Below are 42925 nucleotides of genomic sequence, written 5' to 3' on the forward strand. Positions count from 1 at the left end.
TGGCGCCGTGCTTCTGTGCGGCGGCGACCAGGTGCTTGACGATGGTCGGCCGCGAGAGGGCCGACACCAGCGGGTACTGGCCCTGGTAGAGGGCGTTGGCCTTGATGGCCGGGAGGCAGTACTCGTCGGCGAACTCGTCGCGGGCGTCCGCGACCTCGGCCTCGACGGCACCGCAGTCCAGCGCCCGCTGGCGGATGACGTCGAGGTCCTCGCCGCCCTGGCCGACGTCGACGGCGACGGCGATGACCTCGGCGCCCGTCTCCTCGGCGATCCAGCCGATGCAGACGGACGTGTCCAGACCGCCCGAGTAGGCGAGTACGACGCGCTCGGTCACGGCTTTCTCCTTCACAACTGTGCGAACAGGCTTACGGCGATAGGCATAAGTATGCACTACACCGTATGGATTTCAAAACCCCGGCCGCGAAATCGACGACCGGGGGGCGGGAGCGGGGCAGGAGCGGGGTGGGGGTGGGGGCAGGAGGGGCGCAGTGGGGGCAGTGGGGCGCGGTGGGGGGCGGGGCCCGGGGGTCTCCGGGCCCGGCCGGATCGCTACTGGGCCTTGGCCTGGGCGAGCTGCATCAGGTGGTCGGCGAGGGCCTGGCCGCCGAACGGGTCCCGGCTGATCAGCAGGACGGTGTCGTCGCCGGCGATGGTGCCGATGATCTCGAAGACCTCGGCCTGGTCGATCGCCGAGGCCAGGAACTGGGCGGCACCGGGCGGCGTCCGCAGCACGACGAGGTTGCCGGAGGCGGTGGCGGAGACCATGAGTTCGCCGGCCAGCCGGGCCATCCGGCCCTCGCTGGCCGACTCCCCCATCGGTGCGCGCGGCGTGCGGTCGCCGCCCTCGGCCGGGACGGCGTAGATGAGCGCGCCGTCCCGGTTGCGGATCTTCACCGCTCCCAGCTCGTCCAGGTCCCGGGAGAGGGTGGCCTGGGTGACCACCAGTCCGTCGTCGGCGAGCAGCTTGGCGAGCTGGCTCTGCGAGCGCACGGGCTGGCGGGTGAGCAGGTCCACGATTCGCCGGTGGCGCGCGGTGCGGGTCTGCGGGACCTGCGGCGTCGGACCGGCGGCGGGCTGGTCGGAGTGGGGAACGGTCATGTGATTATTCTCCCGGACTACGCTCGGCTCGCATCGGCCGGGGCGTTCTCCCGCACCGTCCGGAGGATCTCCGGCAGGGCGGCCAGGAAGGCGTCCGCGTCCTGTTCGGTGAGCACCAGGGGCGGCGCGAGCCGGACGGCGTCCGGGACGGCGGCGTTGACCAGGAAGCCCGCCTCCTGGGCGGCGGCCTGGATCCGGGCGGCCACCGGCTCGGTCAGCACGATGCCGAGCAGCAGGCCGGCCCCGCGCACGTGCGAGACCAGCGGGTCGCCGATCGCCTCGACGCCGTGCCGCAGCCGCTCGCCGATCTTGCGGACGTGCTCCAGCAGGCCCTCGGACTCGATGGTGTCGAGGACGGCGAGGGCGGCCGCCGCGACCACCGGGTTGCCGCCGAAGGTGGTGCCGTGCTGGCCCGGGGTGAGCAGCTCGGCGGCCTCCCCGAAGGCGAGCACGGCGCCGATCGGCAGCCCGCCGCCGAGCGCCTTGGCGAGGGTGACCACGTCCGGCTCGACCCCCTCGGCGGCCTGGTGGGCGTACCAGTACCCGGTGCGGCCGATGCCGGTCTGGATCTCGTCCAGGATCAGCAGGGTGCCGGTGGCACGGGTGATCTCGCGGGCGGCCTTCAGATAGCCGTCGGGCAGCGGGATCGCGCCGTTCTCGCCCTGGATCGGCTCCAGGAAGACGGCGGCGGTCCGCGTGGTGACGGCCGCGCGCAGCGCCTCGACGTCACCGAAGGGGACGTGGGTGACCTCGCCGGGCAGCGGCAGGAACGGCTCCTGCTTGGCGGGCTGGCCGGTCAGCGCGAGGGCGCCCATCGTCCGGCCGTGGAAGGCGCCCCGGAGGGCGACGACGTGGGTGCGGCCGGTGCGCCGGCTGATCTTGAAGGCGGCCTCGTTGGCCTCGGCGCCGGAGTTGCAGAAGAACACCCGGCCGTCGCGGCCGGAGAGCGTCAGCAGCCGCTCGGCCAGGGCGATGGTCGGCTCGGCCATGAAGAGGTTGGAGACGTGGCCCAGCGTCGAGATCTGCCGGGTGACGGCCTCGACGACCGCCGGGTGGGCGGTGCCGAGGGCGTTGACGGCGATCCCGCCGAGCAGGTCGGTGTACTCCTTGCCGTCGGCGTCCCACAGCTTGGCGCCCTCGCCGCGGACCAGCGGGATCCGCGGGGTGCCGTAGTTGTCGGTGAAGGCGTGCTGCCAGCGGTCGGTGAGCTGCTCGTTGCCGGTCGGCTGCGCGCTGGTGCTGCTCGGCTGTGCGTCGGTCGTCATGCCAGTCCCCCGGTCACGGTCGCTTCGTCGTCCGGCACGACCATCGTGCCGATGCCCTCGTCGGTGAAGATCTCCAGCAGCAGGCTGTGCTGCACCCGGCCGTCCAGCACGCGGGCGGTGCCCACGCCGGAGCGGACGGCGCGCAGACAGCCCTCCATCTTGGGGAGCATGCCGCTGGCCAGCTCGGGCAGCAGCTCCTCCAGCTCGGTCGCGGTGAGCTGGCTGATCACGTCGTCGGAGTGCGGCCAGTCGGCGTACAGACCCTCGACGTCGGTGAGGACGACGAGCATCTCGGCGCCGAGCGCCACCGCGAGGGCGGAGGCGGCGGTGTCGGCGTTGATGTTGTAGACGTGTCCGTCGGTGCCGCGGGCGATCGAGGAGATCACCGGGATCCGGCCGTCGGCGATGAGCGCCTTCACGGCGCCGGCCTCGATGTTGACGATGTCGCCGACCAGGCCGATGTCGACCTGCTCGCCGTCGACCACGGCGTAGCGCTTGACGGCGGTCATGGTGTGGGCGTCCTCGCCGGTCATGCCGACCGCGAACGGGCCGTGTCCGTTGAGCAGCCCGACCAGCTCGCGCTGGACCTGGCCGGCCAGCACCATCCGGACCACGTCCATGGTCTCGGGGGTGGTGACCCGCAGGCCGTTGGTGAAGGAGGACTCCAGGCCGAGCTTGTCGAGCTGGGCGCTGATCTGCGGGCCGCCGCCGTGGACGACGACGGGGTGCAGGCCGGCGTACCGCAGGAAGACGACGTCCTGGGCGAACGCCGCCTTGAGGCTCTCGTCCACCATGGCGTTGCCGCCGAACTTGACGACGACGGTCTTGCCGTGGAAGCGCTCCAGCCACGGCAGCGCCTCGATCAGCGTCACGGCCTTGGGCAACGCGGTGTTGTTGCGGGCCTGTTCGCCCTTGGGTGCGATGTGCACGTGTCTGGTCCCCGGCTCGGTGGGCAGGTGTCGGCTGTCAGGTGGAGTAGGCGCTGTTCTCGTGCACGTAGTCGGCGGTGAGGTCGTTGGTCCACACCGTCGCGGCGGCCTCGCCGGCGTTCAGGCGGGCGGTGATGACGATCTCCCGACCGGTCATGTCGACGAGGTCGCGGTCCTCCCCCACGCTGCCGCCCTGGCAGACCCAGACGCCGTTGATGGCGACGTCGAGGTGGTCCGGGTCGAAGGTGGCGGCGGTGGTGCCGATCGCCGCCAGGACCCGGCCCCAGTTCGGGTCCTCGCCGTGGAGGGCGCACTTGAGCAGGTTGTTGCGGCTGATGACGCGGGCGACGTCGACGGCCTCCGCCTCGGTGGCGGCGGCGGTGACGTCGATCCGGATGTCCTTGCTCGCGCCCTCGGCGTCGCCGATCAGCTGCCGGGCGAGGTCGGCGCAGACGCTGCGGACGGCCTCGTCGAACTCGGCCCGGTCCGGGGTGACGCCGGAGGCGCCGGAGGCGAGCAGCAGCACGGTGTCGTTGGTCGACATGCAGCCGTCGGAGTCGATCCGGTCGAAGGTGGTGCGGGTGGAGGCGCGCAGCGAGGCGTCCAGGGCGGTGGCGTCGAGGGCGGCGTCGGTGGTCAGGACGACCAGCATGGTGGCGAGGCCGGGGGCGAGCATGCCGGCGCCCTTGGCCATCCCGCCGACGGTCCAGCCGTTGTTCGTCACCTGGGCGGTCTTGTGGACGGTGTCGGTCGTCTTGATGGCGATCGCGGCGGCCTCGCCGCCGGCGGCGTCGAGCTCCTGGGCGGCGAGGGCGACCCCGGGCAGCAGGATGTCCATCGGGAGGCGGACGCCGATCAGGCCGGTGGAGGCGACGGCGACCTCGCCGGCGTTGAGCTCGAGCTCCTCGGCGACCTTCTCGGCGGTGGCGTGGGTGTCCTGGAAGCCGAGCGGTCCGGTGCAGGCGTTGGCGCCACCGGAGTTGAGGATCACGGCGCTGACCTGGCCGCCCTTGAGGACCTGCTCGGACCAGAGCACGGGCGCGGCCTTGACCCGGTTGCCGGTGAACACGCCGGCGGCGGCCAGCGAGGGGCCGTCGTTGACGACGAGGGCGAGGTCGGGGGTGCCGGAGGCCTTGATCCCGGCGGTGACGCCGGCGGCGCGGAAGCCCTTGGCGGCGGTCACGCCGACGTTCCGGCTGGTGCTCGCGGTGCGGTCGGTCACGGTGCGACTCCGTTCAGGGGAAGGCCCAGCTCCTCGGGCAGGCCGAGGGCGATGTTCATGCTCTGCACCGCGCCACCGGCGGTGCCCTTGACCAGGTTGTCGATCGCGCTGATCGCGATGATCCGCCCGGCGCCCTCGTCCAGGGCGACCTGGACCAGGGCGGCGTTGGAGCCGTAGACGCTGCTGGTCTGCGGCCACTGGCCCTCGGGCAGCAGGTGCACGAAGGGCTCGTCGGCGAACGCCTCGGTGTAGGCGGCGCGCAGGCTCTCGCCGCTCACCCCGGGCTTCGCCTTGGCGGAGCAGGTGGCGAGGATGCCGCGCGGCATCGGCACCAGGGTGGGGGTGAAGGAGACGGTGACCGGCTCGCCGGCGACCGGGGTGAGGTTCTGCGACATCTCGGGGGTGTGCCGGTGCAGGCCGCCGACGCCGTAGGCGCTGACGCTGCCCATGACCTCGCTGCCGAGCAGGTGGGTCTTGGCGGCCTTGCCCGCGCCCGAGGTGCCGGAGGCGGCGACGATCACGGCCTCGGGCTCGGCGAGCCCGGCCGCGTACGCCGGGAAGAGCGCCAGCGAGACGGCGGTCGGGTAGCAGCCGGGGACGGCGATGCGGTTGCTGCCCTTGAGCGTGGCGCGGTGGCCGGGCAGCTCCGGCAGGCCGTAGGGCCAGGTGCCGGCGTGCGCGGAGCCGTAGAACTGCTCCCAGTCGGCGGCGGCCTTGAGCCGGAAGTCGGCGCCGCAGTCGACGATCAGCACGTTCTGGCCGAGGGCCTCGGCGACGGCGGCGGACTGGCCGTGCGGCAGCGCCAGGAACACCACGTCGTGGTCGGCCAGCACCTCGGGGGTGGTGGGCTCCAGGATCCGGTCGGCGAGCGGGATCAGGTGCGGCTGCAGGGCGCCGAGCCTGGCACCCGCGTTCGAGCCGCCCGTCAGCGCCCCGATCTCCACCTCCGGGTGGCCGAGCAGCAGGCGCAGCACCTCACCGCCCGCGTATCCGCTCGCACCGGCGACGGCGACTCGCAATGCCATGGCAGTTCCCTCCTTGGTCGGAGCATGAATATACGCATCACGGAACATCCATGCAAGGGAGTGCGAGCCGGGGCCACCCTGCGACCGGCCCGCACCCGGGTGCCGGGGTGCGCCGTCCGCCGTGGGCGGTTTCCCGACCCGACGGCGACATGAGCTTAGGCTACCCTTAGTTGATCACGTGCCGCCCCGGCTCCGGGCACCGCCGGGGCGGTGCCCGGCCGGTTCACCGGCGGACGGCCCGCAGCACCACGAACTTCGGGTTGCCGGCGACGAGTTCGCAGTTGCCGAAGAGGCGGCGGAGCTTGACGTGGTAGCCGAGGTGACGGTTGCCGACCACCCAGAGCTCACCGCCGGGGCGCAGGGCGCGGCGGGCGCCGGTGAACATCCGCCAGGCGGTGGCGTCGGTGGTGGCCTGGTGGGAGTGGAACGGCGGGTTGTTGAGCACCAGGTCGACCGAGCCGGCCGGGACGGCGTCCGTACCGAGCGCGTCGGCGGTGAGGAACTCGGCGGGCGCGTCCGGGCCGAGGTTCGCGCGGAAGGTGGCCTCGGCCGAGGCGACGGCCTGGTGCGACTCGTCGACGAAGACCAGCTCGGCGCCGGGGCTCGCGAGGGCCGCCGCGGTGCCGACCACGCCGTTGCCGCAACCGAGGTCGACGACCCGGGCGCCGGGGGCGGCGGCGGGCAGGTGGCCGAGGAGGAAGCGGGTGCCGATGTCCAGACGCTCGGCGCAGAAGGTGCCGGCGTGGTTGACCACCGTGCGCCCGGAGGCCGGGCCGATGTCACCGGGCAGGGCGTAGCTGTGCGGCCAGGGGTTGGGGCCCGGGTCGAGCGCCGGGTCGGGGATGCAGAAGATCAGCCGGGCCTTGCGGACCGCGAGCGAGGTGCGGGTCGGGCCGAGGATCCGCTCGAAGAGCTGGAGGGTGGAGGTGTGGATCTCGGTGACCATGCCGGTGCCGATCACCACCGTGCCGGGGTGCAGGGCCGGCGCGAGGCGGTGCAGCTGGTCCTCCAGCAGCGCGAGGCTCTTGGGGACGCGGACCAGCAGGACGTCGATGCGCTCGGGCGGGGTGTCGCGGGTGGTGAGCAGCCGGGCCGCGTCGGGGGCGGCGCCGGCCCGGGCGAGGTTGGCCAGGGTGGCCTGCCGGCCGAGGTGGGAGTCGCTGATCTGGACCGGAGCGGCGGCCGGCGCGGGCGTCGGCGCGGCGGCCGGGGCCGGGGCCGGGGTGAGCGCCGGGGCCAGCGCGGTGGTCAGCGCGGTGGTCAGCGCACCCCAGCGGTCACCGAGGACGACGACGGTGCGGCCGGCGAGCTCGGTGGCCCCGCCCTGCGCGCTGTCGGCCTCGCCGGCGAGGTGGCGCAGCAGGTACTCGTCGGCGGCGTCCCAGGCGCGCAGCCGCTCACGCGGGTCCTCCGGGAAGCGGGTGAGGTCGAAGGTGCCCCACGGGGTGGTGAAGGGGGTCGCGGCGGTGGGCGTGCTGAGGCGGTTCATCGTGATCTCAGGCTAGCCGACCGCCGGGCGCCGGCCGCTCGGACGGCCGATACTGGAGGGGCCCGACCGGAAGGTCCTGACCGGAAGGGGATTGGGCCATGGACTGGAAGCTCGAAGTGGTGGTGGTCCCGGTGTCCGACGTGGGCCGGGCCAAGCTCTTCTACGAGGAACAGGCCGGTTTCACCGTCGACCACGACACCCGGATCCGTGACGGCGTCCGGGTGGTGCAGCTGACCCCGCCGGGATCGGGCTGCTCGATCGTGGTGGGCACCGGCGTGACGGACGCGCCGCCGGGCTCGCTGAAGGGCCTGCAACTGGTGGTGCCGGACATCACCAAGGCGCACGGCGAGCTGGTGGCGCGGGGTGTGGAGGTGAGCCCGGTCCAGCACTTCGAGGACGGCGCCCGGGTGGACGGCCGCGGCGGGGCGTGGAACTCCTTCGTCTTCTTCAACGACCCGGACGGCAACGGCTGGGCGGTCCAGGAGTCGCCGCCCGCGTAGCGGGGCCCTCGCCGTCCCCCGGCGCGGGGCCGGGCCGGCCGTGGGTAGGCTCGGAGGATGGTCGAAGACGAGGGAAGCGTCCGGGTGGACAGCTGGATCTGGTCGGTGCGGCTCACCAAGACGCGGGCGCTGGCGGCGGCCGCCTGCCGGGCCGGGCACGTGCGGGTGAACGGGGAGCGGGTCAAGCCGGCGCAGGCGCTGAAGCCCGGGGACGAGGTGCGCGTGCGCCAGGACGGCTTCGAGCGGGTCGTCGTGGTGAAGCGGCTGGTCCGCAAGCGGGTCGGGGCCGGTGTCGCGGCCGAGTGCCTGGTGGAGACCGGCCCGCCGAGGCCGCCGCGCGAGCTGCTGGCGACGGCCGGCGAGCGCGACCGGGGTGCCGGCCGGCCCACCAAGCGGGACCGGCGCGAGCTGGACCAGCTGCGCCACGGCTAGCGCCGGGCCCGGGCCGGCACGCGCGTCGGCCCGGAGACCCGTCGACCCAGCGAGCCGTCGACCCAGGGAGCCGTCGGCCCGGAGGCCCGGAGGCGTCAGGCCGAGGTGTCGGTGCGGACCTTGGTCAGGAAGGCGTCCAGGTTCGCCACCGTGCGGGCGATCAGCTCCTCCTGCGACAGCGACTCCTCGGCCCGGCTGACCAGCGCGGACTTCTTCAGCCCGCGCAGGTAGAGCGAGCAGGCCAGATCGGCGCAGATGTAGGTGCCGACGGTGTTGCCCTCGCGGCCGGCGACGCCGGCCCGGCGGGCGGCCAGCAGCGCGACGCCCGAGCCGGCGTGGGCGGAGAGGCACAGCGAGCACACGTTGGTCTTGGTCAGGCTGCGGCGCACGGACGGCACCCGCAGCGTGACGCCGACCAGCTCGCCGCCGTGCTCGGCGACCAGGTAGGCGCGGTCGGGCGCGCCCTGGTCCCGCCAGCCGAGGAAGTCCAGGTGCTCCCAGGGGAGTTCGGCCAGACCCCGGGGCAGGTTGAGCCGACGGGCCTCGCCCTTGGAACAGTTGACGAAGGAGCCGCGGATCTCGTTCTCGCTCAGGGGGTTCATGATCCGAAAAGTAACACCGCGCGCGCCGGGTCGTCGCGGCATTTTCCGCCGAAGCGTCCCCCTGTGCGGTGAATTCCGGTCCGGGCCGCGGGCGGACGCGGACCGGCCCCGGTGCCCGTAGCGGGCGCCGGGGCCGGTGGGCCACGCGGTGGTTCAGGCCCGGGAACGGGCCGGAACCGGGTCGGGTTCGCAACGGGCCGGGCCCGGAACAGGCCCGGCCGAAGACGGTCCCGGCCCGGAACGGGTCAGGCCTTGAAGGCCACCCCGGCGTAGGCCGAGACGTCCTGCCAGCCCCCGGGCAGTTCGCCGGTCGGGACGTGGCCGGCCTCGGGGCGCCAGAGCGGCAGCTGGACGAGGCCGGGCCCGGCGAACCCGAAGTCGCCGAAGAACGGCTCCACGGCGGCGCGCGGGCGCAGCACCAGCGGAGCGCTGGCGCTCTTGTAGATCCGGGCGCCCTCGGCCGCGCTCTCCCGCGACGCGAAGTCGGGGCTGCCGTGCGAGAGGATCAGCGCGCTGCCGGGAGCGAGCGCCTCGCGCAGGGTGCGGACGATCTCCTGGGCGCCGTCCTCGTCCCGGATGAAGTGCAGCACCGCGACCAGCATCAGGGCCACCGGCCGGTCGAGGTCGACGGCGGCGCGCAGGCCGGGGTGGTCGAGGATGGTGGCCGGGTCGCGGAGGTCCGCCTCGATGACGGAGGTGTGGCCGGCCTTGTGGCTCGCCAGCAGGGCGCGGGCGTGGGTGGCCACGATCGGGTCGTTGTCGACGTACACCACGCGGGCGTCCGGGGCGACCCGCCGGGCGACCTCGCTGGTGGAGCCGACGGCGGGGATGCCGGTGCCGATGTCGACGAACTGGCGGATGCCCCGGCCGGCCACGAACTCGACGGCGCGGCCGAGGAATTCGCGGTTGGTGCGGGCCAGCAGCGGCAGCGCGGGGTAGGCGGCGATGGCGGCCTCGGCGGCCTTGCGGTCGACCTCGAAGTTGTCCTTGCCGCCGAGGTAGTAGTCGTACATCCGGGCGGTGTGCGGGATGCCGGTGTCCAGCTCGGTCGGCGGCTGCCAGTCCTCGGCCTTCACCCAGTCCCAGTCCGTACCGACGTCCGTCGTCGCGGTGTCCTCGTGCATCCTGCTTCCGCCCCCTCAAGCTCACTGCCGGAATGCCTGCCCGTCACGGCGCCGGAGCGCCTCGGCGGGGCACCGGTCGGCACGGGCGCACCTGTCGGGGCCCACCACGCGGTGCGCGGTGATCGTATCCGACAACACGCCGTGGAGACAGCGGGAGTTCAGGATTCCGCCGCTCTTCGGGGATGGTGTGGGTGCACGTCGTTCCGCGGGGCGGCGGCGCCGTCCTCGAATCGCCTCGGCGTTTCACCGTCTCTATGCTGGCTGCCGATGACTGCCGACCGGATGACCGCCGACCGCCGCACCGTCCTGCGCGCCACCGCCCGGCTGGCCGCCCTCACCGCCGTCGGCGGGCTGCTCGGAGCCTGTGCCGGGGCCACCCCCCGCCGGGCCGACCCGGGCTCGCTCGCCGTCCACCCCGGCACCGTGGACCCGGCCGGCGGCGACCCGGCGGCGGTCGACCCGGCCTGGGCGCCCGGCGAGGGCCCGGCCTCCCCCGCCCCGAGCGCCACCGCCGCGCCGGCCGACCCGCAGGCGGCGGCCTCCCCCGCCGCGGCCGCGACGACCGCCGCGCCACCGGCCCCGCCGGTCCTCACGCCGCTCGCCCCGGGCACCCCGGCCGAGGTGGTGTACGGACCGCGGACCGGCCGGAACGTCGCCCTGACCTTCCACGGCAGCGGCGACCCGAGGCTGGCCACCGCCCTGCTGGAGATCGCCGAGCAGCGCGGTGCCAGGCTCACCGTGATGGCCGTCGGCAGCTGGCTGGACCAGCAGCCGCAGATGGCCCGCCGCATCCTGGACGGCGGCCACGAGTTGGGCAACCACACCCAGAACCACCAGAACATCTCCGCGATGAGCCCCGACCAGGCGCGCGCCGAGATCGCCCAGTGCGCGGAGCGGCTGCAACGGCTCACCGGCTCGATCGGCCGCTGGTTCCGGCCGTCCGCCGCCCAGTACGCCACGCCGATGGTGCGCGAGCAGGCCCGGGCGGTCGGCTACGAGCACGTGCTCTCCTTCGACGTCGACCCGCGCGACTACAGCGATCCGAGCGCGGCCGAGCTCCAGCGCCGGGTGCTCGGCTCGGTCAGGGGCGGCTCGGTGGTCGCCCTGCACATGGGCCACCAGTGCACGGTGGACGCGCTGCCGGCCATCCTGGACGGGCTCACCAAGGCGGGGCTCACACCGGTCACCGCCAGCCGGCTCTGCGCCTGAGGCCCGCCGCCACCGTCCCGGCCTCCCGCTGATCGCCCCCGCGCGCCCGTGCCATGCTGTCGGCCATGCGCTACATCATCATCGGGGCGGGTGCGGTGGGCGGCACGATCGGTGCCCGGCTGCACGAGGGCGGTCACGACGTCCTGCTGGTCGCGCGCGGCGCGCACCTGGCGGCGCTGCGGGAGCGGGGCCTGCGGTTCGGCACCCCGGAGGGCACCCGGACGCTGCGGATCCCCGTCGTCGGCGGGCCCGGGGGTGTCGACCTGCGGCCGGACGACGTCCTGCTGCTCGCCGTCAAGACCCAGGACACCGCCGCCGCCCTGGCCGACTGGGCGCCGCGACCGGTCGCCGGCGGCGGCACGGCCGGCGAGCGGCTGCCGCTGGTCTGCGCCCAGAACGGGGTGGAGAACGAGCGCCTCGCGCTGCGCGCCTTCCGCGAGGTGCTGGCGATGTGCGTCTGGCTGCCGTCCAACCACCTGGAGCCGGGCCGGATCACCGCCGGCGGGACGCCGGTCAGCGGCGTGCTGCGGCTGGGCGGCTACCCCGCCGGCGACGGCGGCGGGCGCGCCGCGTCGATCGCCGCCGACCTGGCCGGGTCCGCGTTCCGCGCGCCGGTGGACGCCGAGGTGATGCGCTGGAAGTACGCCAAGCTCCTCGGCAACCTCGGCAACGCGCTGGACGCGGTGGCCGGCCGGATCGAGGGCGAGCCGCTCGGCGGCCTCCAGCGGCGGGTGACGGCGGAGGGCGCGGCGGTGCTGGCCGCCGCCGGCATCCCCCACCACGACCCGCTCGACCAGGTCCGGCTGGCCGGGGAGGTGCTGCGGCAGGCACCGGTCGCGGGGGCGCCGCGCAGCGGCAGCTCGTCCTGGCAGAGCCTGGCACGCGGCACCGGCTCGATCGAGGCGGACCACCTGAACGGCGAGATCGTGCAGCTCGGCCGGCTGCACGGGGTGCCGACGCCGCTCAACGAGGCCCTGCAGCGGCTCGCCAACGCGTTCGCCCGGACCGGGCGCGCCCCCGGCTCGCTCACCGCCGAGGAACTGGCCGCGCTCCTGGCCCTGTGAGGGGGGGCGCTGCCGGGCCGCCGTGCCGTAGCGGCCCCGCGGGCGGTCAGCCCATCGGGTCGTCGGGCCCGTAGGGGCGCAGCCGCAGCGTGCGGGCGTCCGTCGCGCGGATCTCCTCCGCCCGGCGGACCAGTTCCTCCAGGTTGTCCCGCCCGGCGTGGATGAACCGGCCGTGCAGCGCGTCGAAGCGGCCGCGGGCGGCGTCCACCGTCACCGCGACCATGTACGGGACGGAGCCCCAGGTCTTCATGGACCGGAACATCGGCATGCCGGCCGTCATGTCGGTGGCGACCGCGCCCGGGCTGATGTCGAGGATCACCACGCCGTGCTCGGCGAGCGAGTCGGCCAGGTTGTCGGAGAGCCGCAGCAGCGCGCTCTTGGAGGTGGCGTACGCGGTGTAGTGGCCGTCGGGGCGCAGGGCGAAGCCGGTGTTGAGGTTGACCACGCGGCCGCGGCGGCGCTCGACCATGCCGGGCAGGACGCAGCGCAGCAGGTTGTAGGGGCCGCGCAGATTGGTCTCGATCACCTGCCACCACTGGTTGGCGTCGGTCTCCCAGAGCGGGGCCTCGGTGCGGTCGACCTGGCCGGCGTTGTTGATCAGCAGGTCGACCGGGCCGAGGTCGCGCTCGACGACGCGGACGGCCTCGCGCACCGAGCCGGGGCGGGTGACGTCGGCGGTGACGGCGACGCCGCGGGCGCCGTGCCGGGCGCACTCCTTGAGCGTGTCGGTGAGGGTCTCGTGGGTGCGTCCGACCAGGCCGACGGCCATGCCCTCGGCGGCGAGGCCGATGGCGATCTCCCGGCCGATGCCCCGGCCGGCTCCGGTGACCAGGGCGACCTGTCCTGTGAGCGATCCCGTCGGCATCCCCTGCTCCCTTCGCGTGGCCCCCGACCGACCCGCATTCTGTCCGGCGGCGGGCGTGCCGGACCCCGGGCGCACGGGTTCCCCGGCCGGGGCTCACCCGTTCGGATCAGCGGCCCGGACGGCCGGCCCAGCCGGGGAGGGGATGACCTACCGACGGGTACGGAGTAGTAACGTCGTCGGGGCGGTGAGTCGGTGCGCACATACCGGTGCACCCGCCCGCTGAACAGCAGCTTGCTGGGACACCTGTCGCTGGGGGATCCCCGGCACCACCGAAGGGCAACTGAGTGAGTGACATCGCGCGCGTCGGAGTGATCGGCTGCGGTCTGATGGGGTCGGGCATCGCGGAGGTGTTCGCCCGGGCGGGGCTGGACGTCCTGGTGTCGGAGGCCAGCGGGGAGGCCCTGGAGTTCGGTCGCACCCGGCTGACCAACTCGCTGGAGACGGCGGTCAAGCGGGGCAAGCTGACCCCCGAGGACCGCGACGAGGCGCTGGGCCGGCTGTCCTTCACCACCGACCTGGCCGACTTCGCCGACCGCGACCTGGTGGTCGAGGCGGTCGCCGAGCGTGAGGACATCAAGGTCCAGATCTTCCAGACGCTGGACCAGGTGGTCGAGCGCCGGGACGCGATCCTGGCCTCCAACACCTCGTCGATCCCGATCGTGAAGCTGGCCGCCGCCACCTCGCGCCCGGAGCAGGTGATCGGCCTGCACTTCTTCAACCCGGCGCCGGTGCAGAAGCTGGTCGAGGTGATCCCGACGCTGACCACCTCGGCCACCACCACCGAGCGGGTCGAGGCCTTCGCCTCCCAGGTGCTCGCCAAGGAGCCGATCCGCGCCCGCGACCGGGCCGGGTTCGTGGTGAACGCGCTGCTGGTGCCGTACCTGCTGTCGGCGGTGCGGATGTTCGAGTCGGGCGTGGCGACCGCGTCCGACATCGACAAGGGCATGGAGGCCGGCTGCGCCCACCCGATGGGCCCGCTGCGGCTGTGCGACCTGATCGGTCTGGACACCATCGTCTCGATCGCCGAGTCGATGTACGACGAGTACAAGGAGCCGCTGTTCGCCGCTCCCCCGCTGCTCTCCCGGATGGTCGACGCGGGCCTGCTGGGCCGCAAGTCGGGCCGGGGCTTCTACGACTACACCGCGGGCGCCTGACCGACCGCCCCGCGGGCGCCCGGACGGCGGGAACGGTGACGGGGCCCGGGAGCGGTATCCAGCTGCCCGGGCCCCTGAGGTGCCACCCAATTGCTTGCACCGGCACGTTTAAGGGTGTGGGTCATTCTCACAGCATCGTGCTTTGCCATTGGAGCTACCGCGCCATGGGAGAGGCGCAGACGGGAGTCGAACCCGCATCCGACGCTTACGGCACACACCCGGTCGATCCGGCGCTCGGCGGCGAATGCTGAGTCTGGAGCGAGAGTCTGAGTCTTACAGGGGCGCCTCTGCCATGTTGGGCCACCCCGGCGCGAAGTGCCGGGAGGAGGACTCGAACCTCCACGTTCTCCCCTGCTATCAGCTTCAACCTCAGTATCAGCTTGCGCTCTTGGCGCCACCCCCGCTCTCATACGGGGGCGATCTGGGGGCTACCCGAACAGGTAGCCGAACACCGCATCACCGACCCGGCGGTCGGTGACCTCGGAGCCGTTGGCCTCCTCGCGGGCGAACTGGACGGCCTGCTGGAGCTTCTCGACCCGCTCCAGGAGCTCGTTCACCCGCCGGGCCGGCAGGGCCCCGGAGAACTTGACGGTCGTCCAGTAGCCGACCGCGATGTCCTCGTAGTACACCTCGACCTGCGCCGGGTGCTTCTCCGTCGCCTCGGCCTTCACGTGGTTGCGCGGCACCTTCTTGGTGCGGATGGTGCGCACCACCTCGGTCTTCCAGGAGTCCGTGGAGGCGTCGTGGTTCCAGGCCTCGGCGGCGTCCAGCACCGGCAACTTGCGGACGAAGGTGCGCAGGTCGGTGAGCTGCTTCTCCAGGAAGAGCAGGTAGGTGACCGGTACCTCGGCGACGAGGGTGCGGCCGTCGACCACGACGTCGGCGCGGGCCTCGGTGTTGGCCCAGTCCTTGGTCGCGGTGACGTCGAACAGCCGGGACAGCGTCGCGGCGGTGGTCCGCAGGACGTCCTCGGCCTTGACCTGGACGCGGGTGGACTCCGGGGGGAGCTGCTCACCCTCCTCGTCCTTGGGCTGGTACGTCCGGGAGATGCCGGCCAGCAACGCGGGCTTCTGCAAGTCCTGGTGGGACTGCGTCAGCTCCTGGAACGACTTGGACTTGACGCCCTTTTCGACGGCGATGATCTGGTTCAGCTTTGCCACGTCGCCGAACGTATCAGCGAATGCGGCGGGGTGTCACCCGATAAACGGGCGGCCGCGGAGGCCGGGCGAACGGCCTCCGCGGCCGGCGCGGCTCAGCTGTTGATGGCGTAGCTGTCGCCGTAGACCTTCCACTTCAGCGGGGGGTTGAGGTCGAAGTTCTTGGCGTTGAGGAAGACCAGCTGCTCGGTGTCGACGCGGCTGGTGTCGGAGTGCGCCTCCTCCAGCTTCATGGCGGCCCGGCGGGCGTCCAGGAAGGCCTTGAGGTAGGTGGCCTCGTCGCCGCCCTGAGCCGGCGTCTTGGCCTTCTTCATGGCGTTCTTGCGGATGGTGCCGAAGCCCGCCTGGTCGAAGCCGCCGCCGTGCATCACGATGGCGTCGTAGTAGGCGAACTGGCCGAGCGCGCGCAGGCCGTCGGCCTTGGCCTGGTTGACGGCTGGGTTGAAGTAGACGCGGTCGCGCTCGTCGTTCTGCGCCTTCTGGAAGACGCTGTCCTTGGCGGCGGCGGCCCAGTCCTTCTCGAAGGCGCTGCCCAGGCCGGAGTGCGACTCCGTCCCGTTCACCTTGCGCAGCGCCGGCAGGTACTTGGCGAGGACGTTGCCGGGCTTGAGGTCGGTGTAGTGCTCGACCAGGTCGAGCATGTCGCCGGTGCCGGAGCAGAAGCCGATGATGCCGGCGGTGTAGCCGCGGCCGTCGCCGATGTCCTCGATGTACTTGTACTGCGACTTCCAGTCCAGCGAGGAGTTCTCGGCACTGGACACCAGCTGCATCGCGATGTCCTTCTTGTGCGGGTCGTCCAGGCCGACGGCCTTGACCTGGACGACGGCGGCGGTCGGCGCCGCGTGGGCGGCGCCCGCGGCCACCACCGTGGCGGGCGCGGCCACCAGCAGGGCGGCGAGGGCTATGCGGACGGTGCGGTGCTGCGGACGGTGCATCTGACGCTCCGTATTCCGTGGGGGCGGGCGTGGGGGTGCCGCCGGCGGGGAGTTAGGAAACTTTCCTAACCAAGAAATAGCGCCCACCGCCCCGGGCCCGCAAGGGCTTTGACGCAAACTCTTCAAAGACCCAGGTCAGGCCGCCCGGTCCGGCGGCCGCCGGGCGCCCCGGACCGGCGGCGCCGGACGACGAAGGGCCCCGCCGCCGGAAACCGGCGACGGGGCCCTTCCGCAGGGTGCGCGTCAGGCGCCGCGCAGCACCGCGCCGGTCCGGGCGACGGCCTCGGCCACGGCCGCCCCACGGGCCGCGGTGGCCTCGTCGGCGGTCAGCGTGCGGTCCGCCGCGCGGAAGCGCAGCGCGTACGCCAGCGACTTCTTGCCCGCGCCGACCTGCTCGCCGGTGAAGACGTCGAACAGCCGGATGGCCTCCAGCAGTTCGCCGGCACCGGCACGCAGCGCGGCCTCCACCTCGGCGGCCGGGACGGCCGCGTCCACGATCAGCGCCACGTCCTGGGTCGCGACCGGGAACGCGGAGACGGCCGGGCCCGAGGCCCGCACGGCACCGTCGGCGGTCAGCAGGTCGAGGTCGACCTCCATCGCGCTGGTGCGCTCGGGCAGGCCGAGCGCCTTGACGACGCGCGGGTGCAGCTCACCGGCGTGGCCGACCACCCGGTCGGTACCGGCGACCACCAGCTCGGCGCAGCGGCCCGGGTGCCACGGAGCCAGCCGGCCCTGGCGGACGGCCAGTTCGACACCGGCCGCGCGGGCCACCGCACGGGCGGCCTCGATCGCGTCGGCCCAGGAGGCCGGGGCGCCCTTGCCCCACCAGCCGGACGGCAGCCGCTCGCCCGCGAGGGCGGCGGCGATCCGGCGCGGCTGGTCCGGGAGGGCGGCGTCGAGGGCGGCCAGCTCCTCGTCGCTCGGACGGCGGTCGACGGCCGGGCGCGGCGCGACGCTCTGCTCGTCCTTCGGCAGGAAGACGGTCCCCGTCTCGAAGATCGCCAGATCGGTGTTGCCGCGGCCGATGTTGCGGCGCAGCGCCCCGAGCAGGCCCGGCAGCAGCGTGGTGCGCAGCGCCGGCTCCTCGTCGTTGAGCGGGTTGACCAGCTTCACCGTGCGGCGGCGCCGGTCGTCCTTCTCCAGGCCGAGCCCGTCGAAGGCGGCCTCGCCGACGAACGGGTAGTTGTTGACCTCGACGTAGCCCGCGCCGGCCAGCGCGACGCCGACCCGGCGGTGGGTGCGCTGGGCCTCGGTCAGGCCCTTGCCCGGCGGCACGGTGGGCATCCGGGCGGGCACGTTGTCGTACCCCTCCAGGCGGATGACCTCCTCCGCGAGGTCGTACGGGTCGGTGAGGTCGGGGCGCCAGGTCGGCGGGGTGACCTCCAGGACGTCGGCGCCCGCGACGGAGCAGCCGATCTCCTGCAGGCGCCGGGTGACGGTCTCGCGGCCGTACGCGGCGCCGGCGACGCGGTCCGGCAGGTCCGCGGCGATGGTGATGGTGCGCACCGGGTGCGGGGCCGCGATGTCGGTGACCCCGGCCTCGGCGGTGCCGCCGGCGATCAGGACCAGCAGGTCGACGGCGCGCTGCGCGGCGGCGCGGGCGGCCTCCGGGTCGACGCCGCGCTCGAAGCGCTTGGACGCCTCGGAGGGCAGCTTGTGCCGCTTGGCACCGCGGGCGATGACGACCGGGTCGAAGTGCGCCGCCTCGATGATCACCTCGGTGGTGCCCGGCCCGGCGGCCGGGTCGAGGATCTCGGTGGAGGCGCCGCCCATGACGCCGGCCAGGCCGATCGGGCCGCTGTTGTCGCAGATCAGCAGGTCCTCGGCGGAGAGCTTGCGCTCGACGCCGTCCAGGGTGGTCAGGCTCTCGCCCGGCTCGGCCCGGCGGACCAGGATCGGGCCGTCCACGCGCTGCTTGTCGTAGGCGTGCAGCGGCTGGCCGACCTCCAGCATCACGTAGTTGGTGATGTCCACGGCCAGCGAGATCGGCCGGACGCCGGACTTCTGCAGGCGGCGCTGGAGCCAGATCGGCGACTTGGCGGTCGGGTCGAGGCCGATCACCGTGCGCGCCACGAAGCGGTCGCAGCCGGCCGGGTCGGCGACCTTGACCAGGTAGCCGTAGGAGTTCGCCGGCGGCACGTCGAGCAGCGCCGGGTCGGCCAGCGGCAGCCCGTACGCGGCGGCGGCCTCGCGGGCCACCCCGCGCATCGAGAGGCAGTAGCCGCGGTCCGGGGTGACGGCGATGTCCAGCACCTCGTCGACGAGCTGGAGCAGCTCGATGGCGTCGGTGCCGGGCTCGTACTCCGGCGGGAGGACGATGATGCCGTCGTGGTCGTCGCCCATGCCCAGCTCGCGGGCGGAGCAGATCATGCCGGCCGAGGTGTGGCCGTAGGTCTGGCGGGCCGCGATCGGGAACGGGCCGGGCAGCACGGCGCCCGGCAGGACGACGACGACCTTGTCGCCGACGGCGAAGTTGGTCGCGCCGCAGACGATCTCCTGCGGCTCGCCGGTGCCGTTGGCGTCGCCGACGTTGACGTAGCAGTGCCGGATCGGCTTCTTGAAGCCGGAGAGCTCCTCGATGGAGAGCACCTGGCCGACCACCAGCGGGCCCTTGAGGTCGGTGCCGATCTGCTCGACCGTCTCGACCTCCAGACCGGCCCGGACCAGTCGCTCCGCCACGTCGCGGCCGGTCTCGCCGGCCGGCAGGTCGACGTACTCGCGCAGCCAGGAAAGCGGGACGCGCATCAGATCTCCATCCCGAACGGGAGGGTGAATCGCACATCACCCTCGACCATGTCGCGCATGTCGGCGACGTTGTGACGGTTCATCAGGATCCGCTCCAGGCCCAGGCCGAAGGCGAACCCGCTGTAGCGGTTCGGGTCGATGCCGCAGGCGACCAGCACCCGCGGGTTGACCACGCCGCAGCCGCCGAGCTCGATCCAGCCCTCGGAGGAGCAGGTGCGGCAGGGCCGGTCCGGGTTGCCGACGCTCTCGCCGCGGCAGACGAAGCACTGCAGGTCGATCTCGGCGCTCGGCTCGGTGAACGGGAAGTACGAGGGCCGCCAGCGCAGCTCCAGCCCGTCCCCGATCAGCTTGGAGACCAGCAGCTCGATGGTGCCCTTGAGGTCCGCGAAGGTGATGCCCTCGTCCACGGCCAGACCCTCGACCTGGCGGAAGACGGGGGTGTGGGTCGCGTCGAGCTCGTCCGTCCGGTAGACCCGGCCGGGGCAGACCACGTAGATGGGGGGCTCGCGGTCGAGCATGGTGCGGGCCTGGACCGGGGAGGTCTGGGTGCGCAGCACCACGCCGGAGTCGGCGGAGCCGTCCGGGGCCTGGACGAAGAAGGTGTCCTGCATCGAGCGCGCGGGGTGGTCCGGGCCCAGGTTGAGGGCGTCGAAGTTCAGCCACTCGGCCTCGACCTCGGGGCCCTCGGCGACCTGGTAGCCCATCGCGACGAAGGTGTCCTCGATGCGCTCGGCCAGCGTGGTCAGCGGGTGGCGGGCGCCGCGCGGGGCCCGGTCGTAGGGCAGCGTGACGTCCACCGCCTCCTCGACCAGGACACGGGCGTCGCGCTCCGCCTCCAGCTCGGCCTGGCGCCGGGCGAGCGCCTGGTTGACGGCGCCGCGGGCCTGGCCGATCAGCTTGCCGGCGGCGGCCTTGGCGTGCGGGGGCAGGGCGCCGATCTCGCGGTTGGCGAGGGAGAGCGCGGAGCGGTCGCCGGTGTGGGCGACCTTGGCCTGCTTCAGCTCGTCGAGGGTGGTGGCGGCGGCGAAGGCCTGGACGGCCTCGTCCCGGGCCTGCTCCACCACCTCGGGCTTGAGGGCCTCGACCTCGACCGGGTCGTAAGACTTGTTGGGTGCCGACATCTCTATCTTCCCGTGCTCCTGCTCGTCCGTGCTCAGGTAAGGGCTCGTGCCTTCGCGTGACGCCCGGTGTGGCCGGGGCACGGGCAGCCCCCGCCGCGGTACTCGGGAGGGGGTGTCCGCGGCACGGCCGCGCAGGGCGTCCCACAACGCCAAAGGTCGAGTGTAGTCGCAGCGCGTAGCGCGGCTGCCGTCAAGCCCGCCCGGCCTCCCGATCCGCCGCGTGCCCCGGGGCGGCGTCGCCGCCCGCGGAGCCTGCCGCGGCTGTCCTCCAGGCTCCGTCAGAGCATGAAGTCGGGCACGCCGGCGGGCAGGATAAATCGGAACCGGGCGCCGCCGCCGGGCGCGCGGTCGACGCGGATCGAGCCGCCGTGGGCCTCGACGATGCCCTTGACGATGTAGAGGCCCAGGCCGGTGCCGCCGCGCTTGGAGCCGCGCCAGAAGCGGGTGAAGACGCGCGGCATCGAGTCCTCGGGGATGCCCGTTCCTTCGTCGCTCACGGTGACCGCGGTGCCTTCCACTGTGCGGGGCGGGGTGCCGGAGCGCTCCCAGACGGGTGCCTCGACGACCTCCTTGGCCGGTGCCACCTCGATCGTGACAGTTCCCTCACCGTGGCGCACCGCATTTTCCAGCAGGTTCGCCAGCACCTGGTCGACCTTGTCCGGGTCGGCCCACAGCACGGTGAGCGGCTCGCTGATCCGGATGTCGAAGCGGTCCTCGGGGATGCCGGTGGCGACCTTGCGGTCCACGTGCCGGCGCACGGCGGCGGCCAGGTCGACCACCTGCTTGCGCAGCTCCAGCCGGCCGGCGTCGATCCGGGAGATGTCCAGCAGCTCGGCGATCAACCGGGTGACCCGGTCGGCGTCCGCGTCGACGGTCTCCAGCATCAGCCGCTTCTGCCCGTCGGTGAACCGCTCCCACTTGGCCAGCAGGGTCGCGGTGAAGCCCTTGACGCTGGTGAGCGGCGAGCGCAGTTCGTGCGCGACGGTGGCGATCAGCTCGGCGTGGCTGCGCTCGGTGCGGCGGCGGGCCTCGGTGCCGCGCAGCGCGATCACCAGCCGCTCCAGCGGCGCCTGCGGGCGGGCCCGCACGTACCGGGCGGAGACCAGCACCTCGCGGCCGCCGGGGAGCAGCAGGTTGCGCTCGGGCTGGCTGGTGCGGGTCGCCAGGCCGCCGTACGGGTCGGTCAGCTGCCACCAGCGGCGGCCGTCCAGGTCCTCCAGCGGGAGCGCGTGCTCCAGCGGGCTGCCGAGCGCGCTCTCCCGGACGATGCCGGTCAGCCGGGCGGCGGCGCGGTTGAAGCAGACCACCCGGCCCAGGGCGTCGGCGACCACCAGGCCGTCCGGCAGGTCGTCCGGGTCGAGCTCTGGCCCGCTGCCGACCATGGGTGTCCTCCCCGATTACCCACCGTGTCTTTCCCCCCACCGAGGCAGACCCTAGCGTCTCGCGGCCCCCCGCAGTAGGGCCCGCGGCGTCGCGATGGCGACTTCCGGGGGCGCCCGGGGGCGGTCTACGCCTGCGCGCGGCAGCCGCCGGGCGAGCGCTGGGCCCGGGCGGAGGCGTAGAGGCAGACCGCGGCGGCCGTCGCGAGGTTGAGGCTCTCGGCGTGTCCGTGGATCGGCACGCGCACCACCTCGTCGGCGAGTGCGCGGGTCTCCTCCGGGAGCCCCCAGGCCTCGTTCCCGAACACCCATGCGCCGGGCGCACCCAGGGTGCCCTCGTCCAGCTCCTGGTCGAGGTCGCGCTCCCCCGCGCCGTCCGCGGCCAGCACCCGCACGCCGGCCTCGCGCAGCCGGCCGACCGCCTCCTCCACCGGCACGCCGACGGCGACCGGGAGGTGGAACAGGCTGCCGACGGAGGCGCGTACCGCCTTCGGGTTGTACAGGTCCACCGAGGCGTCGGTGAGCACCACGGCGTCCGCGCCGGCCGCGTCGGCGGTGCGCAGCACGGTGCCGGCGTTGCCGGGGTCGCGCACGTGGGCGAGCACCGCGACCAGCTTGGGGCGGGCCTTGAGCACCTCGGCGAACGGGGTGTCGATGAACCGGCAGAGCGCCACGATGCCCTGCGGGGTCACGGTGTCGCAGATCTCCGCGATGACCTCGTCGGTGGCGGTGAGCACCGGCAGCCCCTCGGCGAGGGCGGCGGCGACGATGCCGGCGTGCCGCTCGGCGGCCTCCGGGGTGGTGTAGACCTCGACCACGGCGTGGTCGGCCGAGCCCGGCAGCGTCCCGAACGCGACGGCCTCGCGGACGGCCTGCGGGCCCTCCGCGAGGAAGCGGCGCTCCTTGGTGCGCTGGTTCCGCTTGGCGAGCCGGCGGGCGGCGACGACGCGGGGCGAGCGCAGGGAGGTCAGCAGGGGGGTGTCGGTGCTCGACATGGTCTCGTCTCTGAGGCGGGGCGCCGGTGGCGTGCAGGGACTGTGGCGGGGGGAACGCAAAACCGGACCCGCAGGGAGAGCCTGCGGGTCCGGTCAGTGCGACGGAACCGATCCGGGAGGATCAGGCCGATCCAGGAGGATCAGGCGGCGTCGGCGGCGGCCTTCGGGGCGTTGACGTCGGCCGGCAGCGCCTTCTGCGCGACCTCGACGAGCGAGGCGAACGCGCCCGGGTCGTTGACCGCGAGGTCGGCCAGCATCTTGCGGTCGATCTCGACGCTGGCGGCCTTCAGGCCCTGCACGAAGCGGTTGTAGGTGATGCCGTTGGCACGGGCCGCAGCGTTGATGCGCTGGATCCACAGCTGACGGAAGTCGCCCTTGCGCTTCTTGCGGTCGTTGAAGTTGTAGACCAGCGAGTGGGTGACCTGCTCCTTGGCCTTGCGGTACAGGCGCGAGCGCTGGCCCCGGTAGCCGCTGGCGCGCTCCAGGATGACCCGGCGCTTCTTGTGGGCGTTGACTGCCCGCTTGACGCGTGCCACTTGATTACTCCTTGGGTTGGACCACGGACTACTTCACGCGGTCCGTCATTCGAATGGGTCGGGAAGGATCAGCTGCCCCGCTCACGGCTCACGCCGGGCGGGAGGGCGATCACTTGCCGAGAAGCTTCTTGATCTTCTTGGCGTCAGCGGGGGCCAGCTCGACGGTGCCGGCCAGCTTGCGGGTCAGCGTCGAGGGCTTGTGCTCCAGGAGGTGGCGGCGGCCGGCGCGCTCGCGCAGCACCTTGCCAGAGCCACTGATCTTGAAGCGCTTGCTGGCGCCACTGTGCGTCTTCTGCTTCGGCATTTCGCCGTATCTCCTCGTCGGTCCGTCCACGCCCGCGCGGTGTGCGCCGCGCGGGCGTGAAGGATGGATCTGCGATGACCGGGCGGACGCCCGGTCACCTTGGTGGCCGGTCTCCCGAACCGCCCTGGCCGGTGAAGGCTCAGGCGTCCTGGGAGGCCTCGGCCGGCTGCTCGACCTCGACGGCGTCCTCGGCGTCGGCCTCGTCGGCCTCCGCCTCGGCCGCGGCGTTCTCGGCCTCAAGCGCTGCGTCCTCGTCGACGTCGACGTCGGCGGCGTCGGAGCCGGGGGTGCGGCCCTGACGCTCGGCCTTACGGGCGTCCGCGAGGGCGCGGGCCTCGGCCATCGCCTCGGTCTTCTTCTTGTGCGGGCCGAGAACCATGATCATGTTTCGGCCGTCCTGCTTGGCCGAGGACTCGACGAAGCCCAGGTCCTGGACGTCGTTGGCCAGCCGCTGCAGCAGTCGGAAGCCCAGCTCGGGGCGGGACTGCTCACGACCGCGGAACATGATCGTGATCTTGACCTTGTCGCCCTGCTTGAGGAACCGGACGACGTGACCCTTCTTGGTGTCATAGTCGTGCGGGTCGATCTTCGGCCGGAGCTTCATCTCCTTGATGACCGTGTGCGCCTGGTTCTTGCGCGCCTCACGGGCCTTCATGGCCGACTCGTACTTGAACTTGCCGTAGTCCATGAGCTTGCACACCGGCGGCCGGGCGGTCGCCGCGACCTCGACGAGGTCGAGGTCGTACTCCTGCGCGAGCTCCAGCGCCTTGGCAAGCGGCACGATGCCGACCTGCTCGCCGCTGGGACCGACGAGTCGCACCTCGGGGACGCGAATCCGGTCGTTGATGCGGGGCTCGGTGCTGATGGGGCCTCCTCGGTTGCACCTTCTGCGATGCGGCCGTCGGACGGCGGTCGCACGTAGTGGACTCGACCACTGGGCGGGGCTTCATTCGTGCTGCGCTGCCTACCTTGCTGGTTGGCACTGCATGCACCGCGACACGAAAAAAGCCCCGCTCGGTACAAGCGGGGCTCCACACAACCGGGGGCCGCACCCGGTGAGGGGTGCTGCGGGCGACTCGGCGCCTGGGCGCCCGTCGCGGACCGGGACCCGTCGACCGCGAGGCCGATCGGGTGGGAGACTTTCGCGGTTGCCCTCTCGGGCCTCCTGGGTGGAGCCTCCACTTGCTGGCCGGGGGCCCTCGGAGAGCTCCTGGCCGGTCAGTCTCGAAGCATACAGCGTTTCGGCCGTGCCCGGTATTCCGCCCCTCGCTCCCCGCGGCCCGGGTCCTCGCCCGCCCCCTTGTACGCTCCTCGGGTACGGACACCGGCACGACGGAACGAGCCCCCCTTGAGCAGCGAGCCCACCCAGAACCCCGCCGCGGACGACGAGGCGATCGGTTTCGACGACCTCACCCGGGACATCGCCGAGGTCCCGGCCGTCGAGGTGATCACGACCGTCGCGGTGCACCTGATGAGCGCCGCCGCCGTCAAGTGCGGCCTGGCCGAGGGCGGCGAGGCCGACAAGGACCTCGACGAGGCGCGCAAGCTGATCACCGCACTGGCCGGGCTGGTCACCGCCGGCGCCCCCGAGATCAGCAACTTCCACGCCGCCCCGCTGCGGGACGGCCTGAAGTCGCTCCAGCTGGCCTTCCGCGAGGCGTCGATCGTCCCGGACGCGCCGGGCACCGGGCCGGGCGAGAAGTTCACCGGGCCGGTCTACGCCTGAGAACCACCAGGACACGGCGGTGCCCCCTCGCCCACCGGGCCGAGGGGGCACCGCCGTCCTGTCGTCCTGCGCCCCGGCCCGCTTCGCCTTAGGCCCTGCCGCGGCCGCTACCGGCGGTACAGCGGCTCACCGGGCAGCTCGGCACCGGCCGGCAGGACGGCCAGGCTCAGGCCCCGGTCGAGCCGGACCCGCAGCACCGGGTCGGCCGCGACGGCCTGCCCGACCCGCTGCGCGGCGGCCTGGACGGCCTCCTGGTCCAGCGCCGGGTCGAACACCACCGCGAGCAGGCCGTCCCCCTCCCGGTACGGCGCCAGCAGACCGCTCACCACCTGCGGCTCGGCCGCCAGCAGCGCCCGGACGGCCTCGCGCACCTCGGGGTCGCGCACCGGCGGCAGGTACGGCCGGTTCTCCGCCAGCGCGCGCAGCCGGGCCCCGGACAGCTGGTAGGGCACCGGGCCGGCCGGGTCGATCAGCAGGGTGTCCGCCCGCTCGGAGAAGGCGACCGTCGCGGCCTGCGGGGCGGCGACCGGCGCCGGCCGGGCGTCGGCCCGCCAGCGGGTCATCGCCTCCATCGAGGTGAAGGCCGGCAGGGCGCGACGGCCGTCCGCCGCCTCGATCACCGGGACGGCCATGTCACTGGTCTTCTCGTGCTTGTGCCCGTGCTCGTCCAGCTCCACCTCGCCGAGGACGGCGACGATCGGGACCATCAGCCGGGTCGGCATCAGCGCCGCGAGCACCTCCGGCTCGGCCGCGCGCTCCTGCGACCAGCGTGCGAGCGCCTCGGCGAGCGCCGGGTCGGCGGTGCCGTCGTCGGCGGCGAATCCTGGGTTCGGGATGTTCTTGCGGTCCACCCGGCCGACCCTATGCCACCTCACACCCGCCGCCGGAGCGAGGCGGATCGCGCGCCGTCGGGGCGGATCGCCGTCACAGGCCTACCCACCGGTAGTCCGGTGTGGCACTCTGCGCCCATGGCCACGCTCGAAGCTGCTGCCCGCACCGCCGCCGCGCCCTCGCCGGCGGCCGACCGAGCCCGGTACGACCGGGCCACCGCCCACCTGGACGGCCCGGTGGCCGTCGTCGACCTGGCGGCCTTCGACGCCAACGCCGCCGACCTGGTCCGCCGGGCGGCCGGCAAGCCGATCCGGGTGGCCAGCAAGTCGGTGCGCTGCCGGGCGCTGCTGGAGCGGGTCCTGGCCACGGACGGCTTCGCCGGGGTGATGAGCTTCACCCTCGACGAGTCGCTCTGGCTGGCCCGCGGGGGCGTTGGCGACGTCCTGCTGGCCTACCCCTCCGCCGACCGGGCCGGCTTCGCCGAGCTGACCGCCGATCCGGCGCTGGCCGCCGCCGTCACCGTGCTGGTGGACGACCCCGCCCAGCTCGACCTGATCGACGCGGCCCGGACCGGCCCCGCCGAGGTGCGGGTCTGCCTGGAGCTGGACACCGCGCTGCACCTGTTCGGCGGGCGGGTCCGGGTCGGCGCCCGGCGCTCGCCGCTGCGCACGCCCGAGGACCTCGGCGCCTTCGCCGAGCTGGTGCAGCGCCGCCGGGGGTTCCGGGTGGTCGGGCTGATGGCCTACGAGGGGCACATCGCCGGGGTGGGCGACAGCCCGCCCGGGCGGCCGGTGCGCTCACGGATGATCCGGCTGATGCAGGCGAAGGCGCGGGCCGAACTGGCCGAGCGGCGCGCGGCGGTGGTCCGGCGGCTGCGCCGGGTGGCCGAGCTGGAGTTCGTCAACGGCGGCGGCACCGGCAGCGTCGAGTCGACCGTTGCCGAGCGGGTGGTCACCGAGGTGGCGGCCGGCTCCGGGCTGTACGTGCCGCGGCTGTTCGACCACTACCGCGCGTTCCGGGGCCGGCCGGCCGCGCTGTTCGGCCAGCCGGTGGTGCGCCGGCCCGGCCTCGGCGTGGTGACGGTGCTCGGCGGCGGCTACCCGGCCTCCGGCGCGGCCGGGCCGGACCGCTCGCCGGTGCCCTACCTGCCGCCGGGGCTGCGCTACGACCCGATGGAGGGCGCCGGCGAGGTGCAGACCCCGCTGCTCGGCCCGGCCGCCGACGACCTGCTGATCGGCGACCGGGTCTGGTTCCGGCACGCCAAGGCGGGCGAGCTCTGCGAGCGCTTCGCCGAGCTGCACCTGATCGACGGCGACACGGTGGTGCGCACCGTCCCGACCTACCGGGGCGAGCTGAAGACCTTCCTCTGACCTCGCCGGATTCCCCTCCGTGGCACCGCCGTTGCTCTACCGTGGTGCGGACAGGACCGGACGCGACCCCAGGGGGCAGCCGTGGATGCCGAGATCGTGCAGCAACTGGTGACGTCGGGCGCCACCACCCTGGTCGGGCTGATGGCCACCGAGGCCTGGACGCAGGCCCGTTCGCGGTTCGCCGCGCTGTTCGGGCGGGGCGAGGCCGACGAGGCGGAGGCGGCGGCCCTGGAGCGCTCGCGGACGGCCATCGTCCGCGCCCAGGCGGCCGGCGACACCGAGGCCGTCAACGACCTGGCCGGCACCTGGCGCGGCCGGCTGCGGCAGGCGTTGCTGGAGAACCCCGAGGTGGCCGAGGAACTCCAGGGCATTCTGGACGAGTTCAGGCCGCAGCTGCCGGCCCCGGGCGGGGACAGTCGGAACAACACGTTCAGTGGGACGGTGTACGGCAATGTGATCCAGGCCGGCAGCGTCGCCGGGGGGATGACCGTCCACCAGACGGGGCCGCCGCTGCGGAGCTGACCTTTTCCCAGCCTTAAAGAGGCCCGAGGGGACGCCTAACTCCTGCGTCCCCCCGGGCCTCTGTGCTGCGCGTACGGCTACAGTCCGTCAAAAAGTACGCCACAACCGGCTATTGCCAGTTGGTCTAGTCCAATCATACGCTCAGCCCGGGTCCCGCGCGCCGGGCCGGCGGGCCCCGGGCAGGCGTGCCCATCCCCCACACTCTCGGTCCGGAAGACGGTCAAGGAGTCCCCACCCCATGTCCATCAAGCGAAGTGCCCTGTCCCTCGGTGTCATAGGCGCCGCGGTCCTCGCCGTTTCGACGACCGCCGCCGGCACCGCCAGTGCCCACGGCGCCATGACCAACCCGGTCAGCCGGATCGCGGCCTGCTACGCCGAGGGCCCGGAGACCCCCAAGTCCCAGGTCTGCAAGGACCTCGTGGCGATGAGCGGCACCCAGCCGCTGTACGACTGGAACGAGGTCAACATCGCCAACGCGAACGGCAACCACCAGGCGCTGATCCCGGACGGCAAGCTCTGCTCGGCCAACCGCGACAAGTACAAGGCGCTCGACATGCCGCGCACCGACTGGCCGGCCACCCCGGTCAGCGCCGGTTCGTTCAACTTCAAGTTCCGCGTCACCGCCGCGCACGTCGGCACCCAGACCGTCTACATCACCAAGGCCGGCTACGACCCGACCAAGCCGCTGAAGTGGTCCGACCTGGAGTCCACCCCGGTCGCCCAGGTGCAGGTCACCCGCACCGCCACGGACGGGTACTACAACTACACCGGCACGCTGCCGCAGCGCACCGGCCGCCAGCTGCTCTACATGGTCTGGCAGCGCAGCGACAGCCCCGAGGCGTTCTACAGCTGCTCCGACGTCGACTTCGGTCAGCACGCGGTCGCCGCCGGCCAGACCGTCTCGGCGCTCTCCGCGCAGGCTCCGGCCGCGCCGAGCGAGGAGCAGATCACCGCGGGCCAGTCCAAGTCCACCGTCGCCCACCACGGGCACGGCGGCAACGCCAACGAGCCGGCGGGCGCGGTCGTGCCGACCGCCAGCGCCGCCGTCGGCGGCTCGGCCACCGGTCCGCTGCTGCTGGCCGGCGCCGCCGCGATCAGCGTCGGCTGGGCCGGCATGGTGCTCCGGCGCCGTCGCTTCGAGGCTGTTCGACGCGACTCCTGACCGCCGGAGCCTGGGCCGGGCCGCCCACCGACCCCCGTGCGGTCCGGCCCAGGCGAACCCCACCGGGGCGTGTGAACACGGCGGCGGCCCACCCGGACGAGTCCGGGTGGGCCGCCGTACGTGAGCGGAGCAGCGCGGTCAGGTGGTGGCGGTGCCGCCGTCGGGGCCGGCAGCGCCGCCCGGAAAGGCGGGCACCTTGCCGGTGTAGTCGGCGATGCCCTTGACGATGCTGTCCATCACGGCGACGTCGGGCGCCTTGTCGGCGATGTCGAAGCCGAGGTGGACGGAGATCAGCGACTTGCCGTCGGCGGACGGGAAGACCACGGTCTGCACGTAGCCGTCGTTGCCCTTCGCCGCATCGACCTTCCAGCGGACCAGGTAGCCGTCCCGGCCGTCGACCTTGACCGCCTCGGACTTCAGCTCCTCGTGGGAGTTGAGGTCGTTGTACGAGTCCTTGGCCGCCTTCTCGATGTCGGCCTTGGCCGCCGCCTGGGCGTCGGTGCCGCCGCCGGCGATCCGGCCGGTGTTGGCGCCGCCCAGCGAGCAGTTGCCGCCGCCCTCGCAGGTGTAGGAGCCCACGCTCAGCGCGGCGAAGCCGTCCGGGGTGGTGCCGCCCTGCCAGCCGGAGGGGACGGGCAGGGTGATCCGGTTCACCAGGTCGGCGGCGGGTCCGCCGCCCTGGGCGCTCCCGCCGTTGCCGCCCTGGCCGTTGCCGTTCCCGTTGCCCTGGCCGTTGCCCCGGCCCTGGCCGTTCCCGCCGTTCCCGTTCCCCTGGCCGTTGCCGTTGCCGTTCCCCTGGCCGCCGTCGTTGCCGGGGCCGCCCAGATCGGGCAGCCCGCCCCACGGGCCCTCCTCGCCGTACGGCGGGGCCTGCCGGGGAGTGCGGTGCGAGGCACGCGTCTCGCCGTGGTGGTCCATCACCAGGTAGGTGATCCCGGAGCCGGCGCCGAGGCCCAGCAGGGCCGCGACGGTGGCCGCGACCACCAGCTTGGACGGCTTGCGCCGGGGCTTGGGCGGCGGCGGGGCGACCGCGCCGTAGGCGGCACCGAAGGGGGGCGGCTCGGGGTAGCGGACCGTCGGCCCGCTCCCCAGCACCTCGCCCTCCAGCACCCGGGTCTCGGCGGTCGCGTCCGGCCCCGGAGCCCCGGGCGCCGCGGGCTCCGGCGGCGGGGCGTCCGAGGGTGCGGGCCGGGTGTCGGCCGTCCAGCCCTTGCCGTCCCACCAGCGCTGCGGTCGCGGATCGCTGGTGGTGTCCTTCGGGTCCGGGTACCACCCGGCGGGAATCTGCTCGCTCACGACAGAGAATCTAAAGGCAGCCGGATAAACGCGATATCAGCGCGACACCCGATTTCCGGCATTCTCCATGAGATTACGGTGAGAAGGCCCGACGGCACCTCTAGAGCGGGGTCACATAGGCCCCGGCGATGCCTCCGTCGACCAGGAACTCGCTCGCCGTGATGAACGAGGAGTCGTCGCTGGCGAGGAAGGCGACGGCGGCCGCGATCTCCTCGGGCCGGGCGAAGCGGCCGAGCGGAATGTGCACCAGCCGGCGGGCCGCCCGCTCCGGGTCCTTGGCGAACAGCTCGCGCAGCAGCGGGGTGTCCACCGGCCCGGGCGAGAGCGCGTTGACCCGGATGCCCTCGCGCGCGAACTGCACGCCCAGCTCGCGGGACATCGCCAGCACCCCGCCCTTGGAGGCGGTGTAGGAGATCTGCGAGGTGGCCGCGCCCATCCGGGCCACGAAGCTGGCGGTGTTGATGATCGAGCCGCGCCCGTGCCGCCGCATGTAGGGCAGCGCCGCCTTGCAGCAGAGGTAGACGGAGGTCAGGTTGACCTCCTGCACCTTGCGCCAGGCCGCCAGCTCGGTGGTCAGGATGGAGTCGTCCTCCGGCGGCGAGATGCCCGCATTGTTGAAGGCGACGTCCACGCTGCCGTAGGTCTCGTAGGCCTCGTCGAACAGCGCCTCGACCATGTACGGATCGGTGACGTCGGTGTGCACGAAGAGGCCGCCGACCTCCTGGGCGGCCGCCTTGCCGGTCTCCTCGTCGACGTCGGCGCAGACCACCCTGGCGCCCTCGGAGGCGAGCCGGCGGGCGGCGGCCAGACCGATGCCGCTGCCCGCCCCGGTGATCACGGCCGTGCGGCCGACCAGGCGCCGGCAGACCGGGCCGTCCTTCCCGGCCGCGGCAGGCTTCTCGCTCATGGCTGGCTCCTACTCCTCGCTCTGGATGAACACGTTCTTGGTCTCGGTGAAGTGGACCAGCGCGTCCGGCCCGAGCTCCCGGCCGAGACCGGACTCGCCGAACCCGCCGAAGGGCGTCCAGTACCGCACCGAGGAGTGCGAGTTGACGGACAGGTTGCCCGCCGCGACACCCCGGGCCATGCGCAGCGCGCGGCCGACGTCCCGCGTCCAGATGGAGCCGGAGAGCCCGTAGCGGGTGGCGTTGGCCAGCCGGACGGCGTCCGCCTCGTCGTCGAAGGGGAGCACCACCGCGACCGGGCCGAAGATCTCCTCGGTCGCCGCGGGCACGCTCGGGTCGGCGGGGGCGAGCACGGTCGGCGGGTACCAGAAACCGGGGCCGTCGGGCACCGCGCCGCGGGCCAGCACCGGCAGCTCGGGGGTGACGTAGGAGGCGACCCGGCGGACCTGGGCGGCGGAGATCAGCGGGCCGAGCTCGGTGTCCGGGTCGGCCGGATCCCCGGTGCGGACGGCTTCGACGGCGGGCAGCAGCAGGGCGAGGAAGTCGTCCAGGGCCTCGCGCTGGACCAGGATGCGGCTGCGCGCGCAGCAGTCCTGCCCGCTGTTGTCGAGGAAGGACATCGGGTCGGCGGCGCGGGCGAGGTCGGCGTCCGCGAAGACGATGTTGGGGCTCTTGCCGCCGAGTTCGAGGGTGACCCGCTTGGCCCGGGCCGCGCAGCGGGCGGCGACCTCCTTGCCGACCAGGGTCGAGCCGGTGAAGACGATCTTGCGGACGGCGGGGTGGTCGACCAGGGCCCGCCCGGTGGTGGCGCCGTGGCCGGGGACGACCTGGAGGAGGCCCTCCGGAAGCCCGGCGGCGAGGGCGAGTTCGGCCAGCCGCAGCGCGGTCAGCGGGGTGGCCTCGGCGGGCTTGAGCAGCACGGCGTTGCCCGCGGCGAGCGCGGGGGCGAAGCCCCAGGCGGCGATCGGCATCGGGAAGTTCCACGGGGCGATCACCCCGACCACCCCGATCGGCTCGTGGAAGGTGACGTCCAGGCCGCCGGCCACCGGGATCTGGCGGCCGGTCAGCCGCTCCACTCCCCCGGCGGCGTACTCCAGGAGGTCGCGGACGTTGCCGGCCTCCCAGCGGGCGTTGCCGAGGGTGTGGCCGGCCTCGCTCACCTCCAGCGCGGCCAGCTCGGGGATGTGCACCTCGACCTGGTCGGCGAAGCGGCGCAGCAGTCGGGCGCGTTCGCCGGGGGCGAGCGCGGCCCAGCCCTGCTGGGCCTTGAGGGCGCGCTGGACGGCGGCGTCCAGCTGCGCCGGGGTGGTGTCGGGGACGGTGCCGAGCGGCTCGCCGGTGGCGGGGTTGAGGACGGTGCAGGCGGTGGGGCTCTCCATGCCGCTCACATCCGCTCGAAGGACCGGTAGCGCTCCCAGTCGGTGACGGCGCCGTCGTACGCGGACTGCTCGACCCTGGCCATGTGCAGGTAGTGCTCGACCACGTCGTTGCCGAAGGCGTCGCGGGCGAGCTCGCTCTGGCCCCAGCGGTCGGCGGCCTCGCGCAGCGAGCCGGGCACCCGGGTGTACTCGTCGGCGGCGTAGGCGTTGCCGAGGCAGGGGGCGGGCAGTTCGAGCTTCTGCTGGAGGCCGTGCAGGCCGGCGGCGATCATGCCGGCCACGGCGAGGTACGGGTTGACGTCACCCCCGGGGACGCGGTTCTCCATCCGCAGGCTCGGGCCGTGGCCGACCACCCGGTAGGCGCAGGTCCGGTTGTCGCGGCCCCAGGCGACGGCGGTCGGGGCGAAGGAGCCGGGCCGGTAGCGCTTGTAGGAGTTGATGTTGGGCGCGTAGAGCAGGCTGAACTCGCGCAGCGCGACGAGCTGGCCGGCGAGGAAGTGCCGCATGGTGTCGGTCATCCGGCCGTCGCGGTCGGCGAAGGCGGGGGCGCCGCCCGGATCGCGCCCGTCGCGCAGGTCCCGCAGGGACAGGTGGATGTGGCAGCTGTTGCCCTCGCGCTCGTCGTACTTGGCCATGAAGGTGAGTGCGCAACCCTGTTGGGCGGCGATCTCCTTGGCGCCGGTCTTGTAGACGCTGTGCTGGTCGCAGGTGGTGAGGGCGTCGGCGTAGCGGAAGGCGATCTCGTGCTGGCCGAGGTTGCACTCGCCCTTGGCCGACTCGACCACCAGGCCGGCGCCGGCCATCTCGTTGCGGATCCGGGATAGCAGCGGCTCGACCCGGGCGGTGCCGAGCAGCGAGTAGTCCACGTTGTACTGGTTGGCCGGGGTGAGCCCGCGGTAGCCGCCGAGCCAGGCCTGTTCGTAGGTGTCGCGGAAGACCAGGAACTCCAGCTCGGTGCCGATGTCGGCGGCCAGGCCGTACTCGGCGAGGCGCTCGATCTGGCGCTGCAGCAGCCGGCGGGGCGCGGTCTCCACGGGGTGGCCGCCGTGCCGGGCGAGGTCGGCGGTGACCTGGGCGGTGCCGGGCTGCCAGGGGGTGAGCCGGAGCGTGCCGAGATCGGGGCGCATGGCGAAGTCCCCGTAGCCCGTCTCCCAGGAGGAGTGGGCGTAGCCGTCGACGGTGTTGAGGTCGATGTCGACGGCGAGCAGGTAGTCGCAGGCCTCGGCGCCGTGCTCGGCGACCTCGTCGAGGAAGAACCGGGCCGCGAAGCGCTTGCCCTGGAGCCGGCCCTGCATGTCGGTGAAGGCGAGCGCGACGGTGTGGATCTCGCCGGCGTCGACCAGCGTGCGCAGCTCGTCGAGGGTGAGCGGCGCGCGCGGCGGCGCACCCGCGGCGGCGTTGTCGGGCATGGCGGAACCCTCCCCTTCGATCACTCAGCGAGATCAGACGGTCACAGCGAACCGTACGGCCTGCCACTGACAGCGCGGAAGAGGGCGGGCGGGTGTGGCGCGCCGATACGCGTGGTTGACGAGGTATCGGGCGGGGCGGGAGGAGAATGCCCGCCATGGATCGCAGGCCTTTCATCGGCGTCAGCACCTACCTGGTGGACGCGAGTTGGAGCGACTGGCGGGCCCGCCGGGTGGCACTGGTGCCCGAGCGGTACACCGCGTACGTGCGGGATTCGGGCGGGATCGCGGTGCTGCTGCCGCCGGACGCCCCGGAGCGCGCGCCGGAGGTGCTCGCCCGGTTGGACGCGCTGGTCGTCGCGGGCGGGCCGGACATCGACCCGGCGTACTACGGGCAGCCGCCGCACCCGCTGACCGAGGCGGACGCGCCGGAGCGGGACCACTGGGAGTCGGCGCTGCTGCGGGCGGCCCTGGCGGCGGGCATGCCGCTGCTGGGCATCTGCCGGGGCATGCAGGTGCTGAACGTGGTCTGCGGCGGCTCGCTCGTCCAGCACCTCCCGGACGTGGTGAGCCCGGACGTGCACGCCGGCACGCCCGGCAAGTACGGGGAGCACCAGGTGCGGCCGGTGCCCGGCACGCTGCTCGGCGGGCTGCTGCCGGAGAGCGAGCTGACCGTGCCGACCTTCCACCACCAGGCGGTGGACCGGCTCGGCTCGGGGCTGCGGGTGAGCGCGCACGCGCCGGACGGCACCGTGGAGGCGGTGGAGGGGCCCGGGTTCACCCTCGGGGTGCAGTGGCACCCCGAGCAGGGGGACGACCTGCGGGTGATGCAGGCCCTGGTCCGGGCGGCGACGGCGGCCCGGACGGTGCCGTTGGAGGCGGTCGGGGCCGCCGCCCTCGGGTAGTTCCTCAACCGGTCGCGGCGGCGGGCTCGGCGGCCCCGGCCGTTCGGGCTCGGTCGGGCCCGGCAGCATCGGCCCCGGGACGGTCGGCCCCGGCGCGGTCGGCCCCGGCGTGGTCGGACCCGGCGTGGTCGGACCGGCGGGCGGCCGCCAGCAGGCTCGGCAGCATCCGCTCCGCGTGCTCCGCGTAGCCGCGCGGGGACGGGTGCACGCCGTCCGGGCCGAGGAGTTCGTGCGCCCGGTCGCGGAACTCGGTCCCGGAGGACGCCGCCGGCACGGCACCGACCCGCTCGGCCGCGCGGCCCTGCAGCCGGGCCAGCCGCCGGGAGCGGCGACCGCCCCACCAGCGGGCCGGGGAGCGGAGCCCGGGGGCGTACCCGGGGTCGGGGCAGGGCACCACGACCAGTTGCCAGCCGGCTTCGTGCAGGACCCGCAGCAGGTGGGCGAAGCGGCGGCCGGAGCGGCCGAGCGGCACCGGGAGCAGGGCGTCGTTGCCGCCGACGATCAGCACCGCGAGACCGGGCCGCAGCCGGGCCGCCCGGGCCACCTGCCGGTGCAGGCCCGCCGTGGTGGCGCCGACCCGGGCGAGCACCCGCAGGTCCACCGGCCGGTCCAGGCGGCGGCCGAGGCCGTCGGCGAGCCGGCCGCCGAGGGTCTCCTCGCGCCGGCCCGCCCCGAGGCCCTGGGCCAGCGAGTCGCCCAGCATCAGCAGGGTGAGCGGCCGGCCGTCGGCCGGTTCGGCTGGCCCGTACCGGCCGTCGGCGATCGGGACCGACCAGTCGGCGGGCGGGCGGCGCATCAGCACCCGGCTGTAGAGGCGGGCGGCGGTGAGCCGGGCCCGGCCGAGCGGCCCGCCGGAGCGGCTCGGCCGGCGGCCGGCTCCGGCGGGGCGGGCCTGCGGCGGGGCGGTCACGGCGGGGTCGGCAGGCACAGCAGGGTCGGCGGGCACGGCGGGGTCGGCGGGCACGGCGGGGTCGGCGGTCGGGGTGCGGCCGGGCATGGCGGTACTCCAGGGCGGGACGGTGACGGTGGACGGGGTGACGGAACCGGGCAGCGCGGAGCCGCCGCGTGCCCCTTCCGGGTGCGGCGGCCGGACCGGAGCCCGGGCACGGGCGGACGGGCAGCGGACGGGAACGGCGGGGAACGGGGGCCGGGACGGTCAGACGGCGGTCAGGACGACGACCGCGTTCTGGCCGCCGAAGCCGCTGGAGACCGAGACGGCGGCCTGCAGGGCGACCGGCCGGGGCGCCTTGGTGACCACGTCGAGGTCGATCGCCTCGTCCATCCGGTCGAGGTTGGCGGTCGGCGGGATCAGCTGGTGCTGCAGGGTCAGCACGGTCAGGGCCGCCTCGATCGCGCCGGCCGCTCCCATGGTGTGGCCGATCACGCTCTTGTTGGCGGTGACCGGCGGCGGGCGGTGGAAGACCTGCCGCAGCGCCGCCGCCTCCGCCGGGTCGTTCAGCGCGGTGCCGGTGCCGTGCGCGTTGACGTGCCCGATCTCGTACGGCGCCAGCCCGGCGTCGGCGAGCGCGGTGTCGAGGGCGCGGGCGAGGCCGTCGCCGTCCGGGTGGGGCGCGGTGAAGTGGTACGCGTCGGCGGCGGAGCCGTGCCCCGCCAGGTAGGCGCGCGGGCGGACACCGCGCGCCCGGGCGTGCTCGACGCGCTCCAGGACCAGGACGCCCGCGCCCTCGCCGAGGACGAAGCCGTCCCGGTCGGCGTCGAACGGCCGCGAGGCACCGGCCGGGTCGTGCCGCCGCCGGGAGAGCGCCCCGAGCCGGTCGAAGGCGGTCGCCACCATCCGGGAGCGGCCGCTGTCCGCCCCGCCGGCCAGCACCAGGTCGCAGGTGCCGGCCCGGAGCAGGTCGCAGGCGAGCCCGAGCGCGCTGGTGCCGGACGCGCAGGCGGTGCTGACGACCAGACTGGGCCCGAGCGCCCCGAGGTCCAGACTGACCTCGCCGGCCGCCATGTTGGGGATGCTGCGCGGCAGCATCAGCGGGGAGATCCGGTCCGCCCGGCCCTGCTCCAGCCGGGCGTACTCGACCTGGTGGGTCGTGACGCTGGTGGCGCTGACGCCGAGCACCACCCCGACCCGGGCGCCGTCCCACCCGGCCGGGTCGAGCCGGGCGTCGGCGACCGCCTCGCGGGCGGCCAGGACGGCGAGTTGGGCGAAGGGGTCGAGCCGGCGGGCCAGCCGGCCGCCGAGCAGCCCCGGCGCGTCGTACGGGTCGACGGTGCAGCAGAAGTCGGCGTTCAACCCGGCCAGCGTCAGGTCCGGGCGGGCGGTCGGCTCCCCGCCCAGGAAGTGCTGCCAGGTGGCCGCCGCGCCGAAGCCGGCCGGGGTGACCAGGCCGAGCCCGGTCACGGCCACCGTGCGCCCGCTCAACTGAGCGCGCCCGCAGCCAGGCCGGCGTCGGCGAAGGCCGCGAGCTCCCCGAGGGTGCCGTCGGGCCGGATGTCGGCCACGGTGACGCCGATCCGCTCCTCCACCAGCAGCGAGAGCTCGACCAGCGCCAGGCTGTCGAGTTCCAGCGAGGCCAGGGTGGCGTCGGGCCGGACGCGCTCGGGGGCCACGTCGAACTCCGTGATCAGGCAGGCGTGGAGGATGTCGTAGCTCTGGGACGAGGACATGCCGGTGGGCCTTTCGCTAGCGGGGGTGGTCAGTCGAGCTCGGGGACGAGAACGGGGGACGGGGCCGGGCGGCGCCCGGGGAGCCGGTACCAGGCGAGGACGGCGGCGAGCAGGGCGGCCGCGGCGCCCACCCGGGAGGCGGCGGCGAGGCCGTCGGTGAACGCGCCGACGTCCCCCGCCGGGGCGCCGGCCACCGAGGTGGCCAGGACCGACCCGAGCACGGCCACGCCGAGCGTCGAACCGACCTGCCGGGTGGCGTCGTTGAGGGCGGAGCCGACCCCCGCCATGGCCGCGGGCACGGCGCTCATCACCAGCTCGGTGGCGACCGGCGCCAGCAGCCCGGCGCCGAGGCCGCAGATGCCTTCGAAGGCCAGCACCGGAGCGTCCCCCGAGTCGGCGGCCAGCCGGCCCAGTTGGGCGAAACCGGCGACGATCAGCAGCAGCCCGGCGGCCACCGGGACCCGGGCGCCGAGCCGGCGCGCCACCAGCGGGCCGAGCACCGCACCGGCCGCGAGCCCCAGCGACAGCGGGACCATCCGCAGCCCGGCCTGCCAGGGCGACAGCCCGCGCACCTGCTGCAGGTAGAGCGTCAGCAGGAACATCGCGCCGAACATCGCGAAGGACATCAGCGCCAGGCAGAGCGTGGCCGGCCAGACCGGGCCGCCGCGCAGCAGCCGGACCGGCACCATCGGCGCCGCGCACCGCAGCTGCCACCCCGCGAACCCGGCGAGCAGCAGCGCCGCCGCGCCGAAGGCGGCCAGCACCTCGGCGCTGGTCCAGCCGCGCCCGGGCGCCTCGATGATGGCCCAGACCAGCGCCAGCAGCCCGCTGCAGGAGAGCAGCGCGCCCGGGCGGTCCAGCGGCCGCGCCCCGGGGTCGCGCGACTCGGGCAGCACCGGTACGGCCGCCAGGATCGCCGCCACCACCGGGACGTTCAGCCAGAACGCCGCCTGCCAGCCGTACCGCTCGACCAGCCAGCCGCCCGCGACCGGCCCGAACAGCGCGCCGACTCCGGCCACCGCCGCCCAGACGCCGATCGCCCGCCGCCGGTCCGCCGCCGCGGGCAGGACGTGCACGATGGTGGAGAGGGTGGCGGGCATGAACAGCGCCGCGCCCAGCCCCATCCCGCAGCGGGCGGCGACCAGGTGGGCGGGGTCGTCGCCGAGCGCGCCCGCCACCGAGGCGAGCGCGCAGAGCGCCAGGCCGGTGGTGAAGGCCAGGCGCCGGCCGTACCGGTCGCCCAGCGCGCCCGCGGCCAGGACGCAGCCGCCGAGCGCCAGCGCGTAGCCGTCGACGATCCACTGGGTCTCCGCCAGGCTCGGGCCCAGCTCGGCCCGCAGGCCGGGGACGGCCACGTTCAGGACGGTGAAGTCCAGGCCGAGCAGGAACAGCGCGGCGCAGACCACCGCCACCGCCGCCCAGGCCCGCCGTCCGGTCACCGGCGCGCTCTCCCGTGGCGTGCTCCCCCGCTGCACGCCCCCTCGCCGCATTCCCCCGCGCCGCACTCCCCCGGGCTGCCCGCTGCTCCGCTGCACGCGCCCGGCCTCAGACCGGCAGCCGCAGCGGCTCGTCACGCCGCCGGAAGCCGATCCGGTACAGCGTGGCGGCGCCGCGCAGGAACGTCACCTCACTGGCCCGCAGGTACAGCCGGTAGCGCCGGTAGCCCTCCGGGCCGACCAGGCGCTCGGCCTCCTCGCGGGCCCGCAGCAGCCGGGCGGACCACGCCTTGAGGGTGCGGGCGTAGTCCTCGGCCGAGGCGTGCAGCGCGACGAGCGAGAAGTAGGGATCGGCCGCCGCCGCGATCTCGCTCAGCCGGGGCAGCCTGGCCCCGGGGAAGATGTCGCTGCCGACGAACTCCCCCACCGGGCCCCCGCCGTCGACGGCGCCGTCGTACGCGATGGTCTGCAGCGACATCCGGCCGCCGGGGCGCAGCCAGCCGTGGCAGTGCTCGAAGTACTGGGCGTAGACCCCGAGCCGTTCGGCGTGGCTCATCCCGGCGGTGGCGAAGTGCTCGAAGGAACCCATCGCGACGACCGCGTCGTACGGCCGCGCGGGGCGGTGGTCCTCCCAGCTCTCCAGCCGGGCCTCGACGCCGGGCAGGCCGAGCGCCTCCAGGTAGGCGTGCTGGGCGCGGGAGATGGTCAGGCCGGTGACGGCGGCGGCGCGGTCCTCGCGGAGGGCGTGGGCCGGCATCGCGCCCCAGCCGCAGCCGACGTCGAGCAGCCGAGCGCCCCCGCCGCGCCCGGCACCGACGAGGTCCAGGTGGTGGTCCAGCTTGGCCCGCTGGGCGCGGAGCAGCGCGGTGCCGTCCGGCTCGTCGTCGGGGATGCCCGTCCACAGCGCCGCCGTGTACGCGAGCGTCTCGTCGAGCCAGAGCGCGTAGAACTCGTTGCCGAGGTCGTAGTGGAACTCGATGTCGGTGACGCCGGTGCCGGCGGTGGTGATGGTCATGCTGCTCCTGTTCGGCCGGCCGGGCCGGCGAGTGGCGCGTTCTCGGGGGGCCCGTCGGCGCGGCGGGCGCGCGCGGCCAGGGCCTGGTCCCGGCGTTCGACGAAGCGGGTGGCCCGGGCGTCCAGGCGTTCCAGGTGTCCGGCGAGCCGGTCGCGGGCCCGCTCGCCGGCCGGGCCGAGGCCGGTCCGCTCGAAGAGCTGCAGCGAGCGGACCAGCGGGACCAGCACCTCGTCGTGGTGGACCCTGAGGTCGTAGACGCCGGCCACCGCGACCTCGGCCGCCATCCGGGCGAAGCCGGGCATGCCCTGCCCCGGCATGGCGAAGTCGCGGACGGTCCCGTCCAGTACGGCGAGCACCGGGTCGGGGTCGAGTTCCAGGGCGGCCCGCAGCAGTTCGCGGTAGAAGACCATGTGCAGGTTCTCGTCCTGGGCGATCCGGGCGAGCAGCCGCTCGCAGACCGGGTCGCCGCTGAGCCGGCCGGTGTTGCGGTGGCTCACCCGGGTGGCCAGCTCCTGCACGGTCGCGTAGGCGATCACCCCGAGGGCGCCGGCCGGCTCGGGGACGGCGCCGGTGCCGACCTGGGCCATCCGGGCGCGCTCCAGGTCGATCGGGTCGACGGCGCGGGCGGCGTGCAGGTAGGCGCGGATGGATCCGGCGTGCCGGTCCTCCTCGGCGGTCCACCGGTGCAGCCAGGCGCCCCAGGCGCCGTCCCGGGAGGTCTGCGCCCCGAGCGTCCAGTGGTAGCCGGGCAGGTTGTCCTCGGTGAGCAGGTTGACCACCAGGGCGGAGCGCACGGCGGGGCTCAGCGTCGACTGCCCGGGGGACCAGGGCTGCCCGTCGAGCGGGCCGTCGAAGTCCCGGCCGAGGGTCCACGGCACGTACTGGTGCGGGAACCACTCGCGCGCCGAGCTGAGGTGACGATTCATCAACTCCTCGGCGACGGGCTCCAATTCGACGAGCCAGCGGACGGCTTCCGCCGTAGCGATCTTCACGGATGGTGATCGTTGCGCAGCCGTGCGCACCTGCGCAAACCGGCCTCACCCGATCGGGTCAAGCCCGCCGACGGGCTGACGCCGACGGCGTAGCGGGGCCCCGCCCGGCGCCGGCGGCGGGTCGTACGCGGCGGTGGTGCGCCCCTCGGGCCCGGGGGTGACCTGTCCGCGGGCGGCGGCGTTGAGGAACCGACCGCCCGCCCTCCGGCGCCGGCGGTGCACCGCCTCGTTCCGCGCCGGCGGGACGATCACCGAGCCCCCGCAGGAGAGCACCGCCACCGTGAACGCCACCCGGCCCACCGCGCCCGGCCCGGCGGCAGCGGCGGGCGGCGCCCGCCGGTCCGACCGGCTCCCCGGCGCGTCCGCGCTGCTCAGCGGCGGTGCGGCCATACCGGGCGGGGGTTTGCCGCGCGGCAATGACAACGGTCTCCAATGCAGCCTTTGGATCTTCTTTCGATCTGCGGTTCACTTCGACTGCAGGCAGTTGCGTCCCTGTCTCCACCCCCATGCGTCCAGGAAAGGACTTCGATGGCCGGGCACGAGCACTCCCACGATGATCATGCGCATGACCATCGGCACGCCGCCGGCGACCACGCCCGCGGCGGGCACGGCGCGCACGGTCACGGGCACGGTCCCGGCGGGCACTCCCACGGCGTGGCCGCCGACGCCGACCGCCGCTGGCTGGTGAGCGCCCTCGCCCTGATCGTGGTGTTCATGGCCGGCGAGGTGGTGGTCGGCTTCGCCGCGTCGTCGCTGGCACTGATCTCCGACGCGGCGCACATGCTCACCGACGCCGCCTCGATCGTGCTCGCCCTGGTGGCGATGCGGCTGTCCGCCCGCCCGGCCCGCGGCGGCTACACCTACGGGCTCAAGCGCGCCGAGATCCTCTCCGCCCAGGCCAACGGCGTCACCCTGATGATCCTCTCGGCCTGGCTGGGCTACGAGGCCGTCGCCCGGCTGATCGACCCGCCGGACGTGACCGGCTCGCTGGTGCTGGTCACCGCACTGGTCGGGATCGTGGTCAACCTGGCCGCCGCCTGGTGCATGTCGAAGGCCAACCGCAGCTCGCTGAACGTCGAGGGCGCCTTCCAGCACGTGGTGACCGACCTGTACGCGTTCATCGCCACCGCCGTGGCCGGCGCGGTGATGCTGGCCACCGGCTTCGCCCGGGCGGACGCGATCGCCTCGCTGATCGTGGTGGCGCTGATGCTGAAGGCCGGCGTCGGCCTGGTCCGCGCCTCCGGGCGGATCTTCCTGGAGGCCGCCCCGGCCGGTGTCGACCCGGACGCGGTGGCGGACCGGCTGGTCGCCCAGCCCCTGGTGGAGGAGATCCACGACCTGCACATCTGGGAGATCACCTCGGGCCAGCCGGCGCTCTCGGCGCACATCCTGGTCACCCCCGGCGGCGACTGCCACGCCGTCCGCCGGGAGCTCCAGCGCCGGCTGGCGAGCGAGTACGGGATCACCCACAGCACCCTCCAGGTCGACCACGTCGGCGAGGACGAGGCGGGCGCGCTGCTGCAGATCACCACCCCGGCCGGCGACCTCCCCGAGCACTGCGCCGACTCGCACGGACCGGTCCACCGCGCCGGCCCGCACGAACACTGAAACCGGCGGGCTGTCGGCCGGGTACGGCATGATCTGAGACGTGACCGCACCCCGACTGATGCTGCTCGACTCCGCCAGCCTGTACTTCCGGGCCTACTACGGCGTGCCGGACACCCTGCGCTCCCCGCAGGGTGAGCCGGTCAACGCCGTCCGGGGCCTGCTGGACTTCATCGCCCGGCTGGTCCAGGACCACCGGCCCGACCGGCTGGTCGCCTGCATGGACGCCGACTGGCGCCCGCAGTGGCGGGTGGACCTCATCCCCTCCTACAAGACGCACCGGGTCGCCGAGGCGGCCGTGGACGGCGAGGAGGAGGTGCCGGACACGCTCGCCCCGCAGGTGCCGGTGATCGAGCAGGTGCTGGACGCGCTCGGCATCGCCCGGCTCGGCTCCCCCGGCTACGAGGCGGACGACGTGATCGGCACCCTCACCGCCCGGGCCGAGGGGCCGGTGCAGATCGTCACCGGGGACCGGGACCTCTTCCAGCTGGTGGACGACGCCCGCGCGATCACCGTGCTCTACCCCGTCAAGGGGATGGGGAACCTCCAGGTCACCGATGACGCGCTGCTGCTGGAGAAGTACGGCGTGCGCGGCGCCCA

General features: G+C 74.1%; 43 protein-coding genes (1 of these 43 cut by a window edge). 12 read left to right on the forward strand and 31 right to left on the reverse strand.

From position 1 onward, the window contains the following. From ACWDRR_RS04915 to ACWDRR_RS04945, 7 genes are all read right to left on the reverse strand, one after another. Window positions 1-334, reverse strand: the 5' end (the start) of a protein-coding gene (locus ACWDRR_RS04915) for an argininosuccinate synthase (RefSeq protein WP_449770758.1). 860 nt of this gene lie to the left of the window's left edge; 334 of the gene's 1194 nt are visible here — the first part of the coding sequence; the start codon lies at window positions 332-334; its stop codon lies off the left edge, out of view. A 215-nt stretch (window positions 335-549) separates the two neighbouring features. After that, the gene (locus ACWDRR_RS04920) at window positions 550-1098 is read right to left on the reverse strand and encodes an arginine repressor (RefSeq protein ID WP_449770759.1); all 549 of its coding nucleotides are present in this window, start codon (window positions 1096-1098) and stop codon (window positions 550-552) included. 17 nt (window positions 1099-1115) lie between these two features. Further along, window positions 1116-2363 carry an acetylornithine transaminase gene (locus ACWDRR_RS04925; RefSeq protein ID WP_449770760.1) on the reverse strand — a complete coding sequence of 416 codons (1248 nt, stop codon included), beginning with the start codon at window positions 2361-2363 and terminating at the stop codon, window positions 1116-1118. Continuing rightward, window positions 2360-3292, reverse strand: coding sequence for an acetylglutamate kinase (argB, locus tag ACWDRR_RS04930; protein ID WP_449770761.1), 933 nt, complete (start codon window positions 3290-3292; stop codon window positions 2360-2362). The genes ACWDRR_RS04925 and argB overlap by 4 nt, the downstream gene beginning before the upstream one ends. Before the next feature lie 37 nt (window positions 3293-3329). Continuing rightward, complete coding sequence (gene argJ, locus ACWDRR_RS04935; RefSeq protein ID WP_449770762.1) at window positions 3330-4514, reverse strand: bifunctional glutamate N-acetyltransferase/amino-acid acetyltransferase ArgJ; 1185 nt, start codon at window positions 4512-4514, stop codon at window positions 3330-3332. After that, complete coding sequence (argC, locus tag ACWDRR_RS04940; protein ID WP_449770763.1) at window positions 4511-5539, reverse strand: N-acetyl-gamma-glutamyl-phosphate reductase; 1029 nt, start codon at window positions 5537-5539, stop codon at window positions 4511-4513. Before argC ends, argJ begins: the two co-directional genes overlap by 4 nt. 223 nt (window positions 5540-5762) lie before the next feature. Then, window positions 5763-7028: a methyltransferase gene (locus tag ACWDRR_RS04945; RefSeq protein WP_449770764.1), complete on the reverse strand. Its 1266-nt coding sequence runs from the start codon at window positions 7026-7028 to the stop codon at window positions 5763-5765. 98 nt (window positions 7029-7126) lie between these two features. Between ACWDRR_RS04945 and ACWDRR_RS04950 the strand changes: the two genes are divergently transcribed. Continuing rightward, window positions 7127-7528 (forward strand): VOC family protein, encoded by a 402-nt coding sequence (locus ACWDRR_RS04950; RefSeq protein ID WP_449770765.1) that lies wholly within the window; start codon window positions 7127-7129, stop codon window positions 7526-7528. Window positions 7529-7585: 57 nt separating this feature from the next. Next, complete coding sequence (locus tag ACWDRR_RS04955; RefSeq protein ID WP_449770766.1) at window positions 7586-7960, forward strand: RNA-binding S4 domain-containing protein; 375 nt, start codon at window positions 7586-7588, stop codon at window positions 7958-7960. 95 nt (window positions 7961-8055) lie between these two features. On the opposite strand, the gene ACWDRR_RS04960 is transcribed toward ACWDRR_RS04955, so the two are convergent. Then, on the reverse strand, window positions 8056-8562 hold the full coding sequence (locus ACWDRR_RS04960; RefSeq protein ID WP_449770767.1) for an FBP domain-containing protein: 507 nt from the start codon (window positions 8560-8562) through the stop codon (window positions 8056-8058). A 245-nt stretch (window positions 8563-8807) separates the two neighbouring features. Next, the gene (locus ACWDRR_RS04965) at window positions 8808-9686 is read right to left on the reverse strand and encodes an SAM-dependent methyltransferase (protein ID WP_449770768.1); all 879 of its coding nucleotides are present in this window, start codon (window positions 9684-9686) and stop codon (window positions 8808-8810) included. 267 nt (window positions 9687-9953) lie between these two features. Between ACWDRR_RS04965 and ACWDRR_RS04970 the strand changes: the two genes are divergently transcribed. Next, a complete protein-coding gene (locus ACWDRR_RS04970) occupies window positions 9954-10895 on the forward strand; it encodes a polysaccharide deacetylase family protein (RefSeq protein WP_449770769.1) in 942 nt (313 codons plus the stop codon). Window positions 10896-10960: 65 nt separating this feature from the next. Beyond that, on the forward strand, window positions 10961-11959 hold the full coding sequence (locus ACWDRR_RS04975) for a ketopantoate reductase family protein (protein WP_449770770.1): 999 nt from the start codon (window positions 10961-10963) through the stop codon (window positions 11957-11959). Window positions 11960-12005: 46 nt separating this feature from the next. Here ACWDRR_RS04975 and ACWDRR_RS04980 read toward each other — a convergent pair whose 3' ends face one another. Then, a complete protein-coding gene (locus ACWDRR_RS04980; RefSeq protein WP_449770771.1) occupies window positions 12006-12824 on the reverse strand; it encodes an SDR family NAD(P)-dependent oxidoreductase in 819 nt (272 codons plus the stop codon). A 284-nt stretch (window positions 12825-13108) separates the two neighbouring features. Between ACWDRR_RS04980 and ACWDRR_RS04985 the strand changes: the two genes are divergently transcribed. After that, window positions 13109-13978 carry a 3-hydroxybutyryl-CoA dehydrogenase gene (locus tag ACWDRR_RS04985; RefSeq protein ID WP_449770772.1) on the forward strand — a complete coding sequence of 290 codons (870 nt, stop codon included), beginning with the start codon at window positions 13109-13111 and terminating at the stop codon, window positions 13976-13978. A 428-nt stretch (window positions 13979-14406) separates the two neighbouring features. Here the strand turns inward: ACWDRR_RS04985 and ACWDRR_RS04990 are convergent, their stop codons facing one another. From ACWDRR_RS04990 to infC, 9 genes are all read right to left on the reverse strand, one after another. Next, complete coding sequence (locus tag ACWDRR_RS04990; protein WP_449770773.1) at window positions 14407-15138, reverse strand: DUF7873 family protein; 732 nt, start codon at window positions 15136-15138, stop codon at window positions 14407-14409. Between the two features lie 92 nt (window positions 15139-15230). Next, on the reverse strand, window positions 15231-16070 hold the full coding sequence (locus ACWDRR_RS04995; RefSeq protein WP_449770774.1) for a chitosanase: 840 nt from the start codon (window positions 16068-16070) through the stop codon (window positions 15231-15233). Window positions 16071-16313: 243 nt separating this feature from the next. Further along, window positions 16314-18815 carry a phenylalanine--tRNA ligase subunit beta gene (pheT, locus tag ACWDRR_RS05000; RefSeq protein ID WP_449770775.1) on the reverse strand — a complete coding sequence of 834 codons (2502 nt, stop codon included), beginning with the start codon at window positions 18813-18815 and terminating at the stop codon, window positions 16314-16316. Further along, complete coding sequence (pheS, locus tag ACWDRR_RS05005) at window positions 18815-19936, reverse strand: phenylalanine--tRNA ligase subunit alpha (protein WP_449770776.1); 1122 nt, start codon at window positions 19934-19936, stop codon at window positions 18815-18817. The genes pheT and pheS overlap by 1 nt, the downstream gene beginning before the upstream one ends. Before the next feature lie 278 nt (window positions 19937-20214). Next, complete coding sequence (locus ACWDRR_RS05010; RefSeq protein WP_449770777.1) at window positions 20215-21318, reverse strand: ATP-binding protein; 1104 nt, start codon at window positions 21316-21318, stop codon at window positions 20215-20217. Window positions 21319-21443: 125 nt separating this feature from the next. Then, on the reverse strand, window positions 21444-22310 hold the full coding sequence (locus tag ACWDRR_RS05015) for a TrmH family RNA methyltransferase (RefSeq protein WP_449770778.1): 867 nt from the start codon (window positions 22308-22310) through the stop codon (window positions 21444-21446). 140 nt (window positions 22311-22450) lie between these two features. Further along, window positions 22451-22846, reverse strand: coding sequence for a 50S ribosomal protein L20 (rplT, locus tag ACWDRR_RS05020; protein ID WP_030055649.1), 396 nt, complete (start codon window positions 22844-22846; stop codon window positions 22451-22453). A 109-nt stretch (window positions 22847-22955) separates the two neighbouring features. After that, entirely contained in the window at window positions 22956-23150 is a 195-nt protein-coding gene (gene rpmI, locus ACWDRR_RS05025) for a 50S ribosomal protein L35 (RefSeq protein ID WP_030055648.1), read from the reverse strand. Window positions 23151-23289: 139 nt separating this feature from the next. Next, window positions 23290-24015 (reverse strand): translation initiation factor IF-3, encoded by a 726-nt coding sequence (gene infC, locus ACWDRR_RS05030; protein ID WP_449770803.1) that lies wholly within the window; start codon window positions 24013-24015, stop codon window positions 23290-23292. Window positions 24016-24498: 483 nt separating this feature from the next. Here infC and ACWDRR_RS05035 point away from each other — a divergent pair, with 483 nt between their 5' ends. Next, window positions 24499-24876: a DUF1844 domain-containing protein gene (locus ACWDRR_RS05035; protein WP_329486878.1), complete on the forward strand. Its 378-nt coding sequence runs from the start codon at window positions 24499-24501 to the stop codon at window positions 24874-24876. Window positions 24877-24983: 107 nt separating this feature from the next. Here the strand turns inward: ACWDRR_RS05035 and ACWDRR_RS05040 are convergent, their stop codons facing one another. After that, the gene (locus ACWDRR_RS05040) at window positions 24984-25727 is read right to left on the reverse strand and encodes an SseB family protein (RefSeq protein ID WP_449770779.1); all 744 of its coding nucleotides are present in this window, start codon (window positions 25725-25727) and stop codon (window positions 24984-24986) included. A 117-nt stretch (window positions 25728-25844) separates the two neighbouring features. On the opposite strand from ACWDRR_RS05040, the gene ACWDRR_RS05045 reads away from it, so the two are divergent. The 3 genes from ACWDRR_RS05045 to ACWDRR_RS05055 all read left to right on the forward strand — a co-directional run bounded on the left by ACWDRR_RS05045 (window position 25845) and on the right by ACWDRR_RS05055 (window position 28761). Then, the gene (locus ACWDRR_RS05045; protein WP_449770780.1) at window positions 25845-27077 is read left to right on the forward strand and encodes an amino acid deaminase/aldolase; all 1233 of its coding nucleotides are present in this window, start codon (window positions 25845-25847) and stop codon (window positions 27075-27077) included. 81 nt (window positions 27078-27158) lie between these two features. Further along, window positions 27159-27599 (forward strand): hypothetical protein, encoded by a 441-nt coding sequence (locus ACWDRR_RS05050; RefSeq protein ID WP_449770781.1) that lies wholly within the window; start codon window positions 27159-27161, stop codon window positions 27597-27599. A gap of 238 nt (window positions 27600-27837) precedes the next feature. Next, window positions 27838-28761, forward strand: coding sequence for a lytic polysaccharide monooxygenase auxiliary activity family 9 protein (locus ACWDRR_RS05055; protein ID WP_449770782.1), 924 nt, complete (start codon window positions 27838-27840; stop codon window positions 28759-28761). A 138-nt stretch (window positions 28762-28899) separates the two neighbouring features. Here ACWDRR_RS05055 and ACWDRR_RS05060 read toward each other — a convergent pair whose 3' ends face one another. The 4 genes from ACWDRR_RS05060 to ACWDRR_RS05075 form a co-directional block, all read right to left on the reverse strand. Then, the gene (locus ACWDRR_RS05060; protein ID WP_449770783.1) at window positions 28900-30057 is read right to left on the reverse strand and encodes a DUF2510 domain-containing protein; all 1158 of its coding nucleotides are present in this window, start codon (window positions 30055-30057) and stop codon (window positions 28900-28902) included. Window positions 30058-30157: 100 nt separating this feature from the next. Beyond that, complete coding sequence (locus tag ACWDRR_RS05065; RefSeq protein WP_449770784.1) at window positions 30158-30964, reverse strand: 3-oxoacyl-ACP reductase; 807 nt, start codon at window positions 30962-30964, stop codon at window positions 30158-30160. A gap of 9 nt (window positions 30965-30973) precedes the next feature. After that, window positions 30974-32341 (reverse strand): aldehyde dehydrogenase family protein, encoded by a 1368-nt coding sequence (locus ACWDRR_RS05070; RefSeq protein WP_449770785.1) that lies wholly within the window; start codon window positions 32339-32341, stop codon window positions 30974-30976. 5 nt (window positions 32342-32346) lie between these two features. Beyond that, window positions 32347-33750, reverse strand: coding sequence for a glutamine synthetase family protein (locus ACWDRR_RS05075; RefSeq protein WP_449770786.1), 1404 nt, complete (start codon window positions 33748-33750; stop codon window positions 32347-32349). Between the two features lie 155 nt (window positions 33751-33905). Here ACWDRR_RS05075 and ACWDRR_RS05080 point away from each other — a divergent pair, with 155 nt between their 5' ends. Further along, window positions 33906-34652 carry a gamma-glutamyl-gamma-aminobutyrate hydrolase family protein gene (locus ACWDRR_RS05080; RefSeq protein WP_449770787.1) on the forward strand — a complete coding sequence of 249 codons (747 nt, stop codon included), beginning with the start codon at window positions 33906-33908 and terminating at the stop codon, window positions 34650-34652. A 4-nt stretch (window positions 34653-34656) separates the two neighbouring features. On the opposite strand, the gene ACWDRR_RS05085 is transcribed toward ACWDRR_RS05080, so the two are convergent. The 7 genes from ACWDRR_RS05085 to ACWDRR_RS05115 form a co-directional block, all read right to left on the reverse strand. Continuing rightward, complete coding sequence (locus ACWDRR_RS05085) at window positions 34657-35649, reverse strand: GDSL-type esterase/lipase family protein (RefSeq protein WP_449770788.1); 993 nt, start codon at window positions 35647-35649, stop codon at window positions 34657-34659. Window positions 35650-35808: 159 nt separating this feature from the next. Next, entirely contained in the window at window positions 35809-37032 is a 1224-nt protein-coding gene (locus ACWDRR_RS05090) for a beta-ketoacyl-[acyl-carrier-protein] synthase family protein (RefSeq protein ID WP_449770789.1), read from the reverse strand. Beyond that, window positions 37029-37277, reverse strand: coding sequence for an acyl carrier protein (locus ACWDRR_RS05095; protein WP_449770790.1), 249 nt, complete (start codon window positions 37275-37277; stop codon window positions 37029-37031). The genes ACWDRR_RS05090 and ACWDRR_RS05095 overlap by 4 nt, the downstream gene beginning before the upstream one ends. A gap of 29 nt (window positions 37278-37306) precedes the next feature. Further along, the gene (locus ACWDRR_RS05100) at window positions 37307-38716 is read right to left on the reverse strand and encodes an MFS transporter (protein WP_449770791.1); all 1410 of its coding nucleotides are present in this window, start codon (window positions 38714-38716) and stop codon (window positions 37307-37309) included. A gap of 106 nt (window positions 38717-38822) precedes the next feature. Further along, window positions 38823-39728 carry a class I SAM-dependent methyltransferase gene (locus ACWDRR_RS05105; protein ID WP_449770792.1) on the reverse strand — a complete coding sequence of 302 codons (906 nt, stop codon included), beginning with the start codon at window positions 39726-39728 and terminating at the stop codon, window positions 38823-38825. Then, complete coding sequence (locus tag ACWDRR_RS05110; protein ID WP_449770793.1) at window positions 39725-40720, reverse strand: acyl-ACP desaturase; 996 nt, start codon at window positions 40718-40720, stop codon at window positions 39725-39727. The genes ACWDRR_RS05105 and ACWDRR_RS05110 overlap by 4 nt, the downstream gene beginning before the upstream one ends. A gap of 45 nt (window positions 40721-40765) precedes the next feature. After that, window positions 40766-41110, reverse strand: a complete 345-nt coding sequence (locus tag ACWDRR_RS05115) for a hypothetical protein (RefSeq protein WP_449770794.1) — start codon at window positions 41108-41110, stop codon at window positions 40766-40768. 138 nt (window positions 41111-41248) lie between these two features. Here ACWDRR_RS05115 and ACWDRR_RS05120 point away from each other — a divergent pair, with 138 nt between their 5' ends. Together ACWDRR_RS05120 and ACWDRR_RS05125 are read left to right on the forward strand one after the other, a co-directional pair. Continuing rightward, window positions 41249-42328 (forward strand): cation diffusion facilitator family transporter, encoded by a 1080-nt coding sequence (locus ACWDRR_RS05120; protein WP_449770795.1) that lies wholly within the window; start codon window positions 41249-41251, stop codon window positions 42326-42328. A gap of 58 nt (window positions 42329-42386) precedes the next feature. Next, window positions 42387-42925 (forward strand): 5'-3' exonuclease (locus ACWDRR_RS05125; RefSeq protein WP_449770804.1); only part of this gene is annotated, 539 nt, incomplete at its 3' end.

This window comes from Kitasatospora sp. NPDC003701 (assembly GCF_053587085.1).

What these genes read in the sequence shown, in the direction of transcription:
- ACWDRR_RS05085 (WP_449770788.1), bottom strand. Translation starts at nt 35,649, where the DNA reads ATGCCCGGCCGCACCCCGACCGCCGACCCCGCCGTGCCCGCCGACCCC.
- ACWDRR_RS04945 (WP_449770764.1), bottom strand. Translation starts at nt 7,028, where the DNA reads ATGAACCGCCTCAGCACGCCCACCGCCGCGACCCCCTTCACCACCCCG.
- ACWDRR_RS05070 (WP_449770785.1), bottom strand. Translation starts at nt 32,341, where the DNA reads ATGGAGAGCCCCACCGCCTGCACCGTCCTCAACCCCGCCACCGGCGAG.
- ACWDRR_RS05045 (WP_449770780.1), top strand. Translation starts at nt 25,845, where the DNA reads ATGGCCACGCTCGAAGCTGCTGCCCGCACCGCCGCCGCGCCCTCGCCG.
- ACWDRR_RS04920 (WP_449770759.1), bottom strand. Translation starts at nt 1,098, where the DNA reads ATGACCGTTCCCCACTCCGACCAGCCCGCCGCCGGTCCGACGCCGCAG.
- rpmI (WP_030055648.1), bottom strand. Translation starts at nt 23,150, where the DNA reads ATGCCGAAGCAGAAGACGCACAGTGGCGCCAGCAAGCGCTTCAAGATC.
- ACWDRR_RS04975 (WP_449770770.1), top strand. Translation starts at nt 10,961, where the DNA reads ATGCGCTACATCATCATCGGGGCGGGTGCGGTGGGCGGCACGATCGGT.
- ACWDRR_RS05080 (WP_449770787.1), top strand. Translation starts at nt 33,906, where the DNA reads ATGGATCGCAGGCCTTTCATCGGCGTCAGCACCTACCTGGTGGACGCG.
- ACWDRR_RS05065 (WP_449770784.1), bottom strand. Translation starts at nt 30,964, where the DNA reads ATGAGCGAGAAGCCTGCCGCGGCCGGGAAGGACGGCCCGGTCTGCCGG.
- ACWDRR_RS04995 (WP_449770774.1), bottom strand. Translation starts at nt 16,070, where the DNA reads ATGCACCGTCCGCAGCACCGCACCGTCCGCATAGCCCTCGCCGCCCTG.
- ACWDRR_RS04925 (WP_449770760.1), bottom strand. Translation starts at nt 2,363, where the DNA reads ATGACGACCGACGCACAGCCGAGCAGCACCAGCGCGCAGCCGACCGGC.
- ACWDRR_RS04960 (WP_449770767.1), bottom strand. Translation starts at nt 8,562, where the DNA reads ATGAACCCCCTGAGCGAGAACGAGATCCGCGGCTCCTTCGTCAACTGT.
- ACWDRR_RS05095 (WP_449770790.1), bottom strand. Translation starts at nt 37,277, where the DNA reads ATGTCCTCGTCCCAGAGCTACGACATCCTCCACGCCTGCCTGATCACG.
- ACWDRR_RS05115 (WP_449770794.1), bottom strand. Translation starts at nt 41,110, where the DNA reads ATGGCCGCACCGCCGCTGAGCAGCGCGGACGCGCCGGGGAGCCGGTCG.
- ACWDRR_RS05105 (WP_449770792.1), bottom strand. Translation starts at nt 39,728, where the DNA reads ATGACCATCACCACCGCCGGCACCGGCGTCACCGACATCGAGTTCCAC.
- ACWDRR_RS04955 (WP_449770766.1), top strand. Translation starts at nt 7,586, where the DNA reads ATGGTCGAAGACGAGGGAAGCGTCCGGGTGGACAGCTGGATCTGGTCG.
- ACWDRR_RS04965 (WP_449770768.1), bottom strand. Translation starts at nt 9,686, where the DNA reads ATGCACGAGGACACCGCGACGACGGACGTCGGTACGGACTGGGACTGG.
- pheS (WP_449770776.1), bottom strand. Translation starts at nt 19,936, where the DNA reads ATGTCGGCACCCAACAAGTCTTACGACCCGGTCGAGGTCGAGGCCCTC.
- pheT (WP_449770775.1), bottom strand. Translation starts at nt 18,815, where the DNA reads ATGCGCGTCCCGCTTTCCTGGCTGCGCGAGTACGTCGACCTGCCGGCC.
- argC (WP_449770763.1), bottom strand. Translation starts at nt 5,539, where the DNA reads ATGGCATTGCGAGTCGCCGTCGCCGGTGCGAGCGGATACGCGGGCGGT.
- ACWDRR_RS04980 (WP_449770771.1), bottom strand. Translation starts at nt 12,824, where the DNA reads ATGCCGACGGGATCGCTCACAGGACAGGTCGCCCTGGTCACCGGAGCC.
- ACWDRR_RS05055 (WP_449770782.1), top strand. Translation starts at nt 27,838, where the DNA reads ATGTCCATCAAGCGAAGTGCCCTGTCCCTCGGTGTCATAGGCGCCGCG.
- ACWDRR_RS05120 (WP_449770795.1), top strand. Translation starts at nt 41,249, where the DNA reads ATGGCCGGGCACGAGCACTCCCACGATGATCATGCGCATGACCATCGG.
- ACWDRR_RS04970 (WP_449770769.1), top strand. Translation starts at nt 9,954, where the DNA reads ATGACTGCCGACCGGATGACCGCCGACCGCCGCACCGTCCTGCGCGCC.
- ACWDRR_RS05015 (WP_449770778.1), bottom strand. Translation starts at nt 22,310, where the DNA reads ATGTCGAGCACCGACACCCCCCTGCTGACCTCCCTGCGCTCGCCCCGC.
- ACWDRR_RS05075 (WP_449770786.1), bottom strand. Translation starts at nt 33,750, where the DNA reads ATGCCCGACAACGCCGCCGCGGGTGCGCCGCCGCGCGCGCCGCTCACC.
- ACWDRR_RS04950 (WP_449770765.1), top strand. Translation starts at nt 7,127, where the DNA reads ATGGACTGGAAGCTCGAAGTGGTGGTGGTCCCGGTGTCCGACGTGGGC.
- ACWDRR_RS05010 (WP_449770777.1), bottom strand. Translation starts at nt 21,318, where the DNA reads ATGGTCGGCAGCGGGCCAGAGCTCGACCCGGACGACCTGCCGGACGGC.